The sequence below is a fragment of the Pseudooceanicola antarcticus genome, assembly GCF_900215355.1.
GTDB classification, from domain to species: domain Bacteria; phylum Pseudomonadota; class Alphaproteobacteria; order Rhodobacterales; family Rhodobacteraceae; genus Pseudooceanicola; species Pseudooceanicola antarcticus.
Genome location: NZ_OBEA01000010.1, coordinates 56271 through 110858, shown reverse-complemented (window position 1 = coordinate 110858; position 54588 = coordinate 56271). Strand labels below are relative to the sequence as shown.

The following is a 54588-nucleotide window of genomic DNA, read 5'->3' as shown; positions in this document are numbered from 1 at the left end:
CCGACAGGAACCCGATCAGTGCGAAGGCGACCAGCGCCATCAGCGGGATCGGAATGCCGAAGACCAATTGGTTATCATCGGTGCAAGAGGGGCCGGTGGCCGTGCAGGGCTGGATGCGTTCGGGGATCAGGCCCGCGTAGAGGCCCATGTGCCACAGGGCGACCACGCCACCACCAAGCGCCAGAGCGATGCCATAGCGCCCGACGCTGCCGTCTCGCCACCAAAGGCCGAGGCCGAGAATGATCGCGAGCGGGAACATGAAGGCGCGCTGGAACCAGCACAGCACGCAGGGTGTCTGCCCCATCACTTCGCCGATGAAAAGTACAGCAAGCGAGGCGACGAGGGCAACGATCCATGCCAGCCCGAGGGCGGTTTCTGCGGGTACGCGGTTCATGTCGGTCAGATCCTCTCTTCCAGATCGGCGAGAATCTCTTCAGCGGACGTGCCATAGGGCCATGAGTCTGCAAAGCCTGCCTCGGGATCGAATAGAAACAGATGTGACGTGTGGCCCATTGTGTAGCCATCCGGAGCTGTAGCCTCTTCGATGCGTTCAAAGAAGATCGGAAACGTTTCGGATGTAGCGGCGATCTGTTCGGGCGTACCTGTCAGCCCGATGATGTTCGCATCGAACAGCGGAACGAATTCGGCGAGTGCCATGGGCGTGTCCCGTTCGGGGTCGATGGTTATGAAAATCGGCTGGACCCTCGCGGCATTGTCGCCCAGACCGTCCATCACCGCCGCGACCTCAGACAGTGTCGTCGGGCAGACATCGGGGCAGTTGCTGAAGCCGAAAAATACCAACATCCAACGCCCCGAAAAGTCTTCTTCCGTGCGAACCACACCTTGGTGGTCCGTCAATTCGAATGCAGCGACAAACGCTGGATCGTTGTCGGTTCGGGCGCGGTCAGCGCGATAGTCCGACCAGAGCAAAAGCCATACGAAGGCAAGCGACGCGACGCCTGCCAAAACCCAAAGAAATTTCTGTGCCGATGTAAGGGACAAACCTGCGCGCCTGATTTTGATTCTTGATTATTGTCGCGTTTGCATCCTCTAGCTACTAGAGGTTCAAGCGCGAAATCACGTTGTGGCTTAAACTCACGCGTCTGTGAATCCGGCACTTGTCTATTGAGGCGGCAAAACCTACACAGACTGTAACTTTTCATGGAGGCGAAGATGCTCACGATCGGCACTCTGTCAAAGAAGACCGGCACAAAGGTGCAGACCATTCGGTACTACGAGCAGATCGGGCTCATGCCCGAACCTGGCCGGACTGAAGGCGGACAGAGGCGCTATGACAATGCACAGCTCGACCGACTGTCCTTCATCCGCCATTCGCGACAACTCGGCTTCTCGCTTGATGCGATCCGCGAGCTGCTCGACCTCAGCGACCAGCCCAATCGGCCCTGCGAAGAAGTCGACGCGATTGCGCGTCGCCAGCTAAAGCAGGTGGAGCAGCGCATGGCCCGTCTGAAGGCGCTGCGCACCGAACTGAAACGCATGGTTCACGAATGCAGCGGTGGACGTACCGCCGATTGCAAGGTGCTTGAGGTGTTGCGGGATCATTCCGAATGTTTGACCGAACACGACGAGATCGGTGCCTGAGATGCCTGCCGCGCTTGCCTATCCGCTTGCGGCCTTGGCCGAGATCGCCGGGTGTTTCGCGATCTGGAGTTGGTGGCGCCTCGGCGCATCCGCGGCCTGGCTCGTACCCGGTATTGTAGCCTTGGTGGTATTCGGGTGGCTTCTGGCGCAAGTCGAAACGGTTGCTGCGGGCCGCGCGTTTGCCGCCTATGGCGGAGTCTACATTGCGGCTTCGATACTGTGGATGTGGCTTGCAGAGGGTCACAGACCGGACAGGTGGGATACGCTTGGCACAGCCGTTTGCTTGCTCGGCGCAGCTATAATACTGGCCGCGCCATGAACCAATTGAACTTTATGGTTTGAACTTGAAACCGTCTCAAATCGCGATCTCATCGCCCCATAAAAAGGGCTATACTCTACTTTGGTTGAGACGCCTGACTGACAGCTCCCGGCGGTCGTAAATGGAACTGACCATTATTAATCAATCCGGAACTCTGATCTGCCCGAGAGGTTGAAGGATCATAGTCGACCAAGCGGAATGGGAAGTATGACTGCAGGAAAAGGAGCAAGCGAAAGACGCACCCTTTGGATTGTTCTCGGTCTAAACGTGGGTCTTGCCATGGCCTTTTTTGCGACCGGGGCCTTCGGGGATTCCAGTGCCCTGATCGCAAACGGGCTCGACAACCTTTCAGACAGCTTGGTCTACGCAATCAGTCTGTTTGCATTGTCGCGGTCTGCGAAATGGAAACGTGGTGCGGCGAATGTCTCGGGCTGCTTGCTGATCGTGTTCGCCATCGGGATCCTTTATGATGCTTGGCGCCGCTATGTCGGTGGGTCGGATCCCCTTGGCACCGTTATGATCGTCATGGCGCTGAGCGCGGCGGCCATCAACTCAGTTTGTGTCTGGTTGCTCGCTCGGCTCAAAGATCCGGACGTCAACATCCGCGCGGCCAATACTTTCAGCTGGAACGACTTTGCGGCAAACCTCGGAATCGTGGTCGCAGGTGGCCTCGTTGCCTGGCTGGGAACGAACTGGCCCGACCTAGTCGTCGGTGTGATTATCGCCGGGATCGCGGCCTGGGGCGGCGTCAATATCCTACGCGACGCACACGGTGAACACCACAAAGCAGTTCACACGGACAAGTAGTTGCGAGAGATCGTTTCTAAAAGAAGGGGTTGAAGCTGCAGTAACTATAGAGACTAGTCTGTTCCAAGACGATTCGAGGAGCGACTCCGTTGCAGATAACCAACCCCCTACTTGCACCCACCAAACTACTGGATTTTGATGCCGCGCCTCTTGCGCATCTAATAGAGAGCCGCAGCTGGCGCGACTTATCCGAATACGATCGGATCGGAGCTGCCTATGATTTCGTTCGAAATGAAATCTCGTTCGGATACAATCGAGCTGACGACATCCCCGCATCCGAGGTACTTTCCGACGGCTACGGGCAGTGCAATACGAAAGGCACGCTCTTAATGGCGCTGCTGCGTGGTGTTGGCGTTCGTTGCCGGTTGCATGGGTTTACGATCCACAAAGGCTTGCAGCGCGGTGTTGTCCCAGAGTTGGTGTATCCGCTTGCTCCAGAGGAAATTCTCCATTCGTGGGTAGAGATCGAATTTCAAGGGGCCTGGATCAACCTTGAAGGCTTCATCCTGGATGACGCTTTCTTCGAAGTCCTGCAAAGATCGTTCTCGGACACGGACAGTCTCTGCGGTTATGGCGCGGGCACAGATTGCCTTGGCGCACCTCCCGTCGCCTGGAACGGAGAAGATACCTACATTCAGAAAACCGGCATCGTGCAAGATTTCGGCGTGTACGATACGCCCGACGCCTTCTAGGGAGTGGACAAAACATGGGGGTCATCTTCGTCGTTGCGGCCCGTGCTAAGGTGAGTTCTTTGCGTGTGGGGCTGCCATGGACGTACGGATTACAATCGAAACTACCTTCGACAACGGGGAGAAGCGCACTCATCAGCTTGACGGCATTTCACGACCCTACCGGGTGACCTGTCCAGACGGGATCGGGTTGCGCCTCGAGGATGGGAAGAGGGTTGTCGAACAGATTCAGCGGGCAATTCTTTGCGATCAGGTTGAGGAAATCATCCGAGAAAGCCGCGTATGCCCGGATTGCGCCTCGGTTCGTGCCATTCATGACTATCGCACGCGCGATCTCGACACGCTCTTTGGGCGGGTTCGGGTCAAAGCCGCGCGCTTGCGCCGCTGTTCGTGTGATGCCAGGTCAGCGGCGATGCCCGGCGGACCTATTTCTCCGCTGGCCTATTTCTTTCCTGACCGGGCTACCCCGGAGCTGCAGCGGCTCCATGCGGAACTCGGGTCCCGGCATTCCTTTCGCGAAGCCGCGCGGCTGATGAAAAGCTTCCTCCCCTGCCATCCGCCCCATCACACCACGGTGCGTGACCGGTTGGGAAGAGTAGCCGCGGGGCTCGAGAAAAGTCGAAGGGCATCAGGCGATCCCGCTGAAGCACTTCCCAAAGGGGGTTTGACGGTTTTTCTGGACGGTGCGCATATCCGCTGTCGACCGGAGTATCAGCAGCGACACCTGGATCTTGTGGTCGGCAAGATTGAAAGTCGCAATATGTGCCGACGATTTGGCTTGGTCGCCAATGCGACGGCATCGCCAGGCAGCCGGATGCGAGAAGAGCTGTCAGACTTTGGATGGAAGCCGGGCCGTCTGTTGACGGTAATCTCTGATGGCGAGCTTGCTCTCCCGAACCTCATACGGAATGCCATGGGTGGCGACGGCCAGGTGAAGCATATCCTCGACTGGTGGCACATCTCGATGCGTATTCGACATGTCGAGGCCGCCGTTCAGGGTCTGGTCCAGATACCGGGATTCACTGGAATTCCGGTGCTGTTCCAGCGCCCCGCGAAAAGCCTTCGCTGGTGGCTGTGGCATGGCAGAGCACGGGTCGCGGAAACTTATCTGAAAGGGCTCATGCACGATTGCACCCGCCTTGCGGAAGAACCTTTGGCTGTCCGCACCGCTGCCGCTCGTGTGCAGGCCCGATGCGGGACACTGTACACCTATCTCGCGAACAACATGGAATCTCTTGTCGACTATGGCCGACGGTACCGTAACGGGCTGCCCATCTCGTCATCTCGTGCCGAAGGATCAGTCGATGACATTGCCAATGCCCGCATGGGAAAGCGCAGAAGGATGCGGTGGTCGCCCAAAGGGGCTCACCGAGTAGCCGTCACAAGGGCCGCAGTTCTCGATGGTCGGCTGACCGTCGCAAACAGAAAACGCGCCGCATGACCCCCATGTTTTGTCCACTCCCCTTCAGTGCGAAAACCCGCGCGACCTCTTCGCCCGGCAGATCATAGGTGGCAAGGCCACCATCTTCGAGCATCCGCCATTCCTGCGCCGTGAAGTCGAGGAGCTCCTCCTCACGGATGGGCAGGGGCACGATGAACCGATAGGGCAGCCGCAGCAGGACGTGCAGCAACTCTCCCTTCTTCAGGTCGATCAGGCAGGACGCATCATTGACGACGATACAGGTCACTGGTCACGCGGCCCCCTGATGTCACGTTCGACAACGCTCAAAGGGAGCCCGAGCATCTGGGCAGCGCGAACAGGCGAAATCAACTCCTCGCCGAGCGCGCGCCAAACGAGGCGCTCGAAGCGTTGCGGCTTCTCGAAGGCCGCGAAACCCTCACCGGGACCGATAGGCTCCGGCTCTTCGCGCCGCCAGCTTCGCGCATAGGTCTTGAACGCATATTCCACAGCGCTCTTCGACAGAATGCCCACTTGGCCGAGCCGCACGAGCATCGCGGCGGCAGAGACTCCGTAGGTGCGCTTGAGCCGCATGATCTCTATCCAGGTCATGCCGTGCCGGTTCCGGCCAGCTTCCTCTTCCAGATGCTCGCGCGGGATAAGAAACGCCCCCGCGAAGCGGTGCATGGACGGCTCCTTTTTCAGCGCGACATTGCCGGTCTCGATGATGATCCGATGCGCGAGCTCATGGGCGAGGTTGAAGCGCTTGCGCTCGACGTTGGTGTGCCGCGAGACGACGATCACCTCAGTCGGTGCACCTTCCGCCCGCTCAACATGACAAGCCAGCCCGTTGATGCGCTCAGGTAGATCGGCCTCGATGACCTTGAGCCCCTTGTCTTCGAGCAGGGCGGTCATGCTTGGGATGGGGTCGATCCCGAGCTTCCACTCGCGCCGCACGTCCCGCGCTTTGGCGTCGATGGCCTCTTCATCGGCTACCATGTCCACGCGCAGCGCGGCGAACGGGTCTTCAGCCGGATGCAGGTCGAGGATGTCCTCGATGGCGAGATAGTCTTCGAGCTTCTCGATCACGATGGCTTCCGCCATCGCGCGATCCTGCGCCGAGGCAGTCGAGTTCTTCCGCCACTCGACGCTTTCCAGAGCTTCGACCTGGCCACCGACAAGAAAATCCAGCGACACGCCGAGCGCCTTTCCGAGGCCGACCAACACCGACGAGGACGGCATCATCTTGTCCGCTTCGTATTTGCTGATGGCCTGCGCCGACACGCTTGGGGTCACGCGGTCGGCGAGAGCTTGCATGGATAGGCCAGCCCGCTTGCGGGCAAGCCTGAGCCTTTGTCCGAACATGGTCCTCTCCCGGCGGTTGTTGTTTTGGTTGATAAGCGCCATTTCCTAATCTATATTTAAACACAAGGTTGGCAGAATCGTCAACCGAAATCGACATATGGAGCTTAAAATGTCTAAGAAAAATCAGCATGTTGTGCCGCATCAGGGCGGTTGGGCAGTGAAGGGGGGCGGGCAACTCCCGCGCGTCTTCCGTCCATGGCACGCAGCGCGAGGCCATCGCGGCCGCGCGAGAATCCGCCATGCGCCAGGGCAGCGAGATGCTGATCCACGGCGAGAACGGTCGCATCCGCGAGCGTAACACCTACGGCAACGATCCCTTCCCTCCGAAGGGCTAACAGAAAAGGAACGACGCGATGGCTCGCATCGAAATGCGGTTCAATGGCCGCAAGATCGCCTCTGCCGCCCAGCTTCAGCGTGAGCTGACGCGCAGCATGGAGAAGCACGTTGAAGACAGCCTCAAGAAGGCTGCCGGTCCCGGCGTGCGGATGAAGAAGACCCGCGAAGGCTACAGCTTCGAGGGCTCGCCCGAGCAGATCGAGCGCATGAAGAAGCGGCTGCGCTGACGTGGCCGTCGAAGCCGCCCACAGCGACTTCACCTCCCCAACTGGATTGCCCCTTCGGCTGGCAATCATCAACTCCGGTCGCTGAACCGCCGCTTGTAGCGGGAGACGGGAGTCCTTTCTCAGGCAACCGCCGTTCATACGACATTCAGGCCATCCCTTCCGGCTTCGGCCCCTCGGATAGGAAGGCACATGGCTTCAAGCCGATGCAGTGCTTCAAGAACTCACTGCGCGACCACACCGGCTATTGCGCCCACAATCTGGCTGAAGTCGAGCTTGATTGGCCAACTGAGTGAAAGTCACCGCGCAATCTCGCCAGCAAACACCGCCCGTCCGTGCACCGCCAAAGTTGCTGAAAACCTCTGGCACCCAAACTTGCGGATCACATCGAGTACCCGCGCTTCGTAGGCAGCGTGTCCGATCAAGCGACACAAGTCGGACGCGTGGAACTGGCGGTTCGCAGTTGGTGCGGCTTGCATCTGTCTCAGCAATTCGCGCTCTTTGGGATCCGTTATTGGTCTCGCGGGCGGCTTGACCGCGGGACAAGTTGGAGTTCCCCACGAATTTCGCCATCGGCGCATGAAGCCAAGCAGGAAGCCGGCCGGCACCCTGCCGTTGCCTCGGGATCGGTTGAAGGCGAGGAAGCGATCCCAGATGACCTGGGTGTCGATGTTCCAGCAGGGCAACGTGGCCTTCGCCGCTTTGATGAGCTCTGCCCAACTGGTCTGAAAAACGTTCGAACTCGCGGTGATATCGATCAGCCCTGAGAAGATAGTTTTGTTATTATTATCTCTAGATAGTGATGTGTCGTCTTCACCTGACACGAGATCATGGGGTTCACTCTCCTTGTCGAAGGCGGAAAACCGAAAGATCCAGGGCGCGAACTTGCCATTCGGCTTCGCCCGCTCGAGCTGCAACTCCGACGTCTCAAGTTCGCTCAAAAGAACCGAAAGATATTGTCGTGAAACACCCATCCTCTCCGCTAGGGCAGAGAGGGTGAAGGCTGCCGTTCCGCGCGACAAACCGTTGTAGCCATCCTTCCAGGCGATGGCATCGAGGATGAGGGTAGCAAGCTTGTGCGCTGCAACAGAGAGATTTGTCTGCGTGATCCGTCGCAGGATCAGGCCGGTCGTAGGTTCCATGGTCGAGGTCTCCTTGGAGAACCGACGCCATGTCGTGAGACAACAACATTCTTGCCAGCAAAACAACTTTGCTGGTTGCAGGTGTTTTAGCGGTGCGCTAGGAAACTCTTGTTCACGGAGTTTTCTAGCACGGCGTCAGGCTTCACGGTCTGGCGTCGTCTCCTTTTCGGGGGTTTTGCACAGCCTTACGTGCGGGGTTGAGATGACGCGCGCGGCAAAACCGCGCGCAGATTTTGTCAGTAGCGAACTTCTTCAGAACCATAGTTCCCGGCGTGATCACGCCAGTCGACGAAGACGGAACGGTAGAAGTAGCTGCCACATCCATTCGGGATGCTCAGGCCGGATGCGGCTGGCACCTGGCCCACGGTGGATCTTGTCCATCGGTAGTCGCCCTGCACGCCGTAGGACCCCAATCGCGTCGAGTCGCTGCGATTGCAGTCGCCATCTCGGTTTTCATGCTGGCGGTACTGGATGTGATAGACCCGTATGCTGCGCACGAAATCAAAGGCGTCGCCTGAGATGTCGATGTCAGCTTGCTCATCTGCTTGGACGTGAACAAGGGGTATCGGAGTCGATTCCTGCGGTTCGGGCGGATCGCGGAACGTGGTGTCATTAAGGCGTTCCATAGGCGACATCGGGCTGGGATCGTTGAACGACACACCCATCGGACACCGCCAGATTTGTAAGGGCGGCTCGATCGGCCATGGTGTGATCCGCCGAATGAAGACCGCTCTGGCATGCGCGCAGGGCGCGGAGGCAGGCCAGCCGCCCGCAAGGCAGAGGAGGATTGCACAGTCGACCTGATAGGCTTGAGCCGGACCTGACGAGGCCATTAGTCCGGATATGGTTAGTGCCGTGGCTGTTGCCACGCTGTGGATCACGTGCTTCATGATGCCGACTCCATCTATAATGGTGCAGCGATACGAAACAACATTAATGATAGCAAGACGATTTGATTGATGGTTGCTTGCGACTGTTCGCTTGTGTCGCTTGACCGCTTCCAAGATCTGACGCCGGTTCTGGCTGCTTCTGCGTCTTGAAAGTGGCCAAAATTGCGGACCCCTTTCACGTTAGCTGCTAAACAAACGTCTGTTACAAAGGGGAAATTGGGTGTTCCAATGTGGCCGCGAAAGTGGTCACGGAAGGACAGATCGAATGAGCCCTCCAAACCGCGTGGCGCAGCGCTCGTGGCCTCGGGAAGGGCTGTATCGGGAAACTGCCGGGCCCGGCTCTCCGCATGGAATCCGGGATCAGAAGGGCGGGAGCAGCCAGCGAGCCGATTTGGGGCCCAAGTTGGGATCGAGCATGAGCTTGAATATCTATGTCAGTATCTGATACGATTGAGCATGGATAGGAGAGTCTGATGCCAAACGTCCACCTGACCGAACCGATGCAGAAATATGTGCAGGCGCAGATCGAGTCCGGCGCCTACGCCAATCTGAGCGAAGTCGTGCGCGCCGGCGTAAGGATGCTGATGGAGAAGGATGGCGCCCGGCAGTTCTATTCCCTCAAGGCCGACCTAGAGGAAGCAGCCTCCCTGGCCGAAAATGGGGATTTCGCCGAGTTCGATGCTCATGCCTTCGAACCGGATGCGTTTGATCGCTGACCCACATGACTATTCGGCTTTCCGGTCGGGCCAGGGCCGACCTTGAAGAGATCCGTGCCTACACCGTCGAAACTTGGGGTAGGGATCAATGGCTCGTCTATTACCGCCAGTTGGTTAACGCCTTCGAGCAGATCACCGGGGATCCCGACCGGGGTCGGGACAGGAGTCTCTTCGTTCCGGGGATGCGGTCCGTCAACTGCCAACGTCACGTGATCTTCTACAAGCGGCTAGATGCCGCGGATGGGGCGGCAGTCATCCTGCGCATCGTGCACCAGCGCCGCAACATGCCCGCGCTCGTCTACTACGAGGGTCTCGACGGCGGTTAAGCTCTTGCGTTTCCTCATTTCAATGGCTCGACCAGTCTTCCATAGTCTTCACTGACCTCGTGAAACGCGCGTTGGCGCCCGGCATTGAGGCAACGGAAGTAGTCCTACACATCGGCAAAGTGGATCTCAAAATCGCTCAAACCCGACCAATTTGAATGTTGGAAGCGCTAAGAATTACTGCTTCGATACCTGGTCATCACGCGAGCACTCAATTCCCATTGTGATCATGTTGATGTGGCTCGGTTTTTGTGCGCTGAAGAAACCAATGCTCAAAGATCAATACACAAGCCATGATCGCGAATGCGACCACTACAATCATTGGATCGCTCTGCCACTTTAGTGAAGCGAATACGACAAGCACGATCGCGTCGAGACCGATTGCAGTCAACATGATCCATCCATGCGCAGAAAGCTCGGCCCTAAGGTTTCGGTACACTCCCCAGTGAATAACCATATCCATTACAAGGTAAAAGAAGGCCCCCATAGAAGCTATTCGGCTAACGTCGAAGAGAATGGTCAGCAGGCTCGCAATCACTACTGTGTAGATCAGTGTATGGTCGCGGACTCCGCCTGACATCCCAAAATGACTGTGCGGGATCAATTTCATCTCTGTCAGCATTGCCAACATACGAGATACCGCAAAGATGCTGGCAATCACGCCTGATGCAGTTGCGATCAAAGCGAGCGCGACGGTCAGATAGAAGCCCGTTTCCCCAAGGGACGGTGCTGCCGCTTCCGCGAGCGCATAGTCTTTTGCTTCGACGATCTTGCCAAGCGGCAAGCTGCTTCCCACCGCAAATGCTACCAAGAGATACACCACTACGCAGACCGCCAATGAAATGATGATCGCGCGTCCGATGTTGCGGTGTGGGTCCACTATCTCGGCGCCGCTGTTGGTGATTGTCGTGAACCCTTTGAATGCCAGAATTGCCAACGCTGTGGCACCAACAAATCCACTGAGACCCTGTGAAGCTGTTCCATCTCCTGTTGTGCCAAAAGTAAACCCGCCGGCCCAAAGCGCAGAGATCCCAAACAGAGTGATACCGCCAACTTTCAGTACGGCGAGCAATTGGGAAATCCAGCCTACAGAGCGGTTGCCCGAGATGTTGACGACATAGGCTGCGATAATGAGAGCAACGCCTATTGCCGGAACCAGTAAGCCATCTGGTGCAATGCCCAGTCCACGGAGCAAATAGTTTGCGAAGGTCCGTGCGACTAGGCTTTCGTTAATGACCATTGACAGAGCCATAAGCAAAGCCGCTGCAGCGGCTACGGCGGTTGGTCCATAGGCCTCTTGCAGGATCATTCCAATTCCGCCAGCTGACGGGTAGGCATTGGACATTCTTATGTAAGTGTAAGCGCTGAAGGCTGTAACGATGGCTCCAACGATGAACACAAGTGGAAAGGTAGGGCCGGCCAGTTCCGCAATTTGGCCTGTGAGTGCCAGAATTCCGGCGCCAATCATGACACCAGTCCCCATGGCGACGGCATCCCAAAGAGAAATGCTGCCCGCTTTATAGTCGCTATTCATCGTCGATCTGCTTTCTATTTTTGAGGGTCAAAAAGACAAAAGGCAGTGCTGTCACAACCCCAAGTCCTATCGTGATCCATTCAGCCGTTCCCCAATCCCCTGACATGGCCACAGCTCCAAAATGGGCAAGAACAAAACTCGCCGGCAAAATCCCGGCAAAAGTTGCCAGCATGAAGCGCCATAGATGAAGTTGGCTCAAGCCCGCAACATAGCTGATTGCATCGAAAGAAACGAATGGAAGCAGGCGGGACGCAAACACTGATAACATCAGAGCCTTTTGCGACCCCAACAGCCCGAACTCTGAATATTTACCCAAAAAACGCCGAACTGTGCTTCGACCGAGTTTTCGCGCGATGACAAATGCGATTGTAGCACCGAGCTCCGAGCCTATGGCTACGTAGGCGGCTCCGAGATAGTGGCCAAATGCAGCCCCGGCGGCTAGTGCGATTGGTGCGCTCGGTATGGGGCTTGCGACAATCGCGAGGGCCATGAGTGCAATAACCGCGAGGGGGCCAACGGCTCCGGCATTTTCAATATGGCGCTGCACTTCAGCCTGTGAAAAGGCGACCCCAAGATTGCTCAGAGAAACCGTGCCCGAAAAAAGGCCGAAAACTGCAAGAGACAGAACAGTTGCTATCGCCAAACAACCAATCAGGCGACCATATCCCCATGCTTGCACGATCATGTGACCGTGAACTGCGCCATCATTCCTCCATCTTCGTGTTCAAGGATGTGACAGTGATACATGAAGGGATTGGCGCGATCTGCCGTCTGCTCAAAGCTGACCAGGATATCGACACGGCCATTTACGAGCACGGTATCCTTCCAGCCAGAATTTTGTATGCTTGGTTTCTTTCCGTTTTCGGCGAGCACCTGAAACCTCACGCCATGAACATGAAACGGGTGCATCATCATGTTTGAGGAGACTTGCCAAATCTCGGTCGCCCCCTTCGAAAGAGACAAGTCTATCCTCCCCATGTCGAAGGACTGCCCATTGATCGCAAACCGATCATTCGACCTACGCATCATCATGCCCATCCCCATTGGCATATCGAGTGTGATCTGACGTGTATTGACTGATCGGGCCTCACTGTCAGGCAGGACGCCGCCCAAGTCGGCGGGTATTTCCAGAATGCGGGCAGGAAGTCTCACATCCACACCAAAGGGTAGAACTACGAAGCTCCCCCCAGCAGTGCTCGCGCCGCCCATCATCCCACCCATCATCTGATTGGGATTTGCAGAGGATACCAGCGTGCCAGCCTCTCCTCCCGAAAAATCGACGAGGACTTCGTATCGTTCGCCGGGAGCGATCACGAGGGACTCAATTGCGACAGGTTGATTAAGATAGCCACTGTCCGTCGCGATGAGGTGCATCTCGCGACGGTCAGAAAACGATAGGGGATAAATCCTCGCGTTCGAGCCGTTGAGCAAGCGCAAACGGACAATACCGCGAGGGACGACAGCCTGGGTGCCTAGCTGACCGTTAACAAGAATGACATTTCCCATGAAACCCATCATCTGATCTGGCATAGACAGGCCATAATCGATGCGGCCCTGCCGGTCGAACCGGCGGTCTTGCAGAACCAATGTCAAATCATCGACGCCGTATGAGATCGGGAGACCCCGAGCATCGTCCCGACCGTCATCAACGTGGATCACACCGGCCAATCCCCTTTGAACTTGTCGTCCGGTGTCGCCATGAACGTGCGAGTGGTACCAAAGAGTAGCGGGTGGTTGTGTCAGATCCAGTTCGGGAGACCAAGTCGTGCCCGGTTCAATCGTCTGGTGTGGGCCGCCGTCAACTTCGCCGGGTATCAGCATACCGTGCCAGTGCACCGAGATTTTCTCTGACAGCGTATTGTCGATCTGTGCTTGCGTCGAAGCTCCTGCGGGAAGACGTAGTGTAGGCCCCAAAAAGGATTGGTTGAACCCCCAGGTTTCGCCGCCGCCCAGTCCTGTAAAATCGGTCTTGCCCTTTTGGGCAGTCAGACGGAAATGCCGATCGCGGGTTGCGTCGAGCAATGGTGGCATAGCCAACGCCCTGACACTCTCCTGTGCGATGGCCGCCAGCGGACCTGTGGCAAACGGCAGGCCAGCCAAGCCGGCGATGAAGGCTCTACGATTGGTCATGGTATAGCTTGTGTCTCACGCTAGCTCACTTGGGAGGGCGGCCAGTGCGGCTTCTCTTGTTACTGTCGGCAGACCTTGCTCGATCCAGCCGGATCTCCCCGGGGCGCCAAGCATCCCGCCTACGGCGTCAACAAAGCCGGCAGCTTTCGCTTCACGCAACTTGCTCATTACGAGACCTGAGCGATGGCCGGTCCGACAAATCAGGGCGACCGGGCGTCCCGCAGCAAGATCGCGGGCGGCGAAGAGGCGCTCCCCGAACCGCGGATGGGTCATGTCGATTGGCCACGCCCCCTCCGCGACGCCGGTATCTTGCCATTCCTCGGGTCTGCGGATGTCCACAAGCCTTGCCAAATCGCTTTTCAGCGCATCATGGAGAGTATCGAGCGCCCATACGTCATGGTTGTCAGCCCAAGCTGGCGAATAGGCAAGCAAGGTGCTCGATGCGAACAGGCCAAAAGTTTGACGGCGGCTCAGCATGGTCTGCCTCCTCAGTTTAGTTTATGCGTTGTCAACCGCAGATCGCAGCATATCGCGCACCTGCGCGGCGACTTCGTGCAGCTTCTCATTCTCGACAGCGGCCATCGAAGCCACAGGATCAACAGCGCTGATTTCAGTGCCGTTTTCGACCGTCCGCAAGATCACGTTGCAAGGCAGCATCGATCCTATACGGGGCTCCAGCCCAATGGCCTCCCATGCCATATGAGGGTTGCACGCACCCAGAATGCGGTATCCATCCATGTCGCGGTCAATCTTTTTCTTCATTGTTGCCTGGACGTCGATTTCGGTCAGTACACCAAATCCCTTTTCTTTCAGGGCTTCGCGCAGGCGCATCTCCGCATCATCAATCGCCGTATTGGGCAGATGTCTGTTGTAGGTATAACTCATTTTGAGCCCTCTCGATCTTGTTCAGGCAAACCCAAAGCGCCGAACCGTTGACGGGCTTGCCTGAATGGGGAAATTCTGAACGACGGGGTTCAGTTGTCTTGGTCCGTCATCATTCCGGGATTTGCTGTCATACCCTGTGCCATGTTGTCGGCAGGGGCGACTATTTCGCCTTGAGAAATCTGGCCGTCGCCATCAGCATCGAGCATCTGGAAACGATCGACCATGGTCTCGCGCATCGCCTTGGCGTGAAGCGACGCGAATTCGTCAATCGAGAGCGTGCCGTTACCGTCGGCGTCATAGTCCGACAGCATCGACTGAAGGCCCTCATGCGCCTCTTCGGGAGACACTGCGCCGTTTCCATCCATATCGAACATTGACATCATGTTGCCCCCCATCATCGGGAACATACCTTGACCGGTTGTGCTTGGTCCCATGATGCTGCCGTTTCCGCTCATCATGCCCGAATGCATTTGCATCATCATGCGCATCATGCCGTGCATCATCTGAAGATGCTCGGCCATCTGACTGGGATCCATCATGCCGCCACCCATCAGCATTCCGGGCCCGCCCGTCCCTGCCATCGGTTGAGCAAGTACATTGGGAGAGACGCTTTCAGCGCCCGCAGCTTGGTGATGGCTGTCATCGGCGAGCGCAGCACCTGCTGTGAGAACGGCAACCAGAAGACCGGTAGAAATTTTTGTTGAGTAGGACATTTTGAAGCCTTTCCTTCTTTTGACCTCATACAACTTGGCATCAAACATTTGAATGTAAGGACGTACACCCGTGGATTTGTATCCGTCTGTCGCAATGGACAGGGGCTGATACAATTGGCGACAAAAAGGAACCTGACCGTCTGATTTCCAATGCTTTAGAAGGGCCCCATGCAACACGCGCCACATATTCTCGTCGTGGATGACCATGAACAGATCCGGAAAAGTGTAACCCGCTATCTGGAAAAGAATGGCATGCGAGCAACCGCTGCCAAGGATGCGGCGGAGATGGACGCGAAGCTGGCTGTCGGAAGCTTCGACCTACTGGTCCTGGATATCATGATGCCTGGCGAGGATGGCCTTTCCGTTTGCCAACGTCTGTCAAGCGAAGGGCGACTGCCGATCATCATGTTGACCGCGCTCGGTGAAGATGCGGACCGTATTGTCGGTTTGGAGATCGGTGCGGACGATTATCTTCCCAAGCCGTTTAATCCACGCGAACTCCTTGCGAGGATCAAAGCCGTCCTGCGAAGAAGCGAGCACAAAGAAGCCTTCACCGGATCTCTGAGCGGCCGCAAAGTCCGCTTTGCACACCTTACCTTGGATGTAGACCGGCAGGTGCTTCTCGACGACGCGGGACAAGAGACCGCTCTTACGGTCGCAGAATTCAAACTGCTGACGGTCCTTCTGGAGCGCCCTCGGATGGTGTTGAGCCGCGATCAGTTGCTAGATCTTTCTCAGGGCATTTCCGCTGGTCCGTTGGACAGGAAAATTGACAACCAGATTTCGCGCCTTCGGCGAAAGCTCGAGCCCGACATTCTCCGTCCACGTATTATCAAGACGATCAGAAGCGGCGGCTACTGCCTGTCGGTCGACGTCGAGGTGTCCGAATGATCTGGCGGCTCCTACGATCTCTCCGGATCCAACTCGTTCTTCTCATCATTATCGCGTTGGGGATCGCACAGTTTGTCAGCCTGTGGCTCTTCGCCGATGAACGAAGCCTCGCCATACGGGCTGCTCTTGGGTTTGAGGCAGCTGGACGAGCGGCAAATGTTGCGCGCTTGATTGAAGAGGCACCCGCTGACCTGCGCCCATCAATTATCCGCGCGGCGAACTCGCCCCTTGTTCGCTTTGACCTCGGGACGAAGCCGCTTGTGCAACATAGCGACCATTCGGATGGCGGGTTGGTTGAAACCCGCGTCCGCGCACTCCTGAACGACAGCTACAGTCGCGACATTCGTGTAGAGCTTCACCAGATCCAAGGCGCGATCCTGCCGCTACCGAACCTGTCGCACGAAATGACCGAGATGCACTTGGCCATGATGCGAGGTGAACTGTCCGCTATCGAGATGAACCTTTCAATTTCGATCGCCGGTGGCCAGTGGTTGAACGTAAGTACGCGCTTTGAGCGTCCGCCGATCCAGTGGCCGCTTTATTCCATGCTGACATTTGGTCTGACGGCAATGGCCCTGTTGGTCGCAGTGAGCTGGTTTGTCATGACCGGACTGCTGGGCCCTCTGCGGCGATTGGCCGGGGCGTCGGAACGATTGGGGCGTGGAGAAGACATAGACGCGTTGCCAGAACGGGGACCCCAGGAGGTTCGGGAGCTGACCGCTGGTTTCAACCGCATGCAGGACAGGCTGACACGGTTCGTTGCCGACCGAACGAGGGTTCTGGCGGCCCTTGGACATGATCTTCGATCTCCGCTTACCGCAATGAGAGTACATTCAGAAATGGTAGAGGAAGACGAAACCCGAGAGAGTCTCGTCGCAACCGTCGAAGAAATGCAGTCGATGGTGGAAGCAACCCTTACCTTCGCGAAAGGTCTCTCAGGGAACGAACCAATGCAGGATGTTGACCTGCAATCGTTCCTAGAAGCTCTGCGGGGGGATATGGTCGTACCGTTTGTGCTCTCTGACGGCCCCGAAGTCACGGTTCGATTGCGCCCCAATGCCATTCGACGGGCATTGCGAAACGTGATCGAGAACGCGGTGCGCTACGGCGGGTCCGCAACGCTGGGCTGGATATCAGCCGATGGGGAAATAGAAATTTCCGTCACTGACAGAGGGCCGGGGATTCCAACCGCAGAATTGGAACGCGTATTTGACCCATTCTTCAGGCTTGAAGAAAGCCGATCTCTGGAAACCGGCGGGCATGGGCTGGGCCTGTCGATCGCAAGGTCCATTCTTCGCGCGCAGGGTGGGGAGATCAGTCTGGCGAACCACCCGGACGGCGGGCTTATCGCGACAATTCGATTGCCAGTTGCTGAAACATGAAATGACAGAAAAGGAAACCGACATGCTTAGACTTACCAACACAACCGCAGCATTCACGCTGTTCGCGACGGCCGCCATGGCGGACCCAGGCGGAGATTATTACGGCCACATGTGGGGCGGTGGATTTGGAATGCTGGGAGGGCTGATGATGATCGTGTTCTGGGGCGTGATTATTGCGCTGATATTCTTCGCCGTTCGCTGGTTCAGCGAAAAGGACCGTGTTTCCGGGTCTAGTGCTCAGGACATTCTCAGGGATCGCTTCGCGCGCGGTGAGATTGATGAAGACGAGTATCGCAAGCGCAAGGCCGCTTTAGACGACTGAGAAACTGATCACCAGTCGATCCCACTGCCAAAGATCATGAGGCTCCTATGACCCCGGAACTCGGCCATTTTGTGCTGGCCCTCGCATTGGCGTTGGCCATCGTCCAATCGACTATTCCTCTTTTCGGCGCGGCCCGGGGCAATCTTCTCTGGATGCGTTCAGCCCGGTCAACTGCTTTTGGGCAGGTCGTCTTCGTCGGACTTGCCTTTGCCGCCTTGATGCGCGCTTTTGTTGTCTCTGATTTCACTGTTTTGAACGTCGCGAACAATTCGCATTCGCTGAAACCAATGATCTTCAAAGTCGCGGCGACTTGGGGAAGTCATGAAGGATCGTTGCTGCTCTGGGTCTTCATTCTGACCATCTTCGGTGCTGCGGTTGCTGCTTTCGGCTCAAACCTACCGGAAACACTTCGAGCGCGAACTTTGGCAATGCAGGCATGGATCAGCGTCGGGTTTCTGTCCTTCCTTCTCTTTACATCCAATCCGTTCGAGCGCGTCTTTCCTCCGCCGCTTGATGGCGCTGACCTCAATCCTCTGCTCCAGGATATCGGCCTCGCGATGCACCCGCCGCTGCTGTATTTTGGATATGTCGGCTTCTCGATCGTCTTTTCGTTTGCAGCCGCAGCCTTGATCGAGGGACGGATCGACACAGCCTGGGCAAGATGGGTTCGACCCTGGACACTGGCCGCGTGGATCAGCCTGACTGCGGGGATAGCTCTCGGATCGTGGTGGGCATATTACGAACTGGGTTGGGGTGGATGGTGGTTCTGGGACCCGGTTGAAAATGTCAGTTTTATGCCCTGGCTTCTCGGGACAGCACTTCTCCATTCGGCGATTGTCACTGAAAAGCGTGACGCGTTCAAAAGCTGGACAATCCTGCTCGCGATCTTGACGTTTTCGCTGTCACTCCTCGGCACATTTGTGGTTCGGTCTGGCTTGCTGACCTCTGTGCATGCTTTTGCCGTGGATCCGGAGCGAGGCCTATACATTCTTGGCCTGCTTGCGATTTCAATTGGTGGCTCACTTGCACTCTATGCGTGGCGGGCGCCAATGATGGAAGGTGGCGGGTTGTTTAAGCCGATTAGTCGAGAGGCAGGGTTGTTGCTAAACAACCTGATCCTGGCTACAGCGACTGGCACGGTTCTGTTCGGTACGCTTTATCCGCTGTTTCTCGAAGCCGTTTCTGGTGACAAGATTTCCGTCGGTCCGCCGTTCTTCAATGGCGCGTTCGTACCAATGATGCTCCCCTTGGTTTTTGTCATGGGTCTCGGGCCGTTTTTGTCCTGGAAACGAGCCGATCTGGTCGGAGTGCTTCAACGTGTCCGCTTCGTGGTGGTGCTGGCGGTGCTGGCAACGCTCGCAATTTGGTATTTCGCCAAAGGCGGGCCCGTGTTGGCATATCTTTCGATCCTCATCGCGCTTTGGTTGTTTTTTGCTTCCATACGTGAATGGGCGCTGCGGGTTCGTTTGTTCGAGGTTCCGCTCCAGGAAAGCATCCGGCGTGCCCGCAATTTGCCCCGCGCGGCGCATGGAATGACGCTCGCTCATGCGGGAGTTGCGGTCTTGATGATCGGCATGATTGGCTCTTCGGTTTGGAAATCTGAAGAGATCGCATTTGTAGAGCCCGGCACGAGTGTCAACATTGCGGGATTTGATGTCACATTTGAAGGTGTGCAGCGCGTTCGTGGCCCGAACTATATTGCGGATCAGGGAACCCTGCGCGTCGAAAGGGGCGGCTCTTTCGTGACGGCTCTCAAACCTGAGCGGCGCAGCTATCCGGTCGCACAAAGTACGACAACAGAATCGGCGATACGGTCAACCCTGGCGGGAGACCTATACGCTTCGATCACGGAACCCTCTCTGGACAAAGCCGAAGAGAGCGGTGCCTGGACTCTGCGTATTCTCTATGAGCCATTCGTCGGCTTGCTTTGGTTGGGTGCGGCCATGCTTGTCATAGGCGGCAGTCTGTCCTTGTCCGATCGCCGCTTCCGTGTCGGGGCACCCCAAAGCTCCAAGGCACGATCCACGAAACCGGTCGCAGCGGAGTGAGCAATGAAACGAGCTGTAGCGATTATTCCCTTGGTACTGGCAGTGATTGTCGGCGGATTTTTCTTGTGGGGCCTGAATCCCAATCGTGACCCAAGCGAGATTCCTTCGGTTCTCATTTCTCAGCCAGCTCCCTCGTTCAATCTCGGGCCGGTGCCGGGTCTTGATGTACAGGGACTGTCTCGGGAAAACCTGCTCGGAAACCCAACGCCAGTCGTCGTCAATGTCTTCGCTTCCTGGTGCGTTCCCTGTCGTGCCGAACACGCGGTTCTGAGCGCTTTGGTTGAGCGCGATGGCGTGCGTTTGTTCGGGATCAACTACAAGGATCAACCCGCAGACGCGGTCAATTGGCTTCGAAATCTCGGGAACCCGTACGAACGTATTGGCTCGGATCTGTCAGGTCGTGCCGGGATCGAGTGGGGGATTTCGGGTGTGCCCGAGACATTCATTGTCGGAGGCGATGGAACGGTGCTCTACCGATACGTCGGCCCGATCGTCGGTGAAGAGGCTGTATCAGCCTTTCGCCAAGCTCTCCGACAAGCGGGTGTGTTAGAGGAGAGGAGCTGACATGCGTAGTTTCTTCCTTGTGTTGGCACTCATCATGCCAATGTCTGCGCAGGCTGTTGAGCCCGACGAAATCCTCTCCGACCCAATCCTCGAGGCTCGGGCACGGGAGGTTTCCAGGCAGCTTCGCTGCGTAGTTTGCCAAAATCAGGATATTGACAGCTCGAACGCCGGCGTTGCGCGCGACCTACGACTTTTGGTCCGGGAACGGTTGGTTGCGGGTGACACGAACGAAGATGCAATTGCTTTCATCCAAGCGAGATACGGCGACTACGTTCTACTGAAGCCTCCGTTTAAACCCGAGACCTACGCTCTCTGGTTTACCCCCCCACTCCTTGGGCTCTTGGCTCTGGGGATCGGTGGCGGCATCCTGATGGGCTCTCGAAAAAGAAAAAAAATCGCAGACCTGAGCGATGACGAGGAGGCCGAGGTCGCACGCATTTTCACTTCATCCAGCGAAGGGGACCACCGATGATATGGATTGCAATGGCAGTCCTCGCCTTGACTGCCTCAGGGATTGTTGCGGCTTCGGCGTGGAAGCCTGCCTTGGTGCAAGGTCCGGCCGAAGACAGGACTCTCGCAGTTTTGAAGGACCAGTTGTCTGAAGTCGATCGGGATGCTGAACGCGGCCTGCTTTCAGTCGCAGAGGCGCATGCGGCGCGACAGGAAATCAAGCGGCGGGTTCTCTCCGTGGGGAGAGTAAAAAACACCGGGGAATCCAGCGGCGGCGGCAGGGTCATACTCATGGCTGCTGCGGTCTTTGTGCCGCTGTTCGCGGCGGGGTATTACAGTTTTGCTGGAGCGCCAAACCTATCCAGCATCGCTTTCGAGGATCGCCAGGCAGAGGTCGCGCAAAATCGTGAAATCGAAGCGTTGGCGCAGAAGCTATTGCAGCGGTTGCAGGCGGATTCAGAAGGCGGAGCCTTGGAGGGCTGGATGCTCCTTGGACAGACCTTCATGAAATTGGGCCGCTCTTCGGATGCCGCATCGGCCTACGAGCGTGCAACACAATCCATGAATGCCGATTCTGCTGTGTTTTCGATCTATGCGGAAGCTCTCATCGTTTCCGAACAGGGGATCGTGACACCCCAAGCGAAGCGGGCCATTGCAAGAGCACTTGAGCTCGATCCGACCAATCCTGCTGGAACTTTTTACGATGCTGTCGGGCTTGCGCAAGCGGGTGCGAATGAGCAGGCCTACAATCGTCTTCTCACGCGATTGGACGAAGTGGATGGGTTCGCACCCTGGATGGAAACATTTGTCGCGGAAGCAAACCGGATAGGTGCGGCACTAGGCCGAGCGCCTATCAGTTTGTCGGATTATGCTCCAGTAATGTCAGGCAATTCGCCCGGCCCCACTGCTGCAGATGTCGAAGCGGCCAGCCAGATGGATGATGTCGATCGAGATGCATTTATCCGATCCATGGTGGAACGTTTGGCAACACGCCTTGAGGCTGAACCAGACGATATCGATGGATGGATGCGTCTTGGCAGGGCCTACAGGGTGCTCGGCGAAACTGACCTCGCCTTGAACGCGTACAGTCGAGCCAAAGAGCTATTGGTGCCCGTTTCCTCCGAAGACCCGCGCCAAAGTGTCATTTTGCAGTCCTTGGAAGAACTCCAGTCGGGCCAATAGCCCGCGGAAGCTTCACTCGCGATGAACAAACCATGAGAGAGCACGAACGGCGTATGTGCACGATCCGACCTCACCCGAATGACTAGAAAGAATGTCCATGCCTTTGTCCGCACTTCCGTTCCCAAATATCGGGCCGGATATATTTTCGGTTGAGATCGGCACGTTTACGTTGACTCTCCGCTGGTATGCGTTGGCCTATATCATCGGCCTTCTCGTCGGCTGGAGAATTTGTGTTGCCACGGTCAAACGCGCCGCTCTGTGGCCTGCATCGGGCGCCCCGCTAACACCGCGCCAAATTGAGGATCTTTTGACCTGGATTATCATCGGGGTGATCGTTGGCGGGCGGTTAGGGTTCGTGATGTTCTATCAGCGCGGGTTCTATCTTGCCAATCCGTTAGAAATTCTGAAGGTCTGGCAAGGGGGAATGTCATTTCATGGTGGGTTTGCTGGAGTAACCATTGCCGCGCTTGTTTATGGCATCCGTCAGCGTATGCCGCTCCTGAGCATGGCTGACCTTCTCGCTCTGGCAACGCCTCCGGGCTTGTTCTTGGGCCGGATCGCAAATTTCATAAACAATGAACTATGGGGCCGCCCATCGGACATGCCCTGGGCCGTCATATTTCCCGGTGACGCAGCGCAATCATGCCCGGGAATAACCGACATTTGCGCACGGCATCCTTCGCAACTGTACGAAGCCCTTTTGGAAGGCCTGTTGCTTGGCTTCGCTCTCCTATTCCTTGCGTGGCGGCGCGGATGGCTTAGGACACCAGGGGCAATTTGCGGGCTCTTCCTGGCCGGATATGGTTTTGCGAGAAGTTTTGTAGAGTTGTTTCGCCAGCCCGACGCTCAATTCGCAGACGTGAACAATCCGATTGGGTATGTTGTGCAGTTTGGTGACTGGGGGCTTACGATGGGGCAAGTCCTTTCCTTGCCGATGTTAGCCGCGGGATTTGGATTACTTTGGCTGGCGCAGAAGCGGTCCGCCATAGGATCGGCATCTTAGGGCGCAAATGAAACTTTCGACGCATTGCCTTATTCTACTGCGATATCCCCTGACGCTTCAGTCGTGATCCTCCTCACCCATTTGGTGCATCATTTCTTCAATCTTTTCGGGGATGTCGCCGGCAGAGAATGCCTTCTGTTCTTCGGAATCGTGAACGAACGCGATGATATCGGCAAGCTCCTGACCTGTGAATTCAATTTGCCCGCCGAGCTCATCCTCTTGGGCAGCGACCATCGCCGGCGCGCCGCGCCACATTCGGGCGGCAAATTCAAACGGGTTCATTGGCAGGTCCATATACGCTGCATCAAGGGCGGGGGCATCCTCGCCTCCGACCCCGTTGATAGAATGACAAACGACACAGCCTTTCGAGGCGAACAGCGCACGCCCCTTGGCTGCATCCATGTTTGGCAGGAACAGTCCGGAGCTCATCATCTGACTCATCGCCCCATTATCTGTCATATGCCCGCTGTCTTGGGCGCCGACTGGCAGCCCCCACACCACAGCAATGGCTAAGATCATCTGTCTGGAAATGTAGGTCATTTTGGTCTCCTTGGTTTGCAGGTGATTGTCTGAACGCTGTTGCCCCTTCTCCGGCGATGGATTGTACCCAATACTGTTTATTGAACGGTCTGATGGACCTCGCGATCGTTCTTGTTTCCCCTCAAATCTGCGCGCGCCGTAGCCGAAGGGAGTTTAGGACGACCGAGATTGAGGAAGCGCTCATGGCAAAGGCCGCAAACATCGGACTGATCAAGATCCCGAGGAATGGGAACAAGATCCCCGCAGCGACGGGCACGCCCGCAGTGTTGTAGATCAGAGCAAAGAACAGGTTCTGGCGTATGTTCCGCATGGTCGCGCGGGCGAGTTTGCGCGCACGCACGATACCGTCGAGGTTCCCTTTGACGAGCGTGAACCCTGCGCTCTCAATGGCCACATCGGCGCCGGTGCCCATGGCAATCCCGACATCGGCCTGAGCCAGGGCAGGTGCATCGTTGACACCGTCGCCGGCCATGGCAACCTTGTGCCCCTTGGCCTGAAGTTCCTTGATGATCTTCGCTTTGTCTTCCGGCATCACATCGGCGCGGATCTCGTCGATGCCTAGACTGGACGCGACGGCCCTAGCGGTACGCTCATTGTCTCCCGTCGCCATGATAATACGGAACCCAAGTGCGTGCAGTTCCTTCAGGGCGGCCGGTGTGGTCGCCTTTACCGGGTCTGCGACGCTGACAAGACCGGCAACGTCATTCTCGACGACGACAAACATAACCGTTTCGCCATTATCCCGACGGGCATCCGCCTTGTCCCGAAGCTCTGCTGCATCAAGTCCGAGGTCAGTCAGGAGTTTCACGTTGCCGAGCGCCACTACCCGCCCGTCCACCGTGCCTTTGACGCCCTTGCCGGTGACCGCCTCGAAGGCGTCGGCTTTTGCCAGGTCGACGCCACGCTCTTCAGCACCGCGTACGATGGCTTCCGCGAGAGGATGCTCGGAGCCGCGTTCCAGCGATGCGGCAAGCCGAAGCACTTCTACCTCATCGTGACCCGGTTCAGGGTAGACGCCGACAAGTTTCGGCTTGCCTTCCGTCAGCGTGCCGGTCTTGTCGACGATCAGGGTATCGACCTTCTCGAACCGTTCCAGTGCCTCTGCATTCCTGATCAGGACACCCGCCTGCGCGCCGCGCCCCGTCGCCGTCATGATAGACATCGGTGTCGCAAGGCCGAGGGCACAGGGACAAGCGATGATGAGAACGGCAACGGCCGCAATAAGAGCATAGGAAAGGGCCGGGACCGGGCCCCAAATGGCCCAGCCAATGAAGGCCAGCACGGCGATGCCAATAACTGCAGGCACGAAATATCCGGAGACCTTGTCGGCGTATTTCTGGATCGGCGCGCGAGACCGCTGCGCATTGGCCACCATCTCGACGATTTGGCTCAGCATCGTGTCGGCGCCGACGCGCGTCGCCTCCATGATCAGGCTGCCGGTTCCGTTGATCGTGGCGCCCGTTACAGGGTCTCCTCCGACCTTTTCTACCGGTACCGGCTCGCCCGTGATCATGCTTTCGTCAACTGAGGACCTGCCTTCGACGACCATACCATCGACCGGCACCTTGTCACCGGGTCGCACACGTAGTCGGTCGCCGACCTGGACCTGTTCCAATGGAACCTCTTCCTCGCTTCCGTCGTCGCGGATAATACGTGCCGTCTTGGCGGCCATATCCAGAAGAGCACGGATCGCCTTGCCAGTGCCTTCGCGAGCGCGCAGCTCCATCACCTGTCCCACAAGGACCAGCGTGACGATCACAGCCGCCGCCTCGAAATAGACGCCGACATGCCCTTCGGCATCCCGGAACCCATCGGGGAATATGCCCGGTGCCAGGACGGCGATGATGCTGAACAGCCATGCGGCGCTTACACCCATGGCAATGAGACTGAACATATTGAGGTTCCTTGTCCGGAACGAGTTCCAGCCACGAACAAGGAAAGGCCAGCCGGACCAAAAGACAACGGGTGTCCCGAGCGCGAGTTCGACCCAGAGGGTGACGCGTTCACCGAATATCTCGCGCACCCCGCTCAGGCCAAGATAGGGGCCCATGGTCAGCACAAGGAGCGGTACGGTCAAAATGGCCCCCACCCAGAAACGACGGCTGAAGTCCACAAGCTCCGGGTTCGGGCCTTCCGCTTCCATGGCGGCCGATTCCAGTTCCAGCCCCATACCGCAGATCGGACAAGACCCGGGATGCGTCTGGCGCACCTGAGGGTGCATCGGACAGGTATAAACCGGGCCAGTGTAGTCGTTGGGAACCGAGTCCAAGTGGTTTGGCTCCACCGCGTCGCCCGTGTGCTGATGATGGGCGTGGTGTTGCGAGGGCTCGCCCTCCGGCACCAGATGCATCTGGCATTTCGGGCAATCTCCCGGTTCGGCGCGGCGTACCTCGGGGTGCATCGGGCAAGTGAAGACCGTGCCCGCGTAGCCAGAAGGAACTTGATCGTCAGATCCGTTGGCATGTTCGTGATGGTTGTTCATTCGGGGATCCTTTCCCGTATTTCTAGCTCATTGCCTCAAACCTAATTCTTCCAGTAACTGGAAGGTCAAGTGGCGCATTGAGCAACTTTCATTTCTGTCGCTAACAGCTCGCCGACGCAGACTGCGTTCGTTGAGTGTGGAATCGTATCGGTACTGACGATCCGCGCGGCACCGGCATGGCGGATTGCTTCCTCTGCGCCGTGTGCGAAAACCGCGTGGATAATTACGCAAGTCGCAGGTCGGGCACCGGCCTGCTCGAGTTGTTCGAGCGTTCGGATCAGCGTGTGTCCGGACGAGGCGATATCATCGAGGATCACGGGTGTCCCCTGTCGGAAAACGGCGCTGCCCGGCAGGCTGATCTCGACCTGCCGATCCCCGGAGCGATGTTTTGTCAGCACTTCGTAGGGGCGTCCGGCGAGCCTGGCGACTTCAGCCACCCATTGCTGGCTTTCGCTGTCAGGCCCAAGGAGCACGGCCTCTGGAACGTTCGCCGCAATCCAGTCGGCCAGCAGAGGGGCTGTGGCGACACGATATGCGGGAATGCGGAACAGCGCTGAAAGGCTCGGGTTGCGATGCAGATGGGGGTCAGCGGTCATCACCCAGTCGAAACATTCATCAAGAAATCCCGCGAAGATCGGGGCGCTCACAGCTTCGCGTGGATGAAACCGCTTGTCCTGGCGCATGTAGCCAAGATAGGGCGCGACCAGCCCCACACGCGCGGCCCCAAGTTCGCGCGCCGTCAGAGCTGCGAAACGCAGAGGCAACGCCAGCCGATCAGGATCGCGCAACGTGGCGAGGAAGGCGATTTCGCGTCCTGCAGGATCGCCGCCGAGCTTCACGAGGGTTTCACCATCGGGAAAATGGTGCAAGTCCACCGGCTGGATTTCGGCACCGGATGTCGCCGCCATTCTGCGCGCCAATGGCTCCATGCCGGGAAAGGGGGCGATAATGGTCATCAGTTTGCCTCCTCAATTGTGCAAAGTCCCAATTGCGCCTCGGCATAGGAGCGGGCGTATTCCAGTTCTCCCAGCGTTTCGGCGTGGATCTCGAACAGCGGCTTGCCAAATTCGATATGGTCACCGATCTGGACCAGAAGGCGCAGCCCTGCGAGCTGCTGCCGCGGTGCGCCGGCGAGTTTCGCTGTGCGCGCGATGCGGCGATTGTCAATCGCAATGAGGCGCCCCGCCGTGCGGGAGGTGATCACCGCATGATAACGCGCCTCACCGGGCTCAGTGAAACCGCCTTGTGCATCGCAAATCGCAATGAACTTCGCCTCGGCAGCGCCGCTGTCGAGCAGCTGTGCGGCCACCTTTCGCCCGCCCGCGCCGCCCGTCTCGGGGACAAGGTCCAGCAGCGCTCCAGCGATGTCGAGTGCACGGTCGCGCAGGTCGACAGGGAAGTTCTCGTTGCGGCGTAGCACGGCAAGGACATCTTGGGCTTCAAGTGCGGGTCCAATTCCGCGTCCGACAGGTGCAGTCCCGTCGCTTTGATGGATCGAGAGCGTCAGGCCGATGGCCTTGCCAACGGCGCGGAGCCGCTCTGCCAGCGCAGCGGCGGTTTCCGCCGAGCGGACCTTGGCCGTTGGTCCGACGGGCACATCGATCAGCACGCGCTTCGCACCGACCGCAGCCTTCTTCGACAAGACGCTCGCCACCAGCTGTCCGTCGCTGTCGAAATCGAGTGGCCGTTCAATCCGGATCAGAACATCGTCCGCAGGGCTGAGAGCGAGGTTGCCCCCCCAAACGATGCACCCGCCCTCAGCCTCGACGACGCGTCTCAACGCGGGGATGTCGAGCGAGACGGGAGCCATGACCTCCATCGTGTCGGCCGTGCCTGCGGGGGAAGTGATCGCGCGAGAAGAGGTCTTGGGGATCATCAGCCCCGCCGCCGCGATGATCGAAACGATGATCGGCGTGGTGCGGTTTCCTGGAAGCCCCCCGACGCAATGCTTGTCGTAGATCTCGGCGCCGCCCCAATCCAGCGTTTCGCCCGCCGCCTGCATGGATCGGGTCAGTGCGATGGTTTCCGCAATCGAAAGCCGGTCGCCCGCGCAGGCGGTGATGAAGGCTGCCAGATCGAGATCGGAGAGACGATGATCGAGGACGTCACGAATGATTGCGTCGAACCTTTGCTGCTCAAGGGTTTCTCCATAGACCTTGGCGCGGATCGCTGAGACGGAGTCCGGTGGCTCCGGGTGCGTAAAACTTGCCCGGTCCCCCGGTTGGGGCTTCAGGGCGGCCCAGGCTTCTTCCGACAAGGCGGCAGTGTCGTCGGGCAGCCAGTCGCCATTGGTCAACACGTTCAGCGTGGCAATCACCGACCTGTCGCCGAGCGTGACCTCGATCCGGGTCAGGGCTGCGAAGCCTTCGGCGCGGCAGACGTGGCAGTCTTCGCGCATGAAGACAACGGGTTGCCGGTAAGTGTCGATCCCCGCGCGGGACAGGGCGAGCGTATTGTCGATTTCTGTCATTTTGGATTGTCCAGCCGGATCGTTTCGAGGTGTTCGGGGGCGCGGGCAGGCCAGCCGAGTTCATGTTCGATCCGCCAGCGCAGCCGGTCCGAGGCAGAAGGTTCGCCGTGAGTCACATAGGTCATGCGCGGCGCGCGATCCGACGCGCGCATCCAGGCCAGCAACTCTTCGGCATCGGCATGTCCGGAAAAGGCTTCGAGCTGGATCACCTCTGCCCTGATCGGGAAATCTCGACCGAACATGCGCAGACTGTCCGCGCCAGCGGCCAGTGCCGCCCCGCGGGTACCGCCAGCCTGAAAGCCCGACAGCAGGATTGCGTTGCGCGGGTCGCCGCCGAAGCTGGCGAGGTGATGCAGGATCCGCCCGCCGGTCAACATGCCGCTCGCCGAAATGATGATCATCGGGCCATGCTGCGTGTTCAGCTTCTTCGACTCCTCGACCGAAGTGACCCGCTTGGCGATCTGGAACATCGCAAGGCAATCCTCCCAGGCAACGTGATGTTCTTCGTGATGGCCGTGGTAGATTTCGGTCGCGTCGATCGCCATTGGCGAGTTGAGATAAACCGGCACATATGGGATCTCGCCGCGGTTTTGCAGGCGTGCAATGTGATACATAAGCCCCTGCGCGCGCCCAACCGCGAATGAGGGGATGAGAACCGTACCGCCCCGCCCGAAAACACGTTTCAGGATTGGCAGAAGCTCTTCCTCCGCGTCGATGGCTGCGTGATGGCGATTGCCATAGGTGGATTCACAAACCAACACGTCCGCACCTGAGAACGGTTGTGGTGGTCGCATCAGTGCGTCGTTCTGTCGGCCGAGGTCGCCACTGAAGTGGATTGTCCTTCCTGGCAGTCTGATACGGATCTGCGCCGCACCGAGCAAATGGCCCGCCGGGATGAACTCTGCGGATATTCCGTCACCAACATCGACTGTGCTGTTGAAGGGAACTCTGTGCAAATGCTCAAGCGCCGCCTGAGCATCTTTCAACGTGTAGAGCGGCTTGGGGTTCTTGTGCTTGGAGTATCGGTGCCTTTTGGCAAAACGTGCCTCCTCTTCCTGGATATGGCCGCTGTCCGGCAGGATCAGGCCGCAGAGTTCCTCCGTCGCTTCGGTACACATCACCTTCCCTCGATACCCGCCGCGGATCAGCGCAGGCAGATAGCCTGAATGATCGAGATGCGCGTGCGTCAGAAGTACGGTGTCAATGGTGGTGGGGCGTACCGGAAACGCCTTGCGGTTGCGGTCCCGCAGCGATTTGAAGCCTTGAAACAAGCCACAATCAACTAGAATGCGGCGATCCCCGGTTTCAATCAGATAGCGCGATCCGGTTACTGTTCCGGCGGCTCCCAGAAAACGAAGTGTTGGGCGAGTGTCCTGTGCCATGATCCTGTGCCTTTCATTCCCATCGGCAGCCCTTCAGGGAAGCGCCACCATCTGATGTCCTTCTCCTTCGACAGAAACTGTTTCACGCGTTTGCAGTGAGCTGGTATCGATGAGCCAAACCACGGGCTCTGCACGGCTTGAGACATAAAGGATGTCGGAGCCTGGAATTACCGTCAGGTGGTAGGGTTCTGGTGCAAGCGTGGCTGTGCGCACTTCCCCGGTAGCGAGTGCAACTGAGGCGAGTTTGTCCTCTCCCCTACCCGCGACGAACAAAGTTGCCCCATCATTTGACAGCCCCAGTCCATGAATCTCGCCGCCAATTTCGAAGGTCCGCAGCTTTTCACCGGTACTCAAAGACAGTTCCAGAACCTGACCTGCGTCCGCGTCTGCGACAAAGAGTCGATCAGTTTCGGGCGAAACCGCCATATGTTCCGGGGTGTCACCTGCAATGAAGTTGCGACGAACGATACCCCGCGACAGATCTACTTCGCTGATCGTTCCGTTACCGGTGTTGGAGACGTAGACGAGATTTGGATCAGTTCCGAACGCTGCATAGTTCGGCATCGATCCAGTCGGGACAAATGCCGTCATGCCGAAAGTCGCCAAGTCAATCACCGATATTCCGTCACCTGCCGGATGGGTCGCAACGGCAAAGCGTCCATCAGGGGAAACTGCCGTATGATGTACGGCACCCGGCACCTCTATCCGGCGGAGGATATCGCCACTTTTTGCGTCCAGAATCGAGAGAAGACTGATCCCGGCATCCGGTGGCCCCATTGGCGCGGCCTTTGGTGCGTGGTGCGCGGCGTGATCGTCTGCAGACACGGTGGAGGGCTTTTCTAGCGACGCGACATCCTCGCGCGGGATCTCCGAATAGCTGCCGGCGACCAGATACGGCACGCCGGGTGCGCCTGCGAGACCGTGGACCGCCTCGACATCATTGATCCGACGCAGGACTTTTCCAGTCTCCGCCTGAACCATCAGGACTGAATTGGCGCTGCCCTCTGGAATGAAGACCGTAGGCGGAGCGGCCAAAGCTGGTGCTGACACGAACAAAGTGGCGAGCGTATAGGCGATGCGGGACGACATGTTCATTTTTGGAACCTTTATCTGGTCGAGATCATGCGGTGGCCGTGGCGAGGGCAGAAAACCGGCGGATCCACGGTTGATAGGAGCGAATGAAGTGAGGAGCGCGGTCAGGTAGAATCCGGACATCCAGACTACGAGCCTGTCGAAAAACCTAAGCGTCACGATTGGCGTAAAAGCCGAAAGGGAGGCGCTTCGCTACCTCGCTGACTGGAATGCTCAGAAGAGAATGGGGACGTGTATGAATTCGTCATCGGCGAAAGACGCCGATTGCCGCCACGACATTACCATTCGCGTGCTACGGTTCGAAACTACTGCGCTGACAAGCCCGTTAGGGATCAGAGCAGCGGCGCAACCGGGATGAATTCCGCAATCCGCGTCCAGAATAACGTGGACGGAGGAATTTGCGTCGGTGACCTGAACAATCTGCGTCTCTAACCCGGCAGGCTCGCCCTCATGCGCATGCAAACCATCGGCAATGAGACCGAAAAACAAGGCTCCGATCAATATCAGGACGAAGCTGACGCGAATACGCGACACTCTTCTGACATCGATATGTGGCCTTGATCGCATGATTTGAGTCCTTCCTAGGTGATTATAACACGCTATCCAGATGGTGTGGTTGATCTAAATCAGGGCGTTAAATGCTGCCTGACTCGGCGTCCTTGATGCGCAGCTTAGGCGAAATTACTCAGTCGGCACTTTGCTCCAAAGTGTTTCCAAATCTGGAAACCTTCACATCGTCCTCGATGAGCGTTGCTTGAGCGGCCCCCGGACGCGCCGCGTGCAGAGCAGCAAGAACATCCTGAGTCGACAATATTTCAGATAGGATAATTCCTTCGGGAGCAGACGGCCCATAAACCGCGTTGAATGGAATGCCGTAACGGTTGTTGGTCTCCAAAAAACGGGTGATCGCGTCATCTGGGCGGGTCCAGTCGGCCAGCATCGGCGTGACACCAGAGCTGTTCAATGCCGAAAGAACCGGGTCGCGTTCAAGAACGAGCGCCTTGTTGGCTTTGCAGGTCAAACACCAATCGGCGGTTACATCGACAAAAACGACCTCTCCGCGTGATACTCGACGGGCAATATCGCCGCGGTCAAATGTGACCCAGGCAATTTTTCCTGCTTGGGCATCGGGTGCGGCGGGTGTTGCCAAGAATGGCGCGGCCGCGACCGCGAGTGCCGCCAGCGCCAGCCCAAAGGGCCAGCGAAGAGATCTTGGCACCCAGGGCGATGCCGCTATGAAGAGCATAACCGCACCGAGAGATGCAACTGTTAGGGCCGCGCGCGATCCAGCAACGCCGAGCAGGACATAGAACAGCCATGCCGCGGTACCCATCAGGAGGATGCCAAGGCCGGCTTTCAAGGCGATCATCCAGCGGCCGGGCTTGGGCACGAACCGAACAACGTTCGGCACGATGGCCACCAACAGATATGGGCTGGCCAGACCTAACCCGAGAAAGGTGAAAACGACAGCGATGTCTATCACCCGCCCCGCAAGTGCGAATGCGATAGCTGTTCCAAGAAACGGCGCGGAGCAGGGAGTAGCCATGACCGCCCCGAAAAATCCGGTGGCAAAATCCGCTCCATACCCGGCCGTACCTCCTGCTTTCATCAACCGCGTTGTCAGGGCGGCAGGCAAAGAGAATTCGAACAGTCCAAACAGGTTTGCGGTGAACAGACCAAGGATCAGGAGCATCAGAACCAGGAACGTTGGGCTCTGGAACTGGAGCCCCCAACCGACGGCAACGCCAATCTTTTGCAATGCGAAGAGAACAGCCGCGAGTGCCCACATAAAGACCATGACTCCGGCGGCGGCGGCCAAGAAGCCTGCCCTGACTTGGGCATTGCCGCGTCCTTCGGATTTCAGGGCAGAAGATAACTTGATCGACAGAACAGGAAGCACGCAAGGCATGGCGTTCAGGATCAAGCCCCCAAGAAAAGCGATGATGGCGATCCAGATCACTTGATCAATGCCGGGGACCACCCGATCAATACTGAAAGGGGGAGTTGGGGCGGTTGTTGCCCGATCTGGCGTGACGGTGAGGGCGTGATCCGGCCCGTCCGTCACGGTTACCCGTGGCGGCGCGTCTGTATCTGCCATGTAGGCAAGAATTGGGAATTCAGCCCAAAGCGTTCGCCCGCTTGCCCCAAGGCGAATGTCGGGCTTCCCCAACGTGTTGCCATCACCAATTTCAGGAAAGACGTCCGGGGTTTTGAAGGCAGTCGTGGCAGCTATTTCTATCGATAGGCGGGTGAAATCATCGTTTATATGGGATGTGGCGGCGGTCACGCCTGCCGCTCCTCCTTCCGCCGGAACGCGTGCGAGAAATGCCCCGATACGATTAGCCGAGACTTGATCGATTGAGTTCCCCTGAGGCAACGAAAGTGCCAAGTCAAAATCCTGGGGGACACAAACTGCTGAGCAGGTCAAGAGCTTGACGTTTGCTCTGAGTTCGACAGGTTCCCCAGGATCCTTCAGGGTGATCTGAAGTGGAAAGACAACCTCATCATGATAGCCGAAGTTTTCGATGCCAAAGGCAGTGAACCGCTCGGGCGCAGGCCATAGGAAATCAACGCCCGCGACATTCGTCGACCCGCTCCAGTCGATCTGTGGCGGAATGCCAACCTCGCCAGGCGAACGCCAATAGGTTTTCCATCCGTCAGCAAGGTTCAGATCCAGACCGGCGGAGAGCGTTTGAGCTTCGGCGGAAACGGCATCCTCGGCGGAGATCAGCCGCGCTTCCACCGCAGTGACCTTGTGGGCGACTGATACCTCGGCCGTTGCAGCAAAGGGGATCAAGAGCCAGAACATTGCGGCAGCGAGGGTACCGCAGAAAGCAAGACGGATTGGCGAGCGCCAGATGGTCATCGCACTATCTCCAGGCTTTGAACTTGAGTGGCAACAAAGCCTGATCGGCCGTTTACACAATCCAACTGGCCCACACCGTTGGAGATAGGCCCTGCCAGACGACATCCATTGGGCAGCTCCAGCTCTGGTGACTTTGTCGACAAAGTTGGCGGCGGGTTTGTCGGGCACAGGACTGGTCCGCCGGAACAAGCGCTCACGAAAATCGCTCCCAAGAAGACAGTCGCCAGCCGCGCTCTTGTTCTCATTTCGACTTACCGCCGGACGGCGCTGTCGGTCATATCTTCAATCAGCACTGGCTGGGGGGCGGTCTTCTTGTGCTTGTCGCTTCCATGGCATGAACGCCCCATCATCTTGTGCATCACAAAATGGGCGCCAACGCAGAGCACCAGAGGCGCAAAGACGGTAGCGTTTGCCCAAAGGCCTGCGACGGTGCCTCCGCCAATCAGGAAAGCTGCGATGGGTAGAAGCATGACAGCACAGCAAGCCATCATGCCCCAGTGCATCAACTTTCCGTGGCGATTGCCACCTGACTCGCTATCCTCTTGCATGGAATCCACCTCTGATTTTGGTCAACGTATCCTGTTTAGCTTGATCTCCCGCTGGAAGGTCAAGGATACACTTCGATACAAATCTTGCGGCCTGTTGCGGTTGAGATTCAGCCCCATCTGAGCAATGCCTGTCTCGTCCAATTGAGTAACCAAGGACGAACAAATGGCAGAGAGACAGAGTTTGAACAGGCGGAGCCTGATTGCAATTTCAGGCGCATTCTTGATGACCCCCCACACTCTCCGGGCGGAAGAGGCTGGTTTGGTAAGACGCAATATCTCGTCGTTCGTTCTCCACAATTGGCGTGATCACTTTGACCGTCTCGGGAAGGGCATCATCATTTCGGATACTGTCACAAAGGTGCTCCAACACTGGACAGAAGATGAAGAGATGCGGATTTACCCGACCTCTGTTCCCTTGACTGATGAATTGACGAAGCGCGGGTATACAGAAGTTGTCGAGAAACGGGAAAATCCAGGTTGGGCGCCGACCCCTTCAATGCGTGAACGCAACCCGGAATGGCCAGCCTATGTGCCTGGAGGAGATCCCTCCAATCCTTTGGGAACGCGTGCGCTCTATCTGTCGTGGCAATACTACAGGATCCACGGAACTCAAGACACGCGGAAAATCGGGCGTAGATCATCAAACGGCTGCATCGGCCTTTACAACGAACATATAGAAGAGGTCTTCGACCGCACGCCGGTCGGGACGCAGGTTAAGTTGATCTGAACGGATCACATGCAGGAGAGTAAAACACTATGAATTTCTGGGGATGGTTCGTTGGCGGGTTCTTCGTGCTCGGCCTTGGAGCGGTCGGTTGGCAGGCGTTGCAGCCGGCCCCGGCGCAGACTGCTCAAGGACACTCAATGGTTCCGCCGGACACGAGCGGCATACCTCAGGGCGCGCCCATTGCCAATGTACTCCTTCCAGCTGAATTCTCTCCGCAAGCCCAAATGGGGCAACGCGCGTTCGAGGCAAAATGCGCCAGCTGTCATGGTGAAAATGCCGCAGGCCAGAATGGGGTCGCTCCTCCGCTTGTTCACAAAATCTACGAGCCGAACCACCATTCGGATGCCGCGTTCCTGAATGCGGCGCAAAACGGCGTCCAATCTCATCACTGGAATTTTGGCAATATGCCTCCCGTTGAAGGCCTCACCCAAGGTGATGTGAAGATGATTGCGGGATACGTGCGCGAACTGCAGCGCGCGAACGGGATCAACTGACTTTGGTCGCCAGGCTGAACATATTCCGTAGCGCGATCCAGATTCTCCTGTTGGTCTCGATCGCGTTATTTGTCGTCCTCCCGGCGGGATCTCTCGATGCAATTGGCCATGAAACGGTCGCTGCCAAAGTTTCCGAACGAAGTGCGCAAAAACATCAGACCTCTCATGAGGAAGATGCAGATAATCTTCTCCCCGGGCATTGCGATCCGGGGCCGGACTGCTCGAAAAATATGGTAATTGTCATTTTATCAGCTCCGAGAGCTTCGACCAACTTGTCGCAATTGCCTCGCGAACATCCAGATCAGAGCTTTTCTAACCGGAATGTCCTAAGGGACACCCCGCCTCCCAAACACCTATCCTGACCTAGGGGCAACCACGCCTCATCAAATTAAATCTATCAAGCATGGAAATACAGGATACGGAACGATGAAAAGCAAACTGATGATCGGCCTCTTGGCTGGAACGACAATGGCCGCAGCTGCATTTGCACATGGTGGCGCGGAAGGTGTCGTCAAAGAACGCATGGACGGCATGATGGCCATGGGGCAATCGGTCAAAGAACTGGCTCCGATGATGCGTGGTGAAATCACCTATGATGCTGAAGCTGTTCGTACGGGAGCACGCGTCTTTGTCGAACATAGCGAAGGCATGACCGAATTGTTTCCCGAAGGGTCTGCTGGGAAACCGTCCGAAGCAAAGTCCGAGATCTGGTCGGATTGGGAAGAATTCAGTGCGCTCGCAGAGCAGCTCAAGGTGGTTAGCGAAGGTCTTGCCGAGGCCGCCGACAACGGGCTTATGGCGTCAGGTGCGGGAATGGATGCAGGCTCCATGATGGGCACGCAATCCCCCGGAAGCATGATGGGAGCTTCGTCCATGATGGGAACTTCGTCAGGAAGCCCGATGATGGACTATGCCTCGATGCCCGCAGATGGGGCATTCAACATGGTGACCCAGACATGTTCGGCATGTCACGCGAAATTCCGCTACGAGGCGAAGTAAAGATGTGCCGGATGAAAAAACTGGTCTTTGCTGCAGGGGCGCTTTGCGCCCTTGTGGTCGGCGGCCTTGTGATCTGGCCGATTGGCAAGGTGCCCGCGTCGATCACGCAAACGGGTGATGTCCAGCGCGGCGCCTATTTGGCTCGCGTATCCGGGTGCATTTCATGCCACACCAATTCAGAGGCTGGCGGCGCCGCACTCGCAGGCGGCGCGGGGCTGGCGACAGATTTTGGCACGTTTTTTCCGCCCAATCTGACGACAGACAAAGAGAACGGCATCGGGGGGTGGACGGTTGAGCAGTTCGCCAAGGCGGTTCGCCAGGGCATTAGTCCTAGCGGAGAGCCGTATTATCCCGCTTTTTCCTATCCGTTCTATGCGGATTTCACGGATCAGGACATTGCCGACCTTTGGGCAGCTTTCCAGACCGTGCCACCAGTCGCCGAGGCAGCGCTTGAGCATGATGTCAAGTTTCCTTTCGATCAGAGATGGGGCCTGAAGCTATGGCGGGCGGCCTATCTCTACGATCCACCCACGGAACCCATTGACGAGAAAAACGCACAATGGAACCGCGGTCGCGAGCTGGTTCGAGGTGCAGCACATTGCGGTGCTTGCCACACGCCACGCAATATCGGAGGCGGGCGCCTGCTTGACGCGGTTTTTGCTGGAAATGAGGCATTGCCAGGGGGGAGCAAGGCGCCTTCGATCACGCCGAACTCTCTGGCGGAACGCGGCTGGACCGTTTCCAACCTCGCCTATGCGTTGCGTACTGGCGTGACGCCGTCAGGCGACGCTTTCGGCGGCAGCATGGTGGAGGTCGTGCAGGGCAATACGCGCTTTTTGTCCCCCGATGATCTGGAAGCGATGGCCGTGTACTTGCTTGATGGTGACGAACCTCGAGCCGACCGGGTCGCTCAGGGCGAGGGCGCCGCTGCTAATAAAGACATGTGACTGCAATAGAGACAATGTGTGAGCCAAAACTGGCTCGCACAACAAACGAGAACGAAATGACACACACCAGAAGAGCATTCATTCAATCGGGGTTGGCAATGAGTGCGTTGAGCTTCTTCCCCAAGGCCGGATCTGCAGCCACCCCTGAATTTCAGGTGATGACAGCGCAAAGTGGCGCCGTACAACTCGCCCCTCCGGACTACCCCAAGACGGAGATTTGGGGCTATGACGGAAAGTTTCCTGGCCCCGTGATCCGTGTTCGGCAGGGCGCGCGTCTTCAACGTCGGCTCGTCAACAAGTTGCCGCAGGCGACGTCCCTGCACTGGCATGGCGTGCGGATATCAAATGCGATGGACGGCGTGGCCGGGCTCACCCAAGATGCCATCCCCACAGGCGAAACCTTCGACTACGATTTTGCCGTTCCAGATGCAGGAACTTTTTGGTTTCACGCGCATAATCGCTCCGTCGAACAGGTCGCTCGTGGGCTCTACGGAGCGTTGATCGTCGAAGAACCGATAGCCCCGGATGTTGATCGCGATGAAGTCCTTATTCTTGACGATTGGCTCCTCAACCCGGAGACCGCACAACTCGACCCAGATTTTGAAGCCGTTCATGATCGTAGCCATGCAGGCCGACGTGGCAACTTTGTCGCCACCAACGGAAGCTTCAATTCTACGCTCAACGTGAGCCAGGGTGAGCGGATGCGGCTTCGGTTGATCAACGCGGCAAATGCCAGGATCTTTGTTTTGGGCCTGTCAGGTCTAAAGGGGTGGGTGATGGCGTTCGACGGAATGCCACTGGTGACGCCGAGTGAGATCAGCGAACCGATCATCCTTGGGCCGGGCCAACGAGCGGATTTGTTTGTCGACGTCATTGCGGATGAAGGGGAAAGTGCTCATCTGGTGCGGCTTGAAGACGGCCAGGGATTTGCCCAAACCGAGTTTCGCGTGACCGGCACTTTGGCCTCCGCTGTGCGGGATGTCCCCCAAGTTCTGCCACCGAACCCTAATATGGATGTGCCGGGACTGGAGCAGGCGAGACGCATCAGGCTCAACATGGAAGGCGGGGCAATGGGCAACCTTGACGCAGCCATACTTGAGGGTGAGCGAAAAACGTTCCGCCAACTGGTCGACGCGAACCAGTTCTGGGCTTTCAATGGTACCGTGGGCATGACCGAGAAGCCACTGGCTAGCCTGTCACGCGGTGAAACAGCGCGAGTGGAGATCTACAACGATACATCCTTCCCCCACGCCATGCATTTGCACGGGATGCATTTCCGGGAGGTGCTGGAGGGCGGTGAAGTTGGTCCCCTGCGGGATACCTTGCTGATGTTCGGTGGCGAGACTCGCGAGATCGCCTTCGTTGCCGACAATCCGGGAAAGTGGCTGTTTCACTGTCACATGCTCTCGCACGCGGCATCCGGCATGATGACGTGGCTGGAGGTCGCATGAGATCAGCTTACCTGGCGGTAATTTCATCCATTGGCCTGATTGGGCTAGGTGCAACCTGGTGGTTCAGCGGCAATGCCTCCCAGGGTTCTTCCCCGTTTGACGACGTCAATATCGAACTGGGGCAAGCTCTCTATTCTGAAAACTGTGCGTCCTGCCATGGCGCCAATCTCGAAGGGCAACCAGACTGGCGAAGCCCTGGTTCAGATGGCCGCCTGCCCGCGCCGCCGCATGATCGCAACGGTCATACCTGGCACCATAGTGACCAGATTTTGTTCTCCTACACCAAGCTCGGGGGGGCGGAACTGATGCGACAACAGGGCTCAGATTTCGACAGTGGCATGCCGGGCTTCGCCGGCAAACTCACAGATCAGGAAATTTGGAACATTCTCGGCTTCATTAAGTCGACCTGGCCAGAGCGAGAGCGCAATGCTCAGGCCGCACGCACAGCAGCAGAACAAGAGGGATAATGGACATGATTTTCAGAAATTTGATGCTCGTATCGTCATTTGCCTTACTTCCAATGGCAGTGCAGGCCGCAGACCTGGACGAAGCGCGGGTCAAGGAACTTGTATATGAGGCTATCCGCGAGAATCCGCAAATCATCATGGAAGCAGTCGAAATACTTCAACGTCAGGACGCCGAAGCCCAGGCACAAGCGCAGGCAACCGTCTTGCGCGATCAGCGACAATTGCTCGAGCAAGACCCGAATGCACCGGTTCTCGGCAATCCCGATGGGGATGTGACCGTTATCGAATTTTTCGATTACAACTGCCCATATTGTCGCCGCGCTATGCCGGAAGTTCTGGCACTGCTGGAGGCTGACCCCAATGTGCGTCTGGTCTATCGCGAATGGCCAATTCTCGGGGACGGATCCGTGTTTGCAACCAAAGCTGCACTCGCATCGCGGCTGCAAGGCAAGTATGAGGCATTCCACTGGGCCCTAATGGGTATGAACGGCCGGGCGGAAGAAGCAAGCGTTCTCAGGATAGCACAAGAGGTCGGTCTCGACATCGAACGCCTTCAAACTGACATGGAGCGCCCCGAAATTGAAGAGCATATCGCGACCTCGATGCGGTTGACGCAGTCGCTCGGCTTCAGTGGCACGCCTTCATTTGTGATCGGCGACAATCTGGTTCCAGGCTTCGTGGAAAGCGATAAGCTCACGGAACTGGTCGACAACGTGCGGGCGTCGGCAAACTAGCACTCTGCGGTGGGTTCTGACATCACGCCCGATGAGCAATGATGCAGGCGAATGAGTCGGAGCCCCTACAGACCAAAAGACCTAGGCACGGCCTACCACTGAAAGAGGCGGCGAGAAGATGACTTACCTTTGGTATCTTATTGCTGCCTTTGCCGAGATCGCTGGATGTTTTGCTTTCTGGGCATGGTTGCGGCTCGATCGTTCGCCGCTTTTGGTCGGGCCAGGTCTGGTAAGTTTGGCACTCTTCGCATGGCTTTTGACGCGCGCAGAAAGCGAAATGGCCGGTCGGGCATATGCAGCTTACGGGGGCGTCTACATAGCGGCGTCCATGATCTGGATGTGGCTAGTGGAGGGGAGCCGACCGGACCGCTGGGACATTGCAGGCATTCTTCTTTGCCTCCTAGGCAGTGCTCTCATCCTGTTGCCTTCGCGCTCATGATCTGCGGAACCTCAGAAAACCAGGCAAATCCGTCGCTAGAAATCGCTAGGTCATCGCACCCGTCACGACGGGTGCGATGACCCATAGATTAGGCAGTCACGGTATTTTCGTACCCAGCTTCACGAAGCAGGGCCGTCAGCCGTTCTGTTGACAGTGCACCTTCAACAGAAACCGTGCGGGCCGGAATGTCGCAAGATACGCTCGCATTTGCGTCAGCTGCCTTGATCGCCTTTTCGATCGTACTGGTGCAATGACCACAACTCATGTCGGGAACGTTGAATTTCATGTCGATGTCTCCTCTGTGACAGCTTGTTCAGTGCAGATGGGGCTTCCAGTGGGGGGAAGGTCAAGGGTCTCCGTAGATTTTTAAAGCGAAGCCAGGAAAGTTCAAATTGGGTATTGACCTTCCAGTCACTGGAACTCCTATTTGGGGTGTCAAATGGGATTCCAGGAGACTGAAATGACAGATCAATCCAAAGTGACACTCTCGATTGAAGGAATGTCTTGCGCCTCATGCGTAGGGCGCGTGGATCGGGGCCTAGCCGCGTTGAGGGGAATATCCGATGTCTCGGTGAACCTCGCGAACGAGACTGCGCGTTTCAGCGTGGATGGTTCGTCCCACCTGCAAGATGCGGTCCAAGCCCTGAAAGATCTCGGGTATCCAGCGCGAACGGCATCCGTGACGCTGAACATCGCGTCCATGTCATGTGCTTCTTGTGTCGGGCGCGTCGATAAGGCACTTGCCTCGGTTCCCGGCGTGTTGGAGGTCAACGTTAATCTTGCGGCGGAAAATGCGCGCATCACATATCTTGAGGGCATGACCGACCCTGTGGCCCTCATCCGTGCATCCGAGCAAGCCGGATATCCAGCCAGCGTGGCCGAGGCCACGGCAACACAGGATCGCACTTCGCGAAAAGAAGAGGAAGCGCGCGGGTTGGCACGCCGGGTGGCACTGGCCGCAGCACTCGCTTTGCCGGTTTTCCTGATGGAAATGGGCGGGCACCTGATCCCGGCCGTGCATATGGCGATCAACAATACCATAGGACAGCAGGCCAGCTGGTTGATCCAGTTCATCCTCACAACGGCTGTGCTCATTGGGCCCGGCCGACAGTTCTATCTGAAAGGGTTTCCGGCCTTGCTGAAAGGTGCTCCAGACATGAACAGTCTGGTCGCCGTCGGCACAGGCGCAGCTTATCTTTATTCAGTTGTCGCAACGTTCTTCCCGTCGCTGATGCCCGAGGCCGTCCGCGCTGTCTACTTCGAGGCCGCCGCGGTCATCGTGGTCCTGATCCTGATCGGGCGCTGGCTCGAAGCGCGAGCGAAAGGGCGAACAGGGGCTGCAATCGAGAAGCTGCTCGGCCTACAGGCTCGTACGGCGCGTATTTTGCGTGACGGCGATGCGGTCGAGGTCGAGATCGATGCCTTGCGCACCGGAGATCTGATTGTTGTGCGCCCCGGAGAACGACTCGCCGTGGACGGTGAGGTTGTGGACGGCGAAAGCCATGTCGATGAAAGCATGATCACCGGGGAACCCGTGCCGGTCGGCAAGTCGGCTGGTGATCCTGTCACGGGCGGTACGGTCAATGGCGCGGGCAGTCTGACCTATAAAGCAACGCGTGTTGGTGCGGATACCACGTTGTCCCAAATCATCCGCATGGTCGAAGATGCGCAGGGCGCCAAGCTCCCCATTCAAGGGTTGGTGGATCGGATCACGCTTTGGTTCGTCCCCGCTGTGATGACCCTCGCCGCCTTGACGATCCTTGTCTGGCTAATATTCGGCCCTGATCCCGCCCTCACCTATGCGCTGGTCGCGGGTGTCTCAGTTCTCATCATTGCTTGTCCCTGCGCGATGGGACTGGCGACGCCGACGTCGATCATGGTCGGGACCGGTCGCGCTGCTGAAATGGGCGTGTTGTTCCGCAAGGGGGATGCTCTGCAAGCATTGGGGGACGTCAAGGTTGTCGCTCTGGACAAGACCGGCACCGTCACCGCCGGACGTCCCGCGCTGACCGACCTTGTGCTGGCGGAAGGAGCCGAGCGCTGCACCGTTCTTGCGGCAGTCGCATCGGTCGAAGCCAGATCAGAACACCCGATCGCCGAAGCTATCGTGCGCGGCGCGCAGGCGGAAAACATCAGACTGTCGGAACCGAGCGCGTTTACTTCGATTACAGGGTATGGCGTGCGCGCCATCGTTGACGGGGCCGAGGTTGTTGTCGGAGCTGACCGAATGATGCAGCGCGAAGGGATCGATCTTGGTGAACTCGCAGAGGCTGAAACTATGCTCGCACGGCAAGGTCGCACCGCACTCTTCGCCGCAATCAATGGCAAGGCGGTGGCTGCGATTGGCGTCGCCGATCCGGTCAAACCCTCGAGCCGAGCCGCGATTGCCGCACTGCACAGTCTGGGTTTGAAGGTGGCAATGATTACCGGCGACAAACGCGAAACGGCAGAAGCAATTGCCGAAGAGACTGGTATCGACCACGTGATCGCGGGGGTCTTGCCCGACGGCAAGGTGGCGGCACTGGAAAATCTGCGCCAGCAGGGCACATTGGCCTTTGTTGGCGATGGCATCAACGATGCACCCGCGCTCGCCCACGCGGATGTTGGCATCGCCATCGGCACTGGCACGGATGTGGCGATCGAAAGCGCAGATGTCGTATTGATGTCCGGTGATCTTCGCGGCGTTGTGAACGCTTTCGAGATCTCGCGACACACCATGCGAAACATCAAACAGAACCTTGGTTGGGCCTTTGGTTACAATGTGGCTTTGATACCCTTGGCCGCCGGAGCGCTTTATCCGAGTTTCGCCGTGCTGCTGTCACCGGTCGTCGCTGCCGGTGCGATGGCACTTAGCTCGGTCTTTGTCTTGACGAACGCCTTGCGGCTGCGGCGCGTAAGACCGGCGATGGACGAGCGCCAAGAGTCTGGGCGGGTGGAGGACTTCGCCCCCGTCCCGGCCGAGTGAGAGGAGGCAGAAATGAACATTGGTGATGTTGCCGAGCGGTCAGGAGTGCCGGCCAAGACCATTCGCTACTATGAGGATATCGGTCTAGTAACACCTTTGCGCGCTGCAAACGGGTATCGAAGCTTCAGAGAGATCGATTTTCATAAGCTGGCATTCATCGGACGAGCGCGAGCCTTGGGATTTACAATCGAAGACTGCCGTACGCTTTTGGCGCTCTATAACGATGACAATCGAGAAAGTGCGCAGGTAAAGGCCGTCGCAGAGGAGCACCTGCGCCAGATTGATGAAAAGATCTCTAAACTCATGTCGATGAAAGAAACTCTTTCGTCTCTCGTGCACCAGTGTGCTGGCGATCACCGACCGGATTGTCCAATTCTTGCGGATCTTTCTGTCGTAGACGACGCAACTTTCTCATGATCTCCGACGACGAATGAAATCGCGCGCCCTGCGAGACAGGGCGCGCGACCTGTAGTTACTGCACCAGCTCTGTAATAGTCAGCTTGCCATTCACACGGTCGGCAACGAAGTTGATCTGTGCGCCTTCACTCAGCCCTTCCAGCATCGCGGGATCGGCGAGAACGAAGACCATTTTCATTGCTGGCATGTCGAGGTTTTCCAGCGGGCCATGGTCGACAGTAATCTTGTTCCACTTGGCATCGATCTTGGTCACCGTGCCCGAGGACATGGCACTATCGCTAGCAGCAATTGCAGTTCCAGCGGTCATCAGAAGGGCAGCGGCGAGCGTCAAAAATTTGGTCATGATTGGTTTCCTTTGATTTGAGATCAGTTGACAGTAAGGGCGCCGTGCATGCCGCCTTCATAGTGGCCGGGCAGCAGGCAGGCGAATTCGAAGTTGCCGGCCTTGTTGAAAGTCCAAAGGATCTCCGCCTCTTCACCTGGTTCAAGGCGCACAGCGTTAGGGTCGTCATGTTCCATCTCAGGGAACTTGGCCATCAGCTCTTTGTGTTCAGCGTTTTGTGCCATCGAATCCATCACGAACTCGTGGGTTTCCTCACCCATGTTCGTGATGCGCAGGCGCACGGTTTCACCCTCAGAAAAAGTCATTTCCGAGGAGGGTTCGAAGACGAACGGTGCGTCCTTGTCGTAGTCCTCACGCATTATCACATCGATGGTTCGCGTGGGTTCATGGCCATGCATCGCAGGCATGCCGATGGCCATTTGACCGTTGCCGTGCCCGGCGTCCGCAATTGCGAGGGCGGGAATCAGGGCCAGCCCCAATGTCAAAAGTGCAGTTTTCATGAGCGTGTTTCTCCTGTGCTCTGGCATCAGCCCTGCCGCACGCCGCCGCGCGGCGTGATCACGGTTTTCGGACTGGTGTTGTATGCATGTTCGGGCAGCTCGCCCGTCCATTCGTAGGCCTGTGTTCCGGGCGGGTTGTCGTACCAGCCAGGATCGCTGTAATCGTCGCGGTCGATGCCCTCGCGAACCTTCACCACGCTAAACATGCCACCCATTTCCAATGGGCCATGCGGCCCCCATCCGGTCATCATCGGCACGGTGTTCTCGGGGATCTCCATCGACATCTCGCCCATATCCGCCATACCCGCCGTGCCCATCGGCATGTAGCCAGGCTGCTGGCGGCGGATCATTTGGGTCAGGCGGGACTTGTCGGCGCCAATAAATGTAGGGATGTCGTGGCCCATAGCATTCATGGTGTGGTGCGACTTGTGGCAGTGGATCGCCCAGTCACCTTCGTGAATCGCGTCGAACTCGTAGGCGCGCATGGCGCCTACAGGAATGTCGATCGAGACCTCGGGCCAACGGGCACTTTCCGGCACCCAGCCTCCGTCAGTACAGGTGACCTGAAAGTCATAGCCATGCATGTGAATTGGGTGGTTGGTCATCGTCAGGTTGCCACAACGCACACGGACACGGTCCCCCTTGTTGACCACCAGAGGATCGATGTCCGGGAAGATCCGGCTGTTCCAGGTCCACATGTTGAAATTGGTCATCTCGGCCACGCGCGGGATGTAGGTCCCCGGGTCGATGTCATAGGCCGCAAGGAGGAACGCGAAATCCCGGTCCACCGGCATGAACGCCGGGTCGCGCGGATGCACGATGAAGAGCCCCATCATGCCCATGGCCATCTGTACCATCTCGTCCGCATGCGGGTGGTACATGAAGGTGCCGGACTTGATGAGGTCGAACTCGTAGACGAAGGTCTTACCCGGCGGGATGCCGGGATGCGACAAACCACCAACTCCATCCATTCCCGATGGCAGGATCAGTCCGTGCCAATGCACGCTGGTATGTTCCGGAAGACGGTTGGTTACGTAAATACGCACCCGCTCGCCTTCGACCGCTTCGATTGTGGGTCCGGTGGATTGGCCATTGTAGCCCCAGAGCCGCGCAATCATCCCGTCCGCCATAATCCTTTCAACAGGCTCTGCAACGAGGTGGAACTCCTTTACATCTCCGTTCATGCGATACGGCAAAGACCATCCGTTCAGTGTTACAACGGGGTTGTAGTCGAACCGATCCGAAGGCCTTGGGGGAACTTGTGTATAGGGGCTGTCGGTAAAGGCGGCCTCGGGCAGATCGCGAAAGCGTGTTTGCGCGGCCCCGGCGTTCGCCAGCACAGCTCCAGCGCTCGCGGTCAATCCCGCGCCCAGTAATTGACGACGGTTCATCATTCTTCGCTACCTCCGGTCAGAGTAATTGCCCCGCCCCAAATCGCCGCGGTCGCGTCTGTTTCGGCAAGCCAGTAGTCACGTTTCGCTTCTGCGGCAGAGAGGCGCGAAGCGAGCCCCTCCTGGGCATCAGCGATCAATTCAAAGGTCGAGGTCAGCATGCCGTTGTAGGACAGCAGCGCTTCGTCATCGATCTGGCGTCGCAGAGGCAAAACAGAGTCGCGCCAATGCCGCGCGATGCTATGGCGACCGGTGATGGCCCTATAGGCCATGCGTGCGTCCGAACGCGCATCGACGGCCTGCTGGGCCAGCCTGTTCGCTGCCTGCAGATAGGCCATGCGGCCACGCTTCGACACCAGCGGACCGGTGTCGTAGAGCGGGATCTCGAAATCTAGAGCAAGCGCTGGATTGGCCTCGGTTTCTCCGGCTGCACGTTCCAGGTCGAAACCAGCCACCAACTGGACGTCCGAGACCATACGGGTTTGCCCGGTCAGACGGTAGTCCAGCGCGAGCGCCTCGAGTTCCAGCTTTCCAGATGCCAGGTCTACGCGGTTTGCCAGTGCCAGCTGTTCGATATTTCCTGCAACGCGCGGGCCACCAGGCAAGGCGGGCAGCGAGTCCGGCACGAATACAGTGGTGTCGCTACCCCAAAGCCCCATCAGCCGAAGCAGTTTTTCTTTGGCCAATTGCGCCTCCAATTGGGCGGCTGCACGTTCGGCGGCAAGCTCAGCAGTAAAGGCATGCTCCCTTGCTTGATCGGCCTTGCTCATCGCGCCGGTACGGCCCAGTTGCACAGCAAGTTCGGACGCTGCCTCGGCAGTGCCCTGAGTTTGAGCGATCAGTGCAGCGGCTTCGAAAGCGCCAACCGCCTCAATCCAGGCCCGGCGGGTTTCAACGGCCAAGTCTATCGTGTCGGCGAGCGCAGCAAGTTCGGATTGTCTGAAGCGAATCTCCGCAAGTTGGGTCCGCGGTGCGGATGTTGCCACGTCGAGCAGGGAGTTGATTAATGTTGCCTCAAGTGTGCGAGTGACATCGCCAGCCAACCCGGAGATTGACACACCGATCGAGGGCACCGGCCCCATAGCCACTTCCCATAAGTCAGTTGAGGACAGACCTAGCTCAGCGAAGCTGGCTTGAAGTGCGGGACTGCTTATCAGGGCAACCTGCACTGCGGTGTCGGCGCTGACGGTCTTACCATGCACCATGGCGTGAACCCTCTTGCGCGTTTCCTCAAGGTCCGCGGCAGACAGGTTCCAGATCGGTGTGGCCCCTAGAGCCTGGCGTGCACCCGTCTCGACACTGCCAAAGCCCGCGCGATCTGGTTTTGCACGCTCAAGAACGGCAGGACTGGCGCAGGCGGACACCAGCAACATGGACCCCATGAGAAGAGGCAGTTTCATTCGCCACCCTCCCGTTGTTCATCATTCAGCATCCGCCATTCGGCCGGTTCTCCGACCGAGTAGCCCGCGTAAGCAACAACAGGCCCGGGTTGCGCAGACGCGACCACAGGCGATGTAACCGCCGCCGTAAGCGCTGGCACGGTTTCAAGTTCAGGAAGCGCCGAGCAGGCGGCCCCGAACAGCGGCAAGGATGCCGCAAGCAGAATTTTCACTTAGATTTCCTCGAAATGTCAGATGCAGATGGTCGCAGTCAAACTGCGGCTACAGGTGCATCAGGCGCGAGGAGGGCGCCGCAAACCTTCGGGTGTGGCCGAACGGACTAGGGACGCAATATCCCAGGACCGGAGGGAAACATTAGCGGACTGCTTTGTGCAACTTTCGGCACCTACGAAGTCACCGACCACGCAGATATGTGACGCACAGTGGTCTGCTCCATGGTCGATATCTGCAGCCGGAATGTCCGTTTCATGATGGTGGCGCTCGTTTGAAGACTCCTGAGCGACTTGTTCAACAGAGCACGAAACCATGGCTGATGCATTGGACGGCATCAGGGTCACTGCCACCAATATGGAGGCAATCTGGAGTATCCCAAAAACGGCCCGAATCCTGTACATCATTTTTGAAGCTGTATTGCTGAAACAAAATGTCGGCAAGTCACCAAAACGTGTGGGCAAATTTTTCATACATTCTTCGTAGAAGTTTGAAAAAACTGCTGAAATCCTAATCGATCAATGAATGTGCGAGCGTAGATGTCGCAAGCGGTGACGACATGATCGCCCGCTTGAAAAACATCATTGCGTTGGAGACTGACGGAGCGTTGGTCTAACGGTTGATTTCTACTGGCGGCACAAACCCGTAGTCGCTTACTCGAGAGCATTCAGGAACCTAGCGTAGTCATCACTGACCTCCCTCGCCTCAACAAAGGCGCGAGCGCGCTCGGCGTCGAGACAACGGAAGTAGTCCTGCACATCGGCAATGTAGGCCTCGAAATCGCTTCTGATCAGATCGGCGTAGGCACGCATGTCGTCTTGCGACTGAGGCAAGAACGGTCGTTCGGGAGGTACGCAATCTGCTGCTGCGGCTATCGGCATGCTTCCAAGCAGGAACGCGAACAGCAACGGTGCGTTGCGCGCAATAAACAGCCGCAGGGCAAAACTCCTTTGCCGCCTTTAAGATTATCATTCTGTCGGCTATCACCGTTATCGGAGCAAGGCGAACTTCGTCAACACGTTATTATTGTCTTGCTATCATTAATGTTGTTTTGTATCGCTCACGGTGTTGCGACCCCGTGGGCCTGATACTGCACCCAGGCAGAACAAGGACCCAAGGGAAGGCCATGATAGAAGAAGCCCCGAATGTGGTTACAGAAGACGGACTGCGCGGCTTGCTCGCCGAGGGCTACCTCATTGAGGTGGTCTGCAAGGAGAGAGCAGAGAAGCGCCATAACAGCTGGTACGGCTCGTGGGTCATCCGCGCCGTCGCCACTGATGGGCGTGACGATAAGATGCTCGTCACCAGCCGAAGCGTCCTCAAGCTCCGCGACTTCAAAACCATCGTTGGCCTTGTCAGTTTCCTGGCCGACATGGGCTGTACGACCGCTAGCATCCCACTTGAAGAAGGTGGCCGCGAACGCCACGCCGCGCCTCCGGTCAAAGGCAGCTGACCGCGCGACTGCGCTCGTCGTTGCTTTGGGTACAGGCGTTTGTTCCGCGCCCCCGGCCCTGGCCGACGGTTTCATCTTTTCGGTTGGCCCAGACGGCCAATTGATTTCCACTTCTCAAGAGGCAAACGGGCGCCTTTTTCTCTTCGCAGAACCTCGCGTTCCTGGCGCCACTGTCGAGACAGCGATCCCGGCCCGATCTGCCGCCGGCGCCACCCCAGAAATCCTCCATGCGATCGAGACCACGGCTCTACGGTATGCCGGGCATGGTGCGCTGCGTCGCGCGGGGCTTTCCGTCACTGATTGGGCGCTCCTTTACCGCGCCAACATTGAAGTCGAGAGCGCATACAATCCGGCTGCACGTAGCCCTGTCGGGGCTATAGGCCTCGGGCAGCTTATGCCGGATACCGCCCGCGACCTCGGCGTGGACCCACATGACATTGCGCAGAATCTCGACGGATCAGCCCGCTACCTGCTGATGATGCTCGACCAGTTCGGCGAGGGCTCTCTGGCCCTTGCGGCATACAACGCTGGTCCGGAGGCGGTCACACGCCACGGCGGCATTCCCCCTTTTCGCGAAACCCAAGGGCATGTGGCCCGTGTGACTGCCGTGTTTGAGCGGCTCAGAGGAGATCTTTCATGACATCGAGACCTTCGATCGTCGCGCTCGGCGCGATGGCCCTTATCGTGCTGGCGGGTCCAGCGCTTGCACAGAGCATCGACCTCTCGCCGGTACAGACCCTGCTTCAAGGAATTGTCGATGCGATCACCGGTCCCTTGGGGATCGTGATTGGCACGCTCGCACTGATCGGGGTGTTCCTTTCCTGGCTCTTTGGCATCCTCGACTTTCGTCAGGCGCTCTGGGTCGTGGTTGCAATCGCGGGCATCGCCGCAGCACCCACCATCGTCGCCGCCATCTGGACCACCTGAGCTCTATCCATGGCTGACCAGTCCCGCGTGTTCATCGGTCTTCTCAGGCCACCCAAGCTGATGGGCTTGCCGATCATGTACGCCATGGTCTGGCTCTTCGGCTCGACGCTTCTATTCCTCTGGGTGCAGAGCTGGGTGGTGGCTGTGTTCGCGGGGCTGGCCTGGCCGGCGCTTTGGAAAGCCGCAGACTGGGATCCGAATTTCCTCGATGTCCTGGTGATCACCCTGCAGGAAACCCCGCCGACCACGAACCGCAAGCTGCACGGAGGCGACAGCTATGCCCCGTGATGGAATTGCCGATGCGGTTGAGAACGCCATCGATCCGCTGACCGCGCTACCCGCATGGGTCAAGGGCGAGAAGCGGCTCTCAATGATGCTGCCCTATGTGAGCCTCGTGAACGACCGAACGATCCGGACACGCGGCAACGAGCTGATGCAATGCATCCGGCTCGAGGGGGTGAACAGCATCACGAGCGAGGACGGGCATCTCGACCGGATCGGAGGGTTGCTGGCTGGCATCGTGGCGCAGGTCGGGACCGAGTTCTCATTCTACCTGCACAAGGTCTCGAAAGCGGTCGATGTGACCCTGCCGCCCATTCCGGGCGAGGGGTTCGCTGCTGCCATCGACAAACGATGGCACGCGCATCTCGGCCGCGCGGGCTTGCGCGACAAGACGCTGACCCTGACCGTGCTGAAGCGCCCCGAGGTGAGCAGCCGCTTGCCGTTCGGACTTGGGGCGTCTCGCTCGCGACATGCGGCCGACACCACCCGCCGCTTGCGCAAGCTCGACGAGGTTGTGGGCTTTCTGCTGTCCTCCTTCGATGAGCTGAAGCCCCGCCTTCTGGCCGCAAGCACCGGCGAGCTTCTGGGCTTCCTCGGTTCACTCAACACGGGCGAGGAGCACCCGCTCTTCCCCCGGTCGCGCCTCGGTGTGATCGCCGAGGACGTAGCCAATACGCGCGTCACCTTCCGCGGCACGACCATCGCACTCTCGGACGGTGCCGTCGGCGACAAGCTCGGGGCGATCTTTGCGGTGAAGAACTACCCGGCCAAGACCGATAGCCTGATGCTCGACGAGTTGAATCTGCCCGTCGACATGGTGGTCACGCACTCTTTTGTGCCGATCAACGCCAACATTATGGCGGGCCGGATCAAGCGGCAGCTGCGGCTAATGCAGGCCGCCAATGACGGAGCCGTCAGTCTCGCCCAGGAACTGGAACTCGCGCAGGACGATCTGGAATCCAAACGCCTGATCTTCGGCGAGCACCACATGACCGTAGCTGTCTATGCGCGATCCCAGGCCGCCCTCGACGACATCGCGGCCGAAATCCGCAACATCTCCGCCACCTCCGGGATCAACCTGATCTCGGAAGCCTTCGGGGCGCGGGCGCATTTCATGGCGCAGCATCCCGGGAACACAGGGGCGCGCAGCCGCAAGGCCGCAATCACGAACCACAACTTCGCCGATCTCGCTACCTTCCACCGCACCCCGCTCGGAAAGACAGGGCGGGAAGTCCCCTGGGGCGTGCCGATCACGCTCTTTCCGACACCCGAGCGCAGTGGTTTTCGCTTCAACTTCCACGAACAGGGCGCGCCGGATCGCGAGCCCACGGGAGGCCACACGCTGATCCTCGGCCGTCCCGGCTCCGGCAAATCCGTCCTGGCGGCTTTCCTGATGACCATGGCACGGCGGGCAGGTGCGCGGGTCTTCGTATTCGACTATCGCGCGGGCATGGAGATGGCCGTCCGCGCGCTCGGCGGCAGCTATTCGACCGTGCGGGCGGGGCGCCCCACGGGCCTCAATCCGCTCCAGACCGAGATCGACGTGCGGGGCCAGGCATGGCTTGCTGATTGGCTCGCGAGCCTCTTGGAGCGGCGCGATCGACCGCTAACCCCGGTTCAGACCAACCGACTGCAGGAAGTCGTGCGCCAGAACGCCAGCGCAGGACATGCGGGTCTACGGAACTGGTCGGATTTCGCCTCGCTGCTGGTCTCGACCGATGACGAGGGCGATCTCTTCGAGCGTATGCAGGAATGGACGGCCGAGGGTCGCTACGGCTGGATCTTCGGGGCCAATGCCGAGGACAGTTTCAGCATCGATGGAGACGTCGCGGGCTTTGACCTCACCGGCATCCTCGATTCCGAGAGCGAGCGGGAACGCATGGCGGTCCTGTCCTACCTCTTCCGCCGGGTCGAGCGGGTGATCGAGGACCGCAAGCCCACCATCATCGTCATCGACGAGGCATGGAAAGCCCTCGACAACGCCTACTTTGCGGAGCGCCTCAGCAACTGGCTGGTGACCGCCCGCAAGCAGAACGCCGTCGTCGTGATGATGACGCAATATGCCAGCCAGCTCGAGCGCACGCGCACCGGCAAGACCATCGTGGAAGCGGTGCCGACGCAGGTGCTCTTGCCCAACATTCGTGCTTCCGCCGCTGACTACGCGATGCTCGGCCTGACCGAGAAAGAGCTCGACGTGCTTCTGGGCGTCGGCTCGGCCTCGCGGCTCGCGCTTGTACGCGACGACCGTGGTTCCGTCGTGATCGATGCCGATCTCAGCGCGCTCGGCCCGCTCGTGACCATCCTTGGCGGAATGGAGAAGGGCGAAGCGCTTGTCGGCGCCGATTATCGCGAACGTCCTGATTTCTGGAGAGTGACATGACCCGTACCATCATTCGCAGCGTAGTGCTGCTCGGGCTCGGCCTGACCCTGACAGCCTGTGCGCAGCATAACCCCCCGCAAGCCAACTGCTTCAATTTTCGCGAGGCTCCTGCGCAGGCAGGAACCGCCACCGCCACGATCTCGACCATGGGGGCGGAGGTCACGCGCCGCGACACGGCCTGCGATTTCGTCCTCTTGGGGGCGGGCGGCTGAGCCAATGCGGACCTGGCTTCCTCTCTCGATGATCGGCTTTGCACTGGCAGGTCCCACGGCGGGGCCAGCGGTCGCCCAAGGCGTGCCGACCTTCGATCTGCGCCTCTTCGCAGAGCGGCAGGCCATCCTTGAGCAGACCGATCGGGACCTGGCACTGCAGCAGGTCCGGCTAAGCCGAGAGGAGGAACTGGCCGAAATCGAGCGCCAGCAACTCGCCTCCCTCGAAGGGCTGATGGATGCCATGTCGCTTGGCGCTGGAGACGTGGCCGGAACCGTGGCGGGGCTCGAGGCGGGGCAGGGGGCGGTCGACGACGTCGAAAGCGCGGCCGCCAGTCTTTATGCGCCCGAGGACACCAATCCAGCGGCAGCGCGGATGTTCGGCGATGCCAGGGAGGGGATCGAGGAGCTGATCATCCGCGCAGCACGCGACACCCATAGTCTGTCCGGGGTCGGCCGCGCAGGTCTTTCGCTCGTGCAATGGCGCTGTCTCTTGCAGGCGCTGATCTGGCAGGAAAGTCGTTTCCAGATCGGGGCACGCTCACCCGTGGGGGCCTTCGGACTTACCCAGATCATGCCCGGTACCGCGGGCGATCTCGGGATCTACCCGGCCTATTACGACGATCCCTATCTGCAGGTCACCGGCGGTGCGCGATACCTCGCACAAATGCTGAACATGTTCGATGGCAACATTATCCATGCGCTCGCCGCCTATAACGCCGGTCCTGGCAATGTGCAGGATTATGGCGGTGTGCCGCCTTTCGCGGAAACCCAGCACTATGTCGTGGTGATCCCGCAGCAGTACAACAGCTACCTCGCGGCCATGGGCGGCATCGATGCGCTCGGCACCATCGACCCGGTCCTTCTGGCGAATGCGAGTTTCAGCCTCTCGGCCCACGGCGCAGGGGTCTATGGCGACTACTCGCTGGTCTCAGTCCGCGCGGCCGCCCTGCGCGTGCAGGACATCATCACCCGCATTGGCGAGACCGAGGATCTCCACGAGGCCATCGCGCTCAACACCTATGCCCGGGCCGAACAGGCCCGGCTGGTCGCAATCCGGACCCGGATCAAGGCCGCCCGAACCGAGCCACTCAGTGCCGAGCAGATCGCCTTGGCGGCGGCCCAGGCTGCCGAGCGGCAATTCATGGATTTCAGTCAGGAGGATTTGCGTTGAACCTGCGCCTGCCCCGTTCCCTTTTCGCCGGTAGCATTGCTCTCGCGCTCACCCTCAATGTCACCGGACCTGTCGCGGCACAGGGTGTGCCCACGGTGGACACTCAGAACATTGCTCAGGAAATCCGCCAGCTTCAACAGATGCTGCAGGATTTCGGGATCCAGACGGATCTTCTGGACAATGCGTTGGAGCAACTGGACATGCTGCAAAGCCAACTCGATCAGCTGAACGAGATGTATGCCTCGCTCACCGGGCCGCGCAGCATCCTCGGACTTGCCATGGGCGGGGACCTCGACACCTTGCTTGAGGCCAACTTCGAAGACATCCCCGGCCTGATCCGAGGCATCCAGGCGGGCGATTGGAGCGCTCTCATCGGGCCCAAT

61 protein-coding genes and 1 pseudogene (2 of these 62 running past the window's edge) are annotated in these 54588 nt (G+C 58.3%); 35 read left to right on the top strand and 27 right to left on the bottom strand.

Going from position 1 to position 54588, the window contains the following annotated elements:
* Nucleotides 1-394 carry the 5' portion of a disulfide bond formation protein B gene (locus CRO50_RS19360; RefSeq protein ID WP_009807981.1) on the bottom strand. Its footprint begins 29 nt before the window's first position, so 394 of the gene's 423 nt are visible here — the first part of the coding sequence; the start codon lies at nt 392-394; its stop codon lies beyond the left edge, outside the window.
* Nucleotides 395-399: 5 nt separating this feature from the next.
* The gene (locus CRO50_RS19355) at nt 400-1002 is read right to left on the bottom strand and encodes an SCO family protein (RefSeq protein ID WP_232617642.1); all 603 of its coding nucleotides are present in this window, start codon (nt 1000-1002) and stop codon (nt 400-402) included.
* A gap of 171 nt (nt 1003-1173) precedes the next feature.
* Between CRO50_RS19355 and CRO50_RS19350 the strand changes: the two genes are divergently transcribed.
* The 5 genes and pseudogenes from CRO50_RS19350 to CRO50_RS19330 all read left to right on the top strand — a co-directional run bounded on the left by CRO50_RS19350 (nt 1174) and on the right by CRO50_RS19330 (nt 4858).
* Nucleotides 1174-1602: a MerR family transcriptional regulator gene (locus tag CRO50_RS19350; RefSeq protein ID WP_027238634.1), complete on the top strand. Its 429-nt coding sequence runs from the start codon at nt 1174-1176 to the stop codon at nt 1600-1602.
* Nucleotide 1603: 1 nt separating this feature from the next.
* The gene (locus CRO50_RS19345; RefSeq protein ID WP_027238635.1) at nt 1604-1921 is read left to right on the top strand and encodes a YnfA family protein; all 318 of its coding nucleotides are present in this window, start codon (nt 1604-1606) and stop codon (nt 1919-1921) included.
* A 207-nt stretch (nt 1922-2128) separates the two neighbouring features.
* Nucleotides 2129-2728 (top strand): cation efflux transmembrane domain-containing protein, encoded by a 600-nt coding sequence (locus tag CRO50_RS19340; RefSeq protein WP_027238636.1) that lies wholly within the window; start codon nt 2129-2131, stop codon nt 2726-2728.
* A gap of 95 nt (nt 2729-2823) precedes the next feature.
* Nucleotides 2824-3417, top strand: a pseudogene (locus CRO50_RS19335) (transglutaminase-like domain-containing protein); the annotation flags it as partial.
* A gap of 79 nt (nt 3418-3496) precedes the next feature.
* Nucleotides 3497-4858, top strand: coding sequence for an ISKra4 family transposase (locus CRO50_RS19330; RefSeq protein ID WP_040182552.1), 1362 nt, complete (start codon nt 3497-3499; stop codon nt 4856-4858).
* Here the strand turns inward: CRO50_RS19330 and CRO50_RS19325 are convergent.
* Complete coding sequence (locus tag CRO50_RS19325) at nt 4797-5105, bottom strand: PIN domain-containing protein (protein WP_232617643.1); 309 nt, start codon at nt 5103-5105, stop codon at nt 4797-4799. The genes CRO50_RS19330 and CRO50_RS19325 overlap by 62 nt on opposite strands.
* Nucleotides 5102-6223 (bottom strand): helix-turn-helix domain-containing protein, encoded by a 1122-nt coding sequence (locus CRO50_RS19320; protein ID WP_028095403.1) that lies wholly within the window; start codon nt 6221-6223, stop codon nt 5102-5104. Before CRO50_RS19320 ends, CRO50_RS19325 begins: the two co-directional genes overlap by 4 nt.
* 173 nt (nt 6224-6396) lie before the next feature.
* Between CRO50_RS19320 and CRO50_RS20540 the strand changes: the two genes are divergently transcribed.
* Both CRO50_RS20540 and CRO50_RS19310 read left to right on the top strand, forming a co-directional pair.
* On the top strand, nt 6397-6516 hold the full coding sequence (locus CRO50_RS20540) for a DUF2188 domain-containing protein (RefSeq protein WP_232617646.1): 120 nt from the start codon (nt 6397-6399) through the stop codon (nt 6514-6516).
* An 18-nt stretch (nt 6517-6534) separates the two neighbouring features.
* Nucleotides 6535-6744 carry a hypothetical protein gene (locus CRO50_RS19310; RefSeq protein WP_028095405.1) on the top strand — a complete coding sequence of 70 codons (210 nt, stop codon included), beginning with the start codon at nt 6535-6537 and terminating at the stop codon, nt 6742-6744.
* Between the two features lie 296 nt (nt 6745-7040).
* Here CRO50_RS19310 and CRO50_RS19305 read toward each other — a convergent pair whose 3' ends face one another.
* Together CRO50_RS19305 and CRO50_RS19300 are read right to left on the bottom strand one after the other, a co-directional pair.
* A complete protein-coding gene (locus CRO50_RS19305; protein ID WP_028095406.1) occupies nt 7041-7883 on the bottom strand; it encodes a hypothetical protein in 843 nt (280 codons plus the stop codon).
* A gap of 236 nt (nt 7884-8119) precedes the next feature.
* Entirely contained in the window at nt 8120-8773 is a 654-nt protein-coding gene (locus CRO50_RS19300; protein WP_051693628.1) for a hypothetical protein, read from the bottom strand.
* A 473-nt stretch (nt 8774-9246) separates the two neighbouring features.
* Here CRO50_RS19300 and CRO50_RS19295 point away from each other — a divergent pair, with 473 nt between their 5' ends.
* Together CRO50_RS19295 and CRO50_RS19290 are read left to right on the top strand one after the other, a co-directional pair.
* Nucleotides 9247-9489 carry a type II toxin-antitoxin system ParD family antitoxin gene (locus tag CRO50_RS19295; protein ID WP_028095408.1) on the top strand — a complete coding sequence of 81 codons (243 nt, stop codon included), beginning with the start codon at nt 9247-9249 and terminating at the stop codon, nt 9487-9489.
* Between the two features lie 5 nt (nt 9490-9494).
* Nucleotides 9495-9815 (top strand): type II toxin-antitoxin system RelE/ParE family toxin, encoded by a 321-nt coding sequence (locus CRO50_RS19290; protein WP_028095409.1) that lies wholly within the window; start codon nt 9495-9497, stop codon nt 9813-9815.
* Between the two features lie 208 nt (nt 9816-10023).
* Here the strand turns inward: CRO50_RS19290 and CRO50_RS19285 are convergent, their stop codons facing one another.
* The 6 genes from CRO50_RS19285 to CRO50_RS20425 all read right to left on the bottom strand — a co-directional run bounded on the left by CRO50_RS19285 (nt 10024) and on the right by CRO50_RS20425 (nt 15281).
* A complete protein-coding gene (locus CRO50_RS19285; RefSeq protein ID WP_097147521.1) occupies nt 10024-11346 on the bottom strand; it encodes an APC family permease in 1323 nt (440 codons plus the stop codon).
* A complete protein-coding gene (locus tag CRO50_RS19280) occupies nt 11339-12031 on the bottom strand; it encodes a TVP38/TMEM64 family protein (RefSeq protein ID WP_028095411.1) in 693 nt (230 codons plus the stop codon). Before CRO50_RS19280 ends, CRO50_RS19285 begins: the two co-directional genes overlap by 8 nt.
* Nucleotides 12028-13476, bottom strand: a complete 1449-nt coding sequence (locus CRO50_RS19275; RefSeq protein ID WP_028095412.1) for a multicopper oxidase family protein — start codon at nt 13474-13476, stop codon at nt 12028-12030. Before CRO50_RS19275 ends, CRO50_RS19280 begins: the two co-directional genes overlap by 4 nt.
* 15 nt (nt 13477-13491) lie before the next feature.
* Nucleotides 13492-13953 carry a rhodanese-like domain-containing protein gene (locus tag CRO50_RS19270; RefSeq protein ID WP_035367136.1) on the bottom strand — a complete coding sequence of 154 codons (462 nt, stop codon included), beginning with the start codon at nt 13951-13953 and terminating at the stop codon, nt 13492-13494.
* Nucleotides 13954-13974: 21 nt separating this feature from the next.
* Nucleotides 13975-14361, bottom strand: coding sequence for a DUF302 domain-containing protein (locus tag CRO50_RS19265; RefSeq protein ID WP_009573613.1), 387 nt, complete (start codon nt 14359-14361; stop codon nt 13975-13977).
* Nucleotides 14362-14450: 89 nt separating this feature from the next.
* Entirely contained in the window at nt 14451-15281 is an 831-nt protein-coding gene (locus CRO50_RS20425; RefSeq protein WP_229861857.1) for an EF-hand domain-containing protein, read from the bottom strand.
* Here CRO50_RS20425 and CRO50_RS19255 point away from each other — a divergent pair.
* The 8 genes from CRO50_RS19255 to lgt all read left to right on the top strand — a co-directional run bounded on the left by CRO50_RS19255 (nt 15243) and on the right by lgt (nt 22916).
* Complete coding sequence (locus CRO50_RS19255; RefSeq protein WP_009573615.1) at nt 15243-15965, top strand: response regulator; 723 nt, start codon at nt 15243-15245, stop codon at nt 15963-15965. The genes CRO50_RS20425 and CRO50_RS19255 overlap by 39 nt on opposite strands.
* On the top strand, nt 15962-17347 hold the full coding sequence (locus tag CRO50_RS19250) for an ATP-binding protein (RefSeq protein WP_028095414.1): 1386 nt from the start codon (nt 15962-15964) through the stop codon (nt 17345-17347). Before CRO50_RS19255 ends, CRO50_RS19250 begins: the two co-directional genes overlap by 4 nt.
* Nucleotides 17348-17369: 22 nt before the next feature.
* Nucleotides 17370-17669: an SHOCT domain-containing protein gene (locus CRO50_RS19245; protein WP_198431755.1), complete on the top strand. Its 300-nt coding sequence runs from the start codon at nt 17370-17372 to the stop codon at nt 17667-17669.
* A gap of 47 nt (nt 17670-17716) precedes the next feature.
* Nucleotides 17717-19717, top strand: coding sequence for a heme lyase CcmF/NrfE family subunit (locus tag CRO50_RS19240; RefSeq protein WP_097147520.1), 2001 nt, complete (start codon nt 17717-17719; stop codon nt 19715-19717).
* A gap of 3 nt (nt 19718-19720) precedes the next feature.
* Entirely contained in the window at nt 19721-20281 is a 561-nt protein-coding gene (locus CRO50_RS19235) for a DsbE family thiol:disulfide interchange protein (protein ID WP_038068298.1), read from the top strand.
* Between the two features lies 1 nt (nt 20282).
* Nucleotides 20283-20753: a cytochrome c-type biogenesis protein gene (locus tag CRO50_RS19230; protein WP_028095417.1), complete on the top strand. Its 471-nt coding sequence runs from the start codon at nt 20283-20285 to the stop codon at nt 20751-20753.
* Nucleotides 20750-21913: a c-type cytochrome biogenesis protein CcmI gene (gene ccmI / locus CRO50_RS19225; RefSeq protein ID WP_097147519.1), complete on the top strand. Its 1164-nt coding sequence runs from the start codon at nt 20750-20752 to the stop codon at nt 21911-21913. Before CRO50_RS19230 ends, ccmI begins: the two co-directional genes overlap by 4 nt.
* A gap of 97 nt (nt 21914-22010) precedes the next feature.
* On the top strand, nt 22011-22916 hold the full coding sequence (gene lgt, locus CRO50_RS19220; RefSeq protein WP_028095401.1) for a prolipoprotein diacylglyceryl transferase: 906 nt from the start codon (nt 22011-22013) through the stop codon (nt 22914-22916).
* 57 nt (nt 22917-22973) lie between these two features.
* Here the strand turns inward: lgt and CRO50_RS19215 are convergent, their stop codons facing one another.
* The 8 genes from CRO50_RS19215 to CRO50_RS19175 all read right to left on the bottom strand — a co-directional run bounded on the left by CRO50_RS19215 (nt 22974) and on the right by CRO50_RS19175 (nt 34296).
* Nucleotides 22974-23456 carry a c-type cytochrome gene (locus tag CRO50_RS19215; protein WP_028095400.1) on the bottom strand — a complete coding sequence of 161 codons (483 nt, stop codon included), beginning with the start codon at nt 23454-23456 and terminating at the stop codon, nt 22974-22976.
* Between the two features lie 121 nt (nt 23457-23577).
* Nucleotides 23578-25938, bottom strand: coding sequence for a copper-transporting P-type ATPase (locus CRO50_RS19210; RefSeq protein ID WP_009573624.1), 2361 nt, complete (start codon nt 25936-25938; stop codon nt 23578-23580).
* A gap of 65 nt (nt 25939-26003) precedes the next feature.
* Complete coding sequence (locus CRO50_RS19205) at nt 26004-26894, bottom strand: ribose-phosphate diphosphokinase (protein WP_009573625.1); 891 nt, start codon at nt 26892-26894, stop codon at nt 26004-26006.
* Nucleotides 26894-28408 carry a thymidine phosphorylase family protein gene (locus tag CRO50_RS19200; RefSeq protein WP_009573626.1) on the bottom strand — a complete coding sequence of 505 codons (1515 nt, stop codon included), beginning with the start codon at nt 28406-28408 and terminating at the stop codon, nt 26894-26896. Before CRO50_RS19200 ends, CRO50_RS19205 begins: the two co-directional genes overlap by 1 nt.
* Nucleotides 28405-29790 (bottom strand): MBL fold metallo-hydrolase RNA specificity domain-containing protein, encoded by a 1386-nt coding sequence (locus CRO50_RS19195; RefSeq protein ID WP_009573627.1) that lies wholly within the window; start codon nt 29788-29790, stop codon nt 28405-28407. Before CRO50_RS19195 ends, CRO50_RS19200 begins: the two co-directional genes overlap by 4 nt.
* Nucleotides 29791-29823: 33 nt before the next feature.
* Nucleotides 29824-31005: a YncE family protein gene (locus CRO50_RS19190; RefSeq protein ID WP_229861855.1), complete on the bottom strand. Its 1182-nt coding sequence runs from the start codon at nt 31003-31005 to the stop codon at nt 29824-29826.
* Nucleotides 31006-31567: 562 nt separating this feature from the next.
* Entirely contained in the window at nt 31568-33748 is a 2181-nt protein-coding gene (locus tag CRO50_RS19180) for a protein-disulfide reductase DsbD family protein (RefSeq protein WP_097147518.1), read from the bottom strand.
* Between the two features lie 251 nt (nt 33749-33999).
* Nucleotides 34000-34296: a DUF2933 domain-containing protein gene (locus CRO50_RS19175; protein ID WP_009573635.1), complete on the bottom strand. Its 297-nt coding sequence runs from the start codon at nt 34294-34296 to the stop codon at nt 34000-34002.
* Between the two features lie 163 nt (nt 34297-34459).
* On the opposite strand from CRO50_RS19175, the gene CRO50_RS19170 reads away from it, so the two are divergent.
* From CRO50_RS19170 to CRO50_RS19135, 8 genes are all read left to right on the top strand, one after another.
* Complete coding sequence (locus CRO50_RS19170; protein ID WP_097147517.1) at nt 34460-35023, top strand: L,D-transpeptidase; 564 nt, start codon at nt 34460-34462, stop codon at nt 35021-35023.
* Between the two features lie 29 nt (nt 35024-35052).
* Nucleotides 35053-35517 carry a c-type cytochrome gene (locus CRO50_RS19165; RefSeq protein WP_009573637.1) on the top strand — a complete coding sequence of 155 codons (465 nt, stop codon included), beginning with the start codon at nt 35053-35055 and terminating at the stop codon, nt 35515-35517.
* 426 nt (nt 35518-35943) lie between these two features.
* On the top strand, nt 35944-36516 hold the full coding sequence (locus CRO50_RS19160; protein WP_009573638.1) for a c-type cytochrome: 573 nt from the start codon (nt 35944-35946) through the stop codon (nt 36514-36516).
* An 11-nt stretch (nt 36517-36527) separates the two neighbouring features.
* On the top strand, nt 36528-37463 hold the full coding sequence (locus CRO50_RS19155) for a c-type cytochrome (RefSeq protein ID WP_009573639.1): 936 nt from the start codon (nt 36528-36530) through the stop codon (nt 37461-37463).
* A 56-nt stretch (nt 37464-37519) separates the two neighbouring features.
* Nucleotides 37520-38914 (top strand): multicopper oxidase family protein, encoded by a 1395-nt coding sequence (locus CRO50_RS19150; protein WP_028095398.1) that lies wholly within the window; start codon nt 37520-37522, stop codon nt 38912-38914.
* Complete coding sequence (locus CRO50_RS19145; RefSeq protein ID WP_009573641.1) at nt 38911-39381, top strand: c-type cytochrome; 471 nt, start codon at nt 38911-38913, stop codon at nt 39379-39381. The genes CRO50_RS19150 and CRO50_RS19145 overlap by 4 nt, the downstream gene beginning before the upstream one ends.
* A gap of 5 nt (nt 39382-39386) precedes the next feature.
* A complete protein-coding gene (locus CRO50_RS19140; RefSeq protein ID WP_028095397.1) occupies nt 39387-40115 on the top strand; it encodes a DsbA family protein in 729 nt (242 codons plus the stop codon).
* A 118-nt stretch (nt 40116-40233) separates the two neighbouring features.
* Nucleotides 40234-40554 (top strand): YnfA family protein, encoded by a 321-nt coding sequence (locus CRO50_RS19135; RefSeq protein WP_009573643.1) that lies wholly within the window; start codon nt 40234-40236, stop codon nt 40552-40554.
* 88 nt (nt 40555-40642) lie between these two features.
* On the opposite strand, the gene CRO50_RS19130 is transcribed toward CRO50_RS19135, so the two are convergent.
* Nucleotides 40643-40840 (bottom strand): heavy-metal-associated domain-containing protein, encoded by a 198-nt coding sequence (locus tag CRO50_RS19130; protein WP_009573644.1) that lies wholly within the window; start codon nt 40838-40840, stop codon nt 40643-40645.
* A 174-nt stretch (nt 40841-41014) separates the two neighbouring features.
* Here CRO50_RS19130 and CRO50_RS19125 point away from each other — a divergent pair, with 174 nt between their 5' ends.
* Both CRO50_RS19125 and cueR read left to right on the top strand, forming a co-directional pair.
* Nucleotides 41015-43519, top strand: coding sequence for a heavy metal translocating P-type ATPase (locus CRO50_RS19125; RefSeq protein WP_038068303.1), 2505 nt, complete (start codon nt 41015-41017; stop codon nt 43517-43519).
* Nucleotides 43520-43531: 12 nt separating this feature from the next.
* Nucleotides 43532-43936 (top strand): Cu(I)-responsive transcriptional regulator, encoded by a 405-nt coding sequence (gene cueR / locus CRO50_RS19120; protein WP_038068304.1) that lies wholly within the window; start codon nt 43532-43534, stop codon nt 43934-43936.
* Between the two features lie 55 nt (nt 43937-43991).
* On the opposite strand, the gene CRO50_RS20420 is transcribed toward cueR, so the two are convergent.
* The 6 genes from CRO50_RS20420 to CRO50_RS19840 form a co-directional block, all read right to left on the bottom strand.
* Nucleotides 43992-44279 carry a copper-binding protein gene (locus tag CRO50_RS20420; RefSeq protein WP_009574142.1) on the bottom strand — a complete coding sequence of 96 codons (288 nt, stop codon included), beginning with the start codon at nt 44277-44279 and terminating at the stop codon, nt 43992-43994.
* A 23-nt stretch (nt 44280-44302) separates the two neighbouring features.
* Complete coding sequence (locus CRO50_RS20415; protein WP_009574143.1) at nt 44303-44779, bottom strand: cupredoxin domain-containing protein; 477 nt, start codon at nt 44777-44779, stop codon at nt 44303-44305.
* 26 nt (nt 44780-44805) lie between these two features.
* Nucleotides 44806-46173, bottom strand: a complete 1368-nt coding sequence (locus CRO50_RS19105) for a multicopper oxidase family protein (protein WP_038147513.1) — start codon at nt 46171-46173, stop codon at nt 44806-44808.
* Nucleotides 46170-47570 carry a TolC family protein gene (locus CRO50_RS19100; RefSeq protein ID WP_009574145.1) on the bottom strand — a complete coding sequence of 467 codons (1401 nt, stop codon included), beginning with the start codon at nt 47568-47570 and terminating at the stop codon, nt 46170-46172. Before CRO50_RS19100 ends, CRO50_RS19105 begins: the two co-directional genes overlap by 4 nt.
* On the bottom strand, nt 47567-47782 hold the full coding sequence (locus CRO50_RS20025) for a hypothetical protein (protein WP_009574146.1): 216 nt from the start codon (nt 47780-47782) through the stop codon (nt 47567-47569). Before CRO50_RS20025 ends, CRO50_RS19100 begins: the two co-directional genes overlap by 4 nt.
* Nucleotides 47783-48433: 651 nt before the next feature.
* Nucleotides 48434-48592, bottom strand: coding sequence for a hypothetical protein (locus CRO50_RS19840; protein ID WP_009574147.1), 159 nt, complete (start codon nt 48590-48592; stop codon nt 48434-48436).
* Between the two features lie 314 nt (nt 48593-48906).
* Between CRO50_RS19840 and CRO50_RS19095 the strand changes: the two genes are divergently transcribed.
* The 8 genes in view from CRO50_RS19095 to CRO50_RS19060 are tightly spaced (at most 9 nt apart) and all read left to right on the top strand, a layout consistent with a single transcriptional unit that may run on beyond the window.
* Nucleotides 48907-49233, top strand: a complete 327-nt coding sequence (locus tag CRO50_RS19095; protein ID WP_010138156.1) for a hypothetical protein — start codon at nt 48907-48909, stop codon at nt 49231-49233.
* Nucleotides 49190-49873, top strand: a complete 684-nt coding sequence (locus CRO50_RS19090; RefSeq protein ID WP_090063003.1) for a lytic transglycosylase domain-containing protein — start codon at nt 49190-49192, stop codon at nt 49871-49873. Before CRO50_RS19095 ends, CRO50_RS19090 begins: the two co-directional genes overlap by 44 nt.
* Nucleotides 49870-50160, top strand: coding sequence for a TrbC/VirB2 family protein (locus tag CRO50_RS19085; RefSeq protein WP_054540759.1), 291 nt, complete (start codon nt 49870-49872; stop codon nt 50158-50160). Before CRO50_RS19090 ends, CRO50_RS19085 begins: the two co-directional genes overlap by 4 nt.
* A gap of 9 nt (nt 50161-50169) precedes the next feature.
* On the top strand, nt 50170-50448 hold the full coding sequence (locus CRO50_RS19080) for a VirB3 family type IV secretion system protein (protein WP_009574151.1): 279 nt from the start codon (nt 50170-50172) through the stop codon (nt 50446-50448).
* The gene (locus CRO50_RS19075; protein WP_078572051.1) at nt 50438-52822 is read left to right on the top strand and encodes a VirB4 family type IV secretion/conjugal transfer ATPase; all 2385 of its coding nucleotides are present in this window, start codon (nt 50438-50440) and stop codon (nt 52820-52822) included. The genes CRO50_RS19080 and CRO50_RS19075 overlap by 11 nt, the downstream gene beginning before the upstream one ends.
* Nucleotides 52819-53034: a hypothetical protein gene (locus tag CRO50_RS19070; RefSeq protein WP_028095514.1), complete on the top strand. Its 216-nt coding sequence runs from the start codon at nt 52819-52821 to the stop codon at nt 53032-53034. Before CRO50_RS19075 ends, CRO50_RS19070 begins: the two co-directional genes overlap by 4 nt.
* Before the next feature lie 4 nt (nt 53035-53038).
* Nucleotides 53039-54205: a lytic transglycosylase domain-containing protein gene (locus CRO50_RS19065; RefSeq protein ID WP_090062937.1), complete on the top strand. Its 1167-nt coding sequence runs from the start codon at nt 53039-53041 to the stop codon at nt 54203-54205.
* A protein-coding gene (locus tag CRO50_RS19060) for a type IV secretion system protein (protein ID WP_057796681.1) crosses the window boundary here: on the top strand, nt 54202-54588 show its 5' portion. It continues 411 nt past the right edge of the window; 387 of the gene's 798 nt are visible here — the first part of the coding sequence; its start codon is at nt 54202-54204; the stop codon falls past the right edge of the window. The genes CRO50_RS19065 and CRO50_RS19060 overlap by 4 nt, the downstream gene beginning before the upstream one ends.

What these genes read in the sequence shown, in the direction of transcription:
- CRO50_RS19250 (WP_028095414.1), top strand. Translation starts at nt 15,962, where the DNA reads ATGATCTGGCGGCTCCTACGATCTCTCCGGATCCAACTCGTTCTTCTC.
- CRO50_RS19290 (WP_028095409.1), top strand. Translation starts at nt 9,495, where the DNA reads ATGACTATTCGGCTTTCCGGTCGGGCCAGGGCCGACCTTGAAGAGATC.
- CRO50_RS19215 (WP_028095400.1), bottom strand. Translation starts at nt 23,456, where the DNA reads ATGACCTACATTTCCAGACAGATGATCTTAGCCATTGCTGTGGTGTGG.
- CRO50_RS19080 (WP_009574151.1), top strand. Translation starts at nt 50,170, where the DNA reads ATGGCTGACCAGTCCCGCGTGTTCATCGGTCTTCTCAGGCCACCCAAG.
- cueR (WP_038068304.1), top strand. Translation starts at nt 43,532, where the DNA reads ATGAACATTGGTGATGTTGCCGAGCGGTCAGGAGTGCCGGCCAAGACC.
- CRO50_RS19125 (WP_038068303.1), top strand. Translation starts at nt 41,015, where the DNA reads ATGACAGATCAATCCAAAGTGACACTCTCGATTGAAGGAATGTCTTGC.
- CRO50_RS20415 (WP_009574143.1), bottom strand. Translation starts at nt 44,779, where the DNA reads ATGAAAACTGCACTTTTGACATTGGGGCTGGCCCTGATTCCCGCCCTC.
- CRO50_RS19310 (WP_028095405.1), top strand. Translation starts at nt 6,535, where the DNA reads ATGGCTCGCATCGAAATGCGGTTCAATGGCCGCAAGATCGCCTCTGCC.
- CRO50_RS19135 (WP_009573643.1), top strand. Translation starts at nt 40,234, where the DNA reads ATGACTTACCTTTGGTATCTTATTGCTGCCTTTGCCGAGATCGCTGGA.
- CRO50_RS19205 (WP_009573625.1), bottom strand. Translation starts at nt 26,894, where the DNA reads ATGACCATTATCGCCCCCTTTCCCGGCATGGAGCCATTGGCGCGCAGA.
- CRO50_RS19295 (WP_028095408.1), top strand. Translation starts at nt 9,247, where the DNA reads ATGCCAAACGTCCACCTGACCGAACCGATGCAGAAATATGTGCAGGCG.
- CRO50_RS19105 (WP_038147513.1), bottom strand. Translation starts at nt 46,173, where the DNA reads ATGATGAACCGTCGTCAATTACTGGGCGCGGGATTGACCGCGAGCGCT.
- CRO50_RS19305 (WP_028095406.1), bottom strand. Translation starts at nt 7,883, where the DNA reads ATGGAACCTACGACCGGCCTGATCCTGCGACGGATCACGCAGACAAAT.
- CRO50_RS19160 (WP_009573638.1), top strand. Translation starts at nt 35,944, where the DNA reads ATGAAAAGCAAACTGATGATCGGCCTCTTGGCTGGAACGACAATGGCC.
- CRO50_RS19070 (WP_028095514.1), top strand. Translation starts at nt 52,819, where the DNA reads ATGACCCGTACCATCATTCGCAGCGTAGTGCTGCTCGGGCTCGGCCTG.
- ccmI (WP_097147519.1), top strand. Translation starts at nt 20,750, where the DNA reads ATGATATGGATTGCAATGGCAGTCCTCGCCTTGACTGCCTCAGGGATT.
- CRO50_RS20425 (WP_229861857.1), bottom strand. Translation starts at nt 15,281, where the DNA reads ATGGTCATCCACGACGAGAATATGTGGCGCGTGTTGCATGGGGCCCTT.
- CRO50_RS19190 (WP_229861855.1), bottom strand. Translation starts at nt 31,005, where the DNA reads ATGTCCGGATTCTACCTGACCGCGCTCCTCACTTCATTCGCTCCTATC.
- CRO50_RS19095 (WP_010138156.1), top strand. Translation starts at nt 48,907, where the DNA reads ATGATAGAAGAAGCCCCGAATGTGGTTACAGAAGACGGACTGCGCGGC.
- CRO50_RS19140 (WP_028095397.1), top strand. Translation starts at nt 39,387, where the DNA reads ATGATTTTCAGAAATTTGATGCTCGTATCGTCATTTGCCTTACTTCCA.
- CRO50_RS19240 (WP_097147520.1), top strand. Translation starts at nt 17,717, where the DNA reads ATGACCCCGGAACTCGGCCATTTTGTGCTGGCCCTCGCATTGGCGTTG.
- CRO50_RS19085 (WP_054540759.1), top strand. Translation starts at nt 49,870, where the DNA reads ATGACATCGAGACCTTCGATCGTCGCGCTCGGCGCGATGGCCCTTATC.
- CRO50_RS19145 (WP_009573641.1), top strand. Translation starts at nt 38,911, where the DNA reads ATGAGATCAGCTTACCTGGCGGTAATTTCATCCATTGGCCTGATTGGG.
- CRO50_RS19130 (WP_009573644.1), bottom strand. Translation starts at nt 40,840, where the DNA reads ATGAAATTCAACGTTCCCGACATGAGTTGTGGTCATTGCACCAGTACG.
- CRO50_RS19320 (WP_028095403.1), bottom strand. Translation starts at nt 6,223, where the DNA reads ATGGCGCTTATCAACCAAAACAACAACCGCCGGGAGAGGACCATGTTC.
- CRO50_RS19230 (WP_028095417.1), top strand. Translation starts at nt 20,283, where the DNA reads ATGCGTAGTTTCTTCCTTGTGTTGGCACTCATCATGCCAATGTCTGCG.
- CRO50_RS19285 (WP_097147521.1), bottom strand. Translation starts at nt 11,346, where the DNA reads ATGAATAGCGACTATAAAGCGGGCAGCATTTCTCTTTGGGATGCCGTC.
- CRO50_RS19265 (WP_009573613.1), bottom strand. Translation starts at nt 14,361, where the DNA reads ATGAGTTATACCTACAACAGACATCTGCCCAATACGGCGATTGATGAT.
- CRO50_RS19180 (WP_097147518.1), bottom strand. Translation starts at nt 33,748, where the DNA reads ATGACCATCTGGCGCTCGCCAATCCGTCTTGCTTTCTGCGGTACCCTC.
- CRO50_RS19075 (WP_078572051.1), top strand. Translation starts at nt 50,438, where the DNA reads ATGCCCCGTGATGGAATTGCCGATGCGGTTGAGAACGCCATCGATCCG.
- CRO50_RS19175 (WP_009573635.1), bottom strand. Translation starts at nt 34,296, where the DNA reads ATGCAAGAGGATAGCGAGTCAGGTGGCAATCGCCACGGAAAGTTGATG.
- CRO50_RS19345 (WP_027238635.1), top strand. Translation starts at nt 1,604, where the DNA reads ATGCCTGCCGCGCTTGCCTATCCGCTTGCGGCCTTGGCCGAGATCGCC.
- CRO50_RS19150 (WP_028095398.1), top strand. Translation starts at nt 37,520, where the DNA reads ATGACACACACCAGAAGAGCATTCATTCAATCGGGGTTGGCAATGAGT.
- CRO50_RS19300 (WP_051693628.1), bottom strand. Translation starts at nt 8,773, where the DNA reads ATGAAGCACGTGATCCACAGCGTGGCAACAGCCACGGCACTAACCATA.
- CRO50_RS19840 (WP_009574147.1), bottom strand. Translation starts at nt 48,592, where the DNA reads ATGCGTGCCTACGCCGATCTGATCAGAAGCGATTTCGAGGCCTACATT.
- CRO50_RS19155 (WP_009573639.1), top strand. Translation starts at nt 36,528, where the DNA reads ATGAAAAAACTGGTCTTTGCTGCAGGGGCGCTTTGCGCCCTTGTGGTC.
- CRO50_RS19340 (WP_027238636.1), top strand. Translation starts at nt 2,129, where the DNA reads ATGACTGCAGGAAAAGGAGCAAGCGAAAGACGCACCCTTTGGATTGTT.
- lgt (WP_028095401.1), top strand. Translation starts at nt 22,011, where the DNA reads ATGCCTTTGTCCGCACTTCCGTTCCCAAATATCGGGCCGGATATATTT.
- CRO50_RS19210 (WP_009573624.1), bottom strand. Translation starts at nt 25,938, where the DNA reads ATGAACAACCATCACGAACATGCCAACGGATCTGACGATCAAGTTCCT.
- CRO50_RS19065 (WP_090062937.1), top strand. Translation starts at nt 53,039, where the DNA reads ATGCGGACCTGGCTTCCTCTCTCGATGATCGGCTTTGCACTGGCAGGT.
- CRO50_RS19280 (WP_028095411.1), bottom strand. Translation starts at nt 12,031, where the DNA reads ATGATCGTGCAAGCATGGGGATATGGTCGCCTGATTGGTTGTTTGGCG.
- CRO50_RS19270 (WP_035367136.1), bottom strand. Translation starts at nt 13,953, where the DNA reads ATGCTGAGCCGCCGTCAAACTTTTGGCCTGTTCGCATCGAGCACCTTG.
- CRO50_RS19245 (WP_198431755.1), top strand. Translation starts at nt 17,370, where the DNA reads ATGCTTAGACTTACCAACACAACCGCAGCATTCACGCTGTTCGCGACG.
- CRO50_RS19255 (WP_009573615.1), top strand. Translation starts at nt 15,243, where the DNA reads ATGCAACACGCGCCACATATTCTCGTCGTGGATGACCATGAACAGATC.
- CRO50_RS19165 (WP_009573637.1), top strand. Translation starts at nt 35,053, where the DNA reads ATGAATTTCTGGGGATGGTTCGTTGGCGGGTTCTTCGTGCTCGGCCTT.
- CRO50_RS20420 (WP_009574142.1), bottom strand. Translation starts at nt 44,279, where the DNA reads ATGACCAAATTTTTGACGCTCGCCGCTGCCCTTCTGATGACCGCTGGA.
- CRO50_RS19200 (WP_009573626.1), bottom strand. Translation starts at nt 28,408, where the DNA reads ATGACAGAAATCGACAATACGCTCGCCCTGTCCCGCGCGGGGATCGAC.
- CRO50_RS19195 (WP_009573627.1), bottom strand. Translation starts at nt 29,790, where the DNA reads ATGGCACAGGACACTCGCCCAACACTTCGTTTTCTGGGAGCCGCCGGA.
- CRO50_RS19275 (WP_028095412.1), bottom strand. Translation starts at nt 13,476, where the DNA reads ATGACCAATCGTAGAGCCTTCATCGCCGGCTTGGCTGGCCTGCCGTTT.
- CRO50_RS19330 (WP_040182552.1), top strand. Translation starts at nt 3,497, where the DNA reads ATGGACGTACGGATTACAATCGAAACTACCTTCGACAACGGGGAGAAG.
- CRO50_RS19350 (WP_027238634.1), top strand. Translation starts at nt 1,174, where the DNA reads ATGCTCACGATCGGCACTCTGTCAAAGAAGACCGGCACAAAGGTGCAG.
- CRO50_RS19170 (WP_097147517.1), top strand. Translation starts at nt 34,460, where the DNA reads ATGGCAGAGAGACAGAGTTTGAACAGGCGGAGCCTGATTGCAATTTCA.
- CRO50_RS19235 (WP_038068298.1), top strand. Translation starts at nt 19,721, where the DNA reads ATGAAACGAGCTGTAGCGATTATTCCCTTGGTACTGGCAGTGATTGTC.
- CRO50_RS19100 (WP_009574145.1), bottom strand. Translation starts at nt 47,570, where the DNA reads ATGAAACTGCCTCTTCTCATGGGGTCCATGTTGCTGGTGTCCGCCTGC.